General features: G+C 71.9%; 52 protein-coding genes and 2 tRNA genes (1 of these 54 cut by a window edge). 24 read left to right on the plus strand and 30 right to left on the minus strand.

Annotation, left to right across the window (positions count from 1 at the left end; all coding sequences use genetic code 11):
- Positions 1 to 147: 147 nt before the first annotated feature.
- Entirely contained in the window at positions 148 to 1,245 is a 1,098-nt protein-coding gene (locus tag VM685_RS05300) for a tetratricopeptide repeat protein (protein WP_325459083.1), read from the minus strand.
- A 2-nt stretch (positions 1,246 to 1,247) separates the two neighbouring features.
- Positions 1,248 to 2,372, minus strand: coding sequence for a cell division protein ZapE (gene zapE / locus VM685_RS05305; protein WP_325459084.1), 1,125 nt, complete (start codon positions 2,370 to 2,372; stop codon positions 1,248 to 1,250).
- Between the two features lie 89 nt (positions 2,373 to 2,461).
- Between zapE and VM685_RS05310 the strand changes: the two genes are divergently transcribed.
- Positions 2,462 to 3,001, plus strand: a complete 540-nt coding sequence (locus VM685_RS05310) for a hypothetical protein (protein ID WP_325459085.1) — start codon at positions 2,462 to 2,464, stop codon at positions 2,999 to 3,001.
- Positions 3,002 to 3,155: 154 nt separating this feature from the next.
- Here VM685_RS05310 and VM685_RS05315 read toward each other — a convergent pair whose 3' ends face one another.
- On the minus strand, positions 3,156 to 4,652 hold the full coding sequence (locus VM685_RS05315; RefSeq protein WP_325459086.1) for a CoA-acylating methylmalonate-semialdehyde dehydrogenase: 1,497 nt from the start codon (positions 4,650 to 4,652) through the stop codon (positions 3,156 to 3,158).
- Between the two features lie 61 nt (positions 4,653 to 4,713).
- Between VM685_RS05315 and VM685_RS05320 the strand changes: the two genes are divergently transcribed.
- The 7 genes from VM685_RS05320 to trxA all read left to right on the plus strand — a co-directional run bounded on the left by VM685_RS05320 (position 4,714) and on the right by trxA (position 14,752).
- Positions 4,714 to 5,586, plus strand: coding sequence for a 1-acyl-sn-glycerol-3-phosphate acyltransferase (locus tag VM685_RS05320; RefSeq protein WP_325459087.1), 873 nt, complete (start codon positions 4,714 to 4,716; stop codon positions 5,584 to 5,586).
- On the plus strand, positions 5,583 to 6,056 hold the full coding sequence (tsaE, locus tag VM685_RS05325) for a tRNA (adenosine(37)-N6)-threonylcarbamoyltransferase complex ATPase subunit type 1 TsaE (RefSeq protein ID WP_325459088.1): 474 nt from the start codon (positions 5,583 to 5,585) through the stop codon (positions 6,054 to 6,056). The genes VM685_RS05320 and tsaE overlap by 4 nt, the downstream gene beginning before the upstream one ends.
- A complete protein-coding gene (gene amgK, locus VM685_RS05330) occupies positions 6,040 to 7,131 on the plus strand; it encodes an N-acetylmuramate/N-acetylglucosamine kinase AmgK (RefSeq protein WP_325459089.1) in 1,092 nt (363 codons plus the stop codon). Before tsaE ends, amgK begins: the two co-directional genes overlap by 17 nt.
- A gap of 41 nt (positions 7,132 to 7,172) precedes the next feature.
- A complete protein-coding gene (locus VM685_RS05335; RefSeq protein WP_325459642.1) occupies positions 7,173 to 7,865 on the plus strand; it encodes a nucleotidyltransferase family protein in 693 nt (230 codons plus the stop codon).
- Entirely contained in the window at positions 7,862 to 10,852 is a 2,991-nt protein-coding gene (addB, locus tag VM685_RS05340; protein ID WP_325459090.1) for a double-strand break repair protein AddB, read from the plus strand. Before VM685_RS05335 ends, addB begins: the two co-directional genes overlap by 4 nt.
- Positions 10,849 to 14,337 (plus strand): double-strand break repair helicase AddA, encoded by a 3,489-nt coding sequence (gene addA, locus VM685_RS05345; RefSeq protein WP_325459091.1) that lies wholly within the window; start codon positions 10,849 to 10,851, stop codon positions 14,335 to 14,337. Before addB ends, addA begins: the two co-directional genes overlap by 4 nt.
- 85 nt (positions 14,338 to 14,422) lie before the next feature.
- Entirely contained in the window at positions 14,423 to 14,752 is a 330-nt protein-coding gene (gene trxA, locus VM685_RS05350) for a thioredoxin (protein WP_325459092.1), read from the plus strand.
- Positions 14,753 to 15,048: 296 nt separating this feature from the next.
- Here trxA and VM685_RS05355 read toward each other — a convergent pair whose 3' ends face one another.
- From VM685_RS05355 to VM685_RS05375, 5 genes are read right to left on the minus strand one after another with little or no spacing between them, the layout of a single operon-like run.
- Positions 15,049 to 16,383, minus strand: coding sequence for a folylpolyglutamate synthase/dihydrofolate synthase family protein (locus VM685_RS05355; protein ID WP_325459093.1), 1,335 nt, complete (start codon positions 16,381 to 16,383; stop codon positions 15,049 to 15,051).
- A 1-nt stretch (position 16,384) separates the two neighbouring features.
- Positions 16,385 to 17,311 (minus strand): acetyl-CoA carboxylase, carboxyltransferase subunit beta, encoded by a 927-nt coding sequence (gene accD / locus VM685_RS05360; protein ID WP_325459094.1) that lies wholly within the window; start codon positions 17,309 to 17,311, stop codon positions 16,385 to 16,387.
- A 5-nt stretch (positions 17,312 to 17,316) separates the two neighbouring features.
- On the minus strand, positions 17,317 to 18,153 hold the full coding sequence (gene trpA / locus VM685_RS05365; RefSeq protein ID WP_325459095.1) for a tryptophan synthase subunit alpha: 837 nt from the start codon (positions 18,151 to 18,153) through the stop codon (positions 17,317 to 17,319).
- A complete protein-coding gene (gene trpB / locus VM685_RS05370; protein ID WP_325459096.1) occupies positions 18,150 to 19,379 on the minus strand; it encodes a tryptophan synthase subunit beta in 1,230 nt (409 codons plus the stop codon). The genes trpA and trpB overlap by 4 nt, the downstream gene beginning before the upstream one ends.
- Positions 19,380 to 19,387: 8 nt before the next feature.
- A complete protein-coding gene (locus VM685_RS05375; protein WP_325459097.1) occupies positions 19,388 to 20,029 on the minus strand; it encodes a phosphoribosylanthranilate isomerase in 642 nt (213 codons plus the stop codon).
- Positions 20,030 to 20,106: 77 nt separating this feature from the next.
- On the opposite strand from VM685_RS05375, the gene VM685_RS05380 reads away from it, so the two are divergent.
- Positions 20,107 to 20,661, plus strand: coding sequence for a hemerythrin domain-containing protein (locus VM685_RS05380; RefSeq protein ID WP_325459098.1), 555 nt, complete (start codon positions 20,107 to 20,109; stop codon positions 20,659 to 20,661).
- 51 nt (positions 20,662 to 20,712) lie between these two features.
- Positions 20,713 to 21,252, plus strand: a complete 540-nt coding sequence (locus VM685_RS05385) for a hypothetical protein (protein ID WP_325459099.1) — start codon at positions 20,713 to 20,715, stop codon at positions 21,250 to 21,252.
- Positions 21,253 to 21,455: 203 nt separating this feature from the next.
- Here the strand turns inward: VM685_RS05385 and mscL are convergent, their stop codons facing one another.
- The 5 genes from mscL to aroA form a co-directional block, all read right to left on the minus strand.
- A complete protein-coding gene (gene mscL, locus VM685_RS05390) occupies positions 21,456 to 21,884 on the minus strand; it encodes a large-conductance mechanosensitive channel protein MscL (RefSeq protein WP_325459643.1) in 429 nt (142 codons plus the stop codon).
- A gap of 80 nt (positions 21,885 to 21,964) precedes the next feature.
- Complete coding sequence (locus VM685_RS05395; RefSeq protein WP_325459100.1) at positions 21,965 to 22,252, minus strand: integration host factor subunit beta; 288 nt, start codon at positions 22,250 to 22,252, stop codon at positions 21,965 to 21,967.
- A gap of 191 nt (positions 22,253 to 22,443) precedes the next feature.
- A complete protein-coding gene (rpsA, locus tag VM685_RS05400; RefSeq protein ID WP_325459644.1) occupies positions 22,444 to 24,159 on the minus strand; it encodes a 30S ribosomal protein S1 in 1,716 nt (571 codons plus the stop codon).
- 164 nt (positions 24,160 to 24,323) lie between these two features.
- On the minus strand, positions 24,324 to 24,974 hold the full coding sequence (cmk, locus tag VM685_RS05405; RefSeq protein ID WP_325459101.1) for a (d)CMP kinase: 651 nt from the start codon (positions 24,972 to 24,974) through the stop codon (positions 24,324 to 24,326).
- Positions 24,971 to 26,314 (minus strand): 3-phosphoshikimate 1-carboxyvinyltransferase, encoded by a 1,344-nt coding sequence (aroA, locus tag VM685_RS05410; RefSeq protein WP_325459102.1) that lies wholly within the window; start codon positions 26,312 to 26,314, stop codon positions 24,971 to 24,973. The genes cmk and aroA overlap by 4 nt, the downstream gene beginning before the upstream one ends.
- A 123-nt stretch (positions 26,315 to 26,437) precedes the next feature.
- On the opposite strand from aroA, the gene VM685_RS05415 reads away from it, so the two are divergent.
- Both VM685_RS05415 and VM685_RS05420 read left to right on the plus strand, forming a co-directional pair.
- Positions 26,438 to 26,908, plus strand: a complete 471-nt coding sequence (locus VM685_RS05415) for a TIGR02300 family protein (RefSeq protein ID WP_325459103.1) — start codon at positions 26,438 to 26,440, stop codon at positions 26,906 to 26,908.
- A 117-nt stretch (positions 26,909 to 27,025) separates the two neighbouring features.
- A tRNA-Ala gene (locus tag VM685_RS05420) sits at positions 27,026 to 27,101 on the plus strand.
- A 57-nt stretch (positions 27,102 to 27,158) separates the two neighbouring features.
- Here VM685_RS05420 and VM685_RS05425 read toward each other — a convergent pair.
- Complete coding sequence (locus tag VM685_RS05425) at positions 27,159 to 28,292, minus strand: class I SAM-dependent methyltransferase (protein WP_325459104.1); 1,134 nt, start codon at positions 28,290 to 28,292, stop codon at positions 27,159 to 27,161.
- Between the two features lie 30 nt (positions 28,293 to 28,322).
- The gene (locus tag VM685_RS05430) at positions 28,323 to 28,892 is read right to left on the minus strand and encodes a hypothetical protein (protein WP_325459105.1); all 570 of its coding nucleotides are present in this window, start codon (positions 28,890 to 28,892) and stop codon (positions 28,323 to 28,325) included.
- Between the two features lie 195 nt (positions 28,893 to 29,087).
- Here VM685_RS05430 and VM685_RS05435 point away from each other — a divergent pair, with 195 nt between their 5' ends.
- The gene (locus VM685_RS05435) at positions 29,088 to 29,507 is read left to right on the plus strand and encodes an Hsp20 family protein (protein ID WP_325459106.1); all 420 of its coding nucleotides are present in this window, start codon (positions 29,088 to 29,090) and stop codon (positions 29,505 to 29,507) included.
- 109 nt (positions 29,508 to 29,616) lie between these two features.
- The gene (locus tag VM685_RS05440) at positions 29,617 to 29,871 is read left to right on the plus strand and encodes a DUF1150 domain-containing protein (protein ID WP_325459645.1); all 255 of its coding nucleotides are present in this window, start codon (positions 29,617 to 29,619) and stop codon (positions 29,869 to 29,871) included.
- 84 nt (positions 29,872 to 29,955) lie between these two features.
- Here the strand turns inward: VM685_RS05440 and ptsN are convergent, their stop codons facing one another.
- The 5 genes from ptsN to VM685_RS05465 form a co-directional block, all read right to left on the minus strand.
- Positions 29,956 to 30,432 (minus strand): PTS IIA-like nitrogen regulatory protein PtsN, encoded by a 477-nt coding sequence (gene ptsN, locus VM685_RS05445; RefSeq protein WP_325459107.1) that lies wholly within the window; start codon positions 30,430 to 30,432, stop codon positions 29,956 to 29,958.
- A gap of 72 nt (positions 30,433 to 30,504) precedes the next feature.
- Complete coding sequence (gene hpf, locus VM685_RS05450; protein ID WP_325459108.1) at positions 30,505 to 31,128, minus strand: ribosome hibernation-promoting factor, HPF/YfiA family; 624 nt, start codon at positions 31,126 to 31,128, stop codon at positions 30,505 to 30,507.
- A gap of 31 nt (positions 31,129 to 31,159) precedes the next feature.
- On the minus strand, positions 31,160 to 31,795 hold the full coding sequence (locus tag VM685_RS05455; RefSeq protein ID WP_325459109.1) for an exopolysaccharide biosynthesis protein: 636 nt from the start codon (positions 31,793 to 31,795) through the stop codon (positions 31,160 to 31,162).
- 65 nt (positions 31,796 to 31,860) lie between these two features.
- Positions 31,861 to 33,366 carry an RNA polymerase factor sigma-54 gene (gene rpoN, locus VM685_RS05460; protein ID WP_325459110.1) on the minus strand — a complete coding sequence of 502 codons (1,506 nt, stop codon included), beginning with the start codon at positions 33,364 to 33,366 and terminating at the stop codon, positions 31,861 to 31,863.
- Between the two features lie 87 nt (positions 33,367 to 33,453).
- Positions 33,454 to 34,191, minus strand: coding sequence for a glutathione S-transferase family protein (locus tag VM685_RS05465; protein ID WP_325459111.1), 738 nt, complete (start codon positions 34,189 to 34,191; stop codon positions 33,454 to 33,456).
- A gap of 89 nt (positions 34,192 to 34,280) precedes the next feature.
- On the opposite strand from VM685_RS05465, the gene VM685_RS05470 reads away from it, so the two are divergent.
- Positions 34,281 to 34,997, plus strand: coding sequence for a YafY family protein (locus VM685_RS05470; RefSeq protein WP_325459112.1), 717 nt, complete (start codon positions 34,281 to 34,283; stop codon positions 34,995 to 34,997).
- Here the strand turns inward: VM685_RS05470 and lptB are convergent.
- The 5 genes from lptB to VM685_RS05495 form a co-directional block, all read right to left on the minus strand.
- Entirely contained in the window at positions 34,990 to 35,724 is a 735-nt protein-coding gene (lptB, locus tag VM685_RS05475) for an LPS export ABC transporter ATP-binding protein (RefSeq protein WP_325459646.1), read from the minus strand. The two genes, VM685_RS05470 and lptB, sit on opposite strands and share 8 nt — an antisense overlap.
- A 35-nt stretch (positions 35,725 to 35,759) precedes the next feature.
- Positions 35,760 to 36,299, minus strand: a complete 540-nt coding sequence (locus VM685_RS05480; RefSeq protein WP_325459113.1) for an LptA/OstA family protein — start codon at positions 36,297 to 36,299, stop codon at positions 35,760 to 35,762.
- A 12-nt stretch (positions 36,300 to 36,311) separates the two neighbouring features.
- Positions 36,312 to 36,935 carry an LPS export ABC transporter periplasmic protein LptC gene (gene lptC / locus VM685_RS05485; protein ID WP_325459114.1) on the minus strand — a complete coding sequence of 208 codons (624 nt, stop codon included), beginning with the start codon at positions 36,933 to 36,935 and terminating at the stop codon, positions 36,312 to 36,314.
- Positions 36,936 to 36,946: 11 nt separating this feature from the next.
- Positions 36,947 to 37,564: a ribonuclease D gene (locus VM685_RS05490; RefSeq protein WP_325459115.1), complete on the minus strand. Its 618-nt coding sequence runs from the start codon at positions 37,562 to 37,564 to the stop codon at positions 36,947 to 36,949.
- Positions 37,565 to 37,618: 54 nt separating this feature from the next.
- Positions 37,619 to 37,705, minus strand: a tRNA-Leu gene (locus tag VM685_RS05495).
- A gap of 167 nt (positions 37,706 to 37,872) precedes the next feature.
- Here VM685_RS05495 and VM685_RS05500 point away from each other — a divergent pair.
- Positions 37,873 to 38,847, plus strand: a complete 975-nt coding sequence (locus VM685_RS05500; protein WP_325459116.1) for a complex I NDUFA9 subunit family protein — start codon at positions 37,873 to 37,875, stop codon at positions 38,845 to 38,847.
- On the opposite strand, the gene VM685_RS05505 is transcribed toward VM685_RS05500, so the two are convergent.
- Positions 38,844 to 39,647 (minus strand): undecaprenyl-diphosphate phosphatase, encoded by an 804-nt coding sequence (locus tag VM685_RS05505; protein ID WP_325459117.1) that lies wholly within the window; start codon positions 39,645 to 39,647, stop codon positions 38,844 to 38,846. The genes VM685_RS05500 and VM685_RS05505 overlap by 4 nt on opposite strands.
- 213 nt (positions 39,648 to 39,860) lie before the next feature.
- Here VM685_RS05505 and VM685_RS05510 point away from each other — a divergent pair, with 213 nt between their 5' ends.
- From VM685_RS05510 to VM685_RS05520, 3 genes are all read left to right on the plus strand, one after another.
- The gene (locus VM685_RS05510; RefSeq protein WP_325459118.1) at positions 39,861 to 41,309 is read left to right on the plus strand and encodes an NAD(P)-dependent oxidoreductase; all 1,449 of its coding nucleotides are present in this window, start codon (positions 39,861 to 39,863) and stop codon (positions 41,307 to 41,309) included.
- A gap of 98 nt (positions 41,310 to 41,407) precedes the next feature.
- Positions 41,408 to 45,991 carry a glutamate synthase large subunit gene (gltB, locus tag VM685_RS05515; protein ID WP_325459119.1) on the plus strand — a complete coding sequence of 1,528 codons (4,584 nt, stop codon included), beginning with the start codon at positions 41,408 to 41,410 and terminating at the stop codon, positions 45,989 to 45,991.
- 102 nt (positions 45,992 to 46,093) lie between these two features.
- A complete protein-coding gene (locus VM685_RS05520; protein WP_325459120.1) occupies positions 46,094 to 47,266 on the plus strand; it encodes an aspartyl/asparaginyl beta-hydroxylase domain-containing protein in 1,173 nt (390 codons plus the stop codon).
- On the opposite strand, the gene VM685_RS05525 is transcribed toward VM685_RS05520, so the two are convergent.
- On the minus strand, positions 47,263 to 48,426 hold the full coding sequence (locus VM685_RS05525) for a citrate synthase (RefSeq protein ID WP_325459121.1): 1,164 nt from the start codon (positions 48,424 to 48,426) through the stop codon (positions 47,263 to 47,265). The genes VM685_RS05520 and VM685_RS05525 overlap by 4 nt on opposite strands.
- 83 nt (positions 48,427 to 48,509) lie before the next feature.
- Here VM685_RS05525 and VM685_RS05530 point away from each other — a divergent pair, with 83 nt between their 5' ends.
- The 4 genes from VM685_RS05530 to queG all read left to right on the plus strand — a co-directional run bounded on the left by VM685_RS05530 (position 48,510) and on the right by queG (position 52,472).
- Complete coding sequence (locus VM685_RS05530) at positions 48,510 to 49,589, plus strand: citrate synthase/methylcitrate synthase (protein ID WP_325459122.1); 1,080 nt, start codon at positions 48,510 to 48,512, stop codon at positions 49,587 to 49,589.
- A gap of 59 nt (positions 49,590 to 49,648) precedes the next feature.
- Positions 49,649 to 50,584 carry a cation diffusion facilitator family transporter gene (locus VM685_RS05535; RefSeq protein WP_325459123.1) on the plus strand — a complete coding sequence of 312 codons (936 nt, stop codon included), beginning with the start codon at positions 49,649 to 49,651 and terminating at the stop codon, positions 50,582 to 50,584.
- 84 nt (positions 50,585 to 50,668) lie between these two features.
- Complete coding sequence (locus tag VM685_RS05540; protein WP_325459124.1) at positions 50,669 to 51,355, plus strand: glutathione S-transferase family protein; 687 nt, start codon at positions 50,669 to 50,671, stop codon at positions 51,353 to 51,355.
- Positions 51,336 to 52,472: a tRNA epoxyqueuosine(34) reductase QueG gene (gene queG / locus VM685_RS05545; RefSeq protein ID WP_325459125.1), complete on the plus strand. Its 1,137-nt coding sequence runs from the start codon at positions 51,336 to 51,338 to the stop codon at positions 52,470 to 52,472. Before VM685_RS05540 ends, queG begins: the two co-directional genes overlap by 20 nt.
- A 13-nt stretch (positions 52,473 to 52,485) precedes the next feature.
- On the opposite strand, the gene rfbC is transcribed toward queG, so the two are convergent.
- Positions 52,486 to 53,040: a dTDP-4-dehydrorhamnose 3,5-epimerase gene (rfbC, locus tag VM685_RS05550; RefSeq protein WP_325459126.1), complete on the minus strand. Its 555-nt coding sequence runs from the start codon at positions 53,038 to 53,040 to the stop codon at positions 52,486 to 52,488.
- Between rfbC and VM685_RS05555 the strand changes: the two genes are divergently transcribed.
- Positions 53,039 to 54,112 (plus strand): glycosyltransferase family 2 protein, encoded by a 1,074-nt coding sequence (locus VM685_RS05555; protein WP_325459127.1) that lies wholly within the window; start codon positions 53,039 to 53,041, stop codon positions 54,110 to 54,112. The two genes, rfbC and VM685_RS05555, sit on opposite strands and share 2 nt — an antisense overlap.
- Here the strand turns inward: VM685_RS05555 and argE are convergent.
- Both argE and VM685_RS05565 read right to left on the minus strand, forming a co-directional pair.
- Complete coding sequence (gene argE, locus VM685_RS05560) at positions 54,075 to 55,244, minus strand: acetylornithine deacetylase (protein WP_325459128.1); 1,170 nt, start codon at positions 55,242 to 55,244, stop codon at positions 54,075 to 54,077. The genes VM685_RS05555 and argE overlap by 38 nt on opposite strands.
- A 112-nt stretch (positions 55,245 to 55,356) precedes the next feature.
- Positions 55,357 to 55,360, minus strand: the 3' portion of a protein-coding gene (locus VM685_RS05565; protein ID WP_325459129.1) for an FKBP-type peptidyl-prolyl cis-trans isomerase. It continues 488 nt past the right edge of the window; 4 of the gene's 492 nt are visible here — the last part of the coding sequence; its start codon lies beyond the right edge, outside the window; the stop codon is at positions 55,357 to 55,359.

Consider the following 55,360-nt stretch of genomic DNA (forward strand, 5'->3'; position numbering starts at 1 on the left):
GGAAGGGTAGGGATGGTGGTGAGTGCAGGGCGCTGCGGATTTGAACGCCATTGGGCTGGGCGCCTGCACGCGCCAGCTTCGTCATCTCAGCAGACACACCACCACCCAACCCTCCTCCATCGAGGAGGAGGGCTGTCGGTCGGCTCCTCAGGGCCAGCGCGCCTTTACCTGGTCGATCACGCTGCGCCAGTCGCCGGGGGCGGGTTGGCGGAGGACCGTGGCGGAGGGATGCCAGGCGCTGCGGCCGGCGGCGTCGGCGAGCCAGCGCCATTCGGGGGGATTGTGCTGCAGGAGGACGAGGGTGGGCTTGCCCATGGCGCCGGCAAGGTGGGCGACGCTCGTGTCGATGGAGACCACGAGGTCGAGGCCGGCGATCAGGTCGGCGGTGTCCTGGAAGTCGCGGGCGCCGCTGTCCTCCGGGTGCAGGGAGATCGCGCCCGGCAGCGCCAGGAGCTCGGCGCCCAGTTCCGGCGGCAGGGAGCGGCCGGGGTCGGGCAGCGCGTTGCCGCGCCAGGCGATGCCGACGCCGCCCGACCCGCGCGGGGTTCCCGTGAAGCAGGGCGCGGTCGCGAGCTCCGGTCCGCACCAGCGCGGCAGGGACATGGGCAGGGTCCAGAAATCGTGCGGCGCGACCTCCATGCGCTCGGTCAGCGGCTGCACCGTGACGGGGAGCTGGGCCAGCAGGCGGGCCATCTGCGGCAGGCAGGCGACGGTGACCTCGGCGTCCAGGCCCGCCACGTAGCGCATCATCATGATCTGGTCGCCGAAGCCCTGCTCGGGCCAGACGAACAGCCGCCGCCCGGCCAGCGGCTCGCCCTGCCATTCGGGGAAGCTGAGGCGCCGGGCCTCGGCGCGGGCCCGCTGGGGCCGGCGCTCGAACAGCGGCCAGGCCTCGGCGAAGCGGCCCTGGGAGAGGCGGACCCGGGCGAGGTCGAAGGCGGTCTCGTCGTCGGCGGGGGCCAGCCGAAGGACCGTCCCGTAGGCCCGGGCCGCGCCGTCGAGGTCGCCCTGGTGGTGCAGCAGGTTGCCGAGGTTGCGCCACACGCCGGCGGTGTCGGGCGCGAGCGCGGCGGCGCGCTCCAGGAGGGCGCGGGCCTCGGCCGCCTCGCCGCGGCGGCGCAGGATGGACGCGAGGTTGGCCATGGCCTCCGGGACCTCGCCGGCCGCCAGCACCGCGCGGTAGGCCTGCTCGGCGGCGGGGAGGTCGCCGGCGCGGTGCAGGGCCACGGCGTCCGCCAGCGTCATGCTCAGTCCCGGTCCGCCAGCCAGTCGGCCGAGCGCATCTCCTGCAGGCGCGAGGCCGTGCGCTCGAACTCGAAGGCGCCGTCGCCGGCCGGGTAGAGCTGGATGGGCTCGGCCTCGGCGAGCACGATCAGCCGGGTCTTCGCCTCGTAGAGGGCGTCGATCAGGATCACGAACCGCCGGGCCTCCTCCCGCCGGTTGGGGGTGAGCTTCGGCACGTCCTCCAGGAAGACGGTGTGGAAGCGGTCGGCCAGCGCGATGTAGTCGTTGGGGCCCAGCGCCACCGAGCAGAGGCTGGAGAAGCCGGCGCGCAAGAGGCCGCCGGCGGCGCGCGGCAGGGTCACGTGGCGGCCCAGCACCTCGAGCGTGGCGCCGGTCTCCGCCTCGCCGTCGAGCATCTCCGTCCAGAGGCGCTCGAAGGACCGCTGGTTGTCGGGGTCGTTGGGCGAGAACCAGGTGCCGGCGGCGCGCAGGCGGTCCAGGCGATAGTCGTGGTGGCCGGCCACCTGCACCACGTCCAGCCGCTGCTTCAGCATGTCGATGAAGGGCAGGAAGAGCTGGCGGTTGATGCCGTCCTTGTAGAGCTCGTCCGGGTGGCGGTTGGAGGTGGCGACCAGGGTGACGCCGCGGGCGGTGAGCGCCTCGAACAGGCGGCCCAGGATCATGGCGTCGGCGATGTCGGTGACCTGGAACTCGTCGAAGCAGAGCAGGCGGGCCTCCTCGGCCACCGCCTCGGCCACCGGCGGGATCGGGTCGTCGCCCTTGGCGGCGCGGCCGAAGCGGGCGCGGCGGGCCACGGGATCGCCCTTGCGGAAGGCGTCGATCAGCCGGTGGACCTCGCCCATGAAGACGTGGAAGTGGGTGCGCCGCTTGCGGGCCACCGGCGCGGTCTCGAAGAACAGGTCCATGAGCATGGACTTGCCGCGGCCGACGGGGCCGTAGAGGTAGACGCCGCGCTGGGCCTCCGGCTTGCGGAACAGGGCCTTGAGCCGGCCGCCCTCGGCCTCGGCGGCGGCGAGGTCGCGCTCCAGGCGGGACAGGGCTTCCAGGCCCCGGGCCTGGGCGGCGTCGGGGCGGATCTCGCCGGCGTCGAGGCGGGCCTGGTAGGCGTCGGCGAGGGTTTCGGCCATCCCTCCCCGCCTAGCGGGCGACGCGGCGGGGCGCAAGGAACGGGGCGTCCGCGGGCGGGTTCATGACAGGCAGACGAAGGAGACCTTCCATGGCCGAAGACCCCCGCACCTACCAGCCCAGCACCCCCGAAGTGAACCGCGCCCGCATGCAGGGCGGCGGCGTCGGCCAGCAGGACATGGACATGCAGCAGGACCCCGACCGGGGGACCCACGCCACCTCCCCGCAGCGCACGGAAGGCTGGGACAACGACCCGGTCGGGACCGGCGACGACCGCGGCCAGGCGTCCAGCGACATGGGCGCGGGCGCGGTGAGCCAGGGCGGCGCGAACGCCAGCGGCGCGGCCCGCGAGGACCGCAGCTTCGAGGCCGGCCAGGGCGGCGGCGGGGGCGACCGCGACGCCGCGGGGATCGGTCAGTCGGGCGACCTGGGCGAAGGCACGCCGGCCAATGTCGACATCCACAAGCTCGGCCAGGAGGACAACCCCGAGCAGGACTGGGGCGAGCCGGCCGGCGAAGGCGCCATGCACTCCCAGACCAACACCCGCCGCGGCGAGAAGACCGAGGCCGAACGCGGCCAGGGCGCCAAGACCCGGGCGCACAACAAGGACATCATCAGCCGGCGCACGTGAGGCTTTCCCTCCCTCGCTGGGGAGGGTGGACGGCCGAAGGCCGGACGGGTGGGGAGGTATGGGTCACCTGCGGAGTCCGCAGATGATCGCGACTTCCCCACCCCGCTCGCGTTCCGCGAGTCGGCCCTCCCCATGAAGGGGAGGGAAAGGGCCGCTACCGCATGGTCGGGATGACGAAGGCGCTATCCTCGACGGCCCCTTCGGGCCAGCGGGCGGTGATGGTCTTCACCTTGGTGTAGAAGCGGACGCCTTCCATGCCGTGCTGGTTGACGTCGCCGAAGGCCGAGCGCTTCCAGCCGCCGAAGGTGTGGTAGGCGACCGGCACCGGGATCGGGACATTGATGCCGACCATGCCGACGTTGACGCGGGACGCGAACTCGCGCGCGGCGCGGCCGTTGCGGGTGAAGATGGCGACGCCGTTGCCGTACTGGTGCTCGGACGGCAGCGCCAGCGCCTCCTCGAAGGTCTCGGCGCGGACGATCTGCAGCACCGGGCCGAAGATCTCCTCCTGGTAGGTCTTCATGGTCGGCTTCACCTGGTCGAACAGGGTCGGGCCGATGAAGAAGCCCTTCTCGTAGCCCTGCAGGGCGAAGCCCCGGCCGTCGACCACGAGCTCGGCGCCCTCGTCGACGCCCAGCTGGATGTAGTCGGTGACGCGCTTCTTGTGGGCCTCGGAGACCACCGGGCCGTACTGGGCGGCCGCGTCGGTGGAGACCCCGACCTTCAGCGTCTCGAGCTCGGCCATGACCCGCTCGCGCACCTCGTCGGCGGTCTTCTTGCCCACCGGCACGACCACGGGCAGGGCCATGCAGCGCTCGCCGGCCGAGCCGTAGGCGGCGCCGATGATGTCCTTCGACGCCTGCTCCAGGTCGGCGTCGGGCAGGATGATCCCGTGGTTCTTGGCGCCGCCCATGGCCTGCACGCGCTTCCCGTTGGCCGTGCCGCGCGAGTAGACGTACTGGGCGATGTCGGAGGAGCCGACGAAGCTGACGGCCTTGATGTCCGGGTGGTCGAGGATGGCGTCGACGGCGGTCTTGTCGCCGTGCACCACGTTCAGCACGCCCTTCGGCGCGCCGGCCTCCATCATCAGCTCGGCGAGGCGGACGGGGACGGAGGGGTCCTTCTCCGAGGGCTTCAGGATGAAGGTGTTGCCGACCGCGATGGCGATGCCGAACATCCACATCGGGATCATCGCCGGGAAGTTGAACGGGGTGATGCCGGCGGCGACGCCGAGCGGCTGGCGCATGGAATAGACGTCGATCCCGGGGCCGGCGCCCTCGGTGTACTCGCCCTTCAGCGCGTGCGGGATGCCGCAGGCGAACTCGATCACCTCCAGGCCGCGCTGGATGTCGCCCTTGCTATCGGCGATGACCTTGCCGTGCTCGGAGGAGAGCAGCTCGGCGAGTTCGTCCATGCGCGCTTCGACGAGGCGCTTGAACTCGAACATGACGCGGGCGCGGCGCTGCGGATTGACCAGGGCCCAGGTCTGCTGGGCGCGGACGGCCGAGGCCACGGCGGCGTCGACCTCGGCGGTGGTCGCCAGGCCCACGCGGGCCTGGATCTCGCCGATGTTGGGGTTGAAGACGTCTCCGAACCGGCCGGAGGTCGAGGCGACGGGCGCGCCGTCGATGAAGTGGGTGATGTCACGCATGGCGGGCTTTTAGCCCTCCCGGCGCTTGCCCGCGAGTCCCGCAGCAGCGCATCCTTGGGCCATGACGCTCGCCTCGCACGCCCCGGCCGTGACGCGCCCCAGGCCGCGCGACCACATCGTGGACGTGCTGATCGCCGAGCGGGCGCCGAAGCTGTCGAGGAGCCCGCTGTGGCCGGCCGTGCGTCCGATGCTCTACCGGATGCTGGACTACGCCAAGGCCCGGCGGATGGCCGACGCGATCGCGACCATGCCGGGGGCGATGGCGCTGGAGCACGTCTCGGCGCTGCTGGCGCTGAAGGTGGCGGCGCGGGGGCTGGAGCGGATCCCGCGGACCGGGCGGCTGGTGGTGGTCTGCAACCACCCGACCGGCATCGCCGACGGGATCGCGGTCTATGACGAGCTGAAGCGGGTCCGGCCGGACCTCTGCTTCTACGCCAACTCCGACGCGCTGCGGGTCTCGCCGCCGCTCGGCGAGGTGCTGATCCCGGTGGAGTGGGTGGAGGCCAAGCGGACCCGCGAGCGCACGCGCCTGACCCTGCAGCTCACCCGCGAGGCGCTGGAGGCCGAGCGGTGCCTGGTGATCTTCCCGGCCGGGCGGCTGGCCAGGCGCCAGGCCGACGGCCTGCTGGCCGACCCGCCCTGGGCGCCGAGCGCGGTCTCGCTCGCGCGGAAGTACGCGGCCCCCGTGGTCCCGATCCATGTGAGCGGGCCCTGGTCGACGCTGTTCCACCTGTTCAACCGGTTCTCGCCGGAGCTGCGGGACATGACCCTGTTCCACGAGCTGCTGAACAAGCAGGGACGGGCGTTCTCCCTGACGGTCGGCCACGCCATCCCGCCCGAGGCCCTGGCCGGGGAGCCCGGCGAGGTGACCCTGCGGCTGAAGAGCCACGTGGAGCGGGCGCTGCCGGGCGACCCGGACGCGGCCTTCGCATGATCCTGGAAGCCGAAGGGGACTTCCGCCTGCCGGACGAGGCGGCCACGGGGCGGCTCGGCGCGGCTCTGGCGCACGAGCTGCGGCCCGGCGAGGCGGTGTGCCTCTACGGGCCGCTGGGGGCGGGCAAGTCGACGCTGGCGCGGGCGCTGGTGCGGGCGCTGACCACGCCCACCGAGGACGTGCCCTCGCCCACGTTCACGCTCGTGCAATTCTACGAGGGGGCGCGGCTGAAGGTCGCCCACTTCGACCTCTATCGCCTCTCGTCTCCGGACGAGGCCTATGAGATCGGTCTGGACGAGGCGCTGGAGGACGGCGCGGCGGTGATCGAGTGGCCCGAGCGGCTGGAGGGCCGCCTGCCGCCGGACCGACTCGATGTAGTGATTTCGCTTTCCGAAGACGATGACGGACGGCGCGTGCGGCTGACCCCGCACGGCGCCTGGGAAGGACGAGGGGTTGAGTTCGGATCGTGAGGCCCTGAAGGCCGAGTTCCTGAAGGCCGCCGGCCTCGGCGAGGCCCGGCGCGAGCTGCTGGGCGGCGACGCCTCGACGCGGCAGTACGAGCGGCTGCACACGCCGGCCGGCTCGCGGCTGATCTTCATGGACCAGCCGCCGGCGGTGGAGAGCGTGGTCTGTCCGCCGGACGCGACGCCCGAGGAACGGGTGGCGCTGGGCTACAACGCCGCCGCGCGGCTGGCGGCGGGCTCGGTGGCGGCATTCGTCACCACGGCGGCCTACCTGCGCGAGCACGGCCTCTCGGCGCCGAAGATCTACGCCCACGACGTGGCCCAGGGGCTGGCGGTGCTGGAGGACCTGGGCGACGGGCTCTACGCCACCCTGATCGCCGAGGGCCAGGACGAGGGCCCGCTCTACGAGGCGGCGGTGGACGTCCAGGTGGTGATGCAGGCGGAGCCGCCGCCGGCCGTGCTGCAGGCCGAGGGCGCGACCTGGCCGCTTTTGACCTACGACACGCTGGCGCTGAAGATCGCCACCGACACCTTCCTGGACTGGTGGCCGAAGCACGCGGGCCTCGCGCCGTTCGGCGAAACCGCGGTGGCGGAGTGGGACGCCCTGTGGGCGCCGGTCTGGGTGCAGGGCGAGGCGGGCGCCAGCGTCTTCACCCACCGCGACTACCACGCCCAGAACCTGCTCTGGCTGCCGGAGCGGCGGGGCGTGGCGCGGGTGGGGCTGATCGATTTCCAGGACGCGCTGAAGGCGCATCCGGCCTGGGACCTGCTGCACCTGCTGCAGGACGCCCGGCGCGACGTCTCGCCGGAGCTGGAGACGGCGATGCTGGACCGCTTCCTCGCCGCGCGGCCGGCGCTGGACCGGGACCAGTTCCTGGCCGAGTACCGGGCGCTGGCGGTGTCCAACGCGGCGCGGATCCTGGGCCGGGTGTTCGCCCGCCAGACCCTGCTCGGCCGGCCGCAGTACCGGGCCTTCATGCCGCGCACCTGGCGCTACCTGGAGCGCAACCTGAACGACCCGGCGCTGGCCCCGATGAAGGCCTGGTTCGACCGCCACGTGCCGCCCGAGGCGCGCGCGTGAGCCCGTCCGCCACGACGCCGACGACGGCCCCGACCACGGCCATGGTGCTGGCCGCGGGACTGGGCACGCGCATGCGGCCGCTGACCGACACCCTCCCGAAGGCGCTGGTGACGGTGGCCGGGCGGACCCTGATCGACCGGGTGCTGGACAAGCTCGTGGAGGCGGGCGTCACCAAGGCGGTCGTCAACGTCCACCATTTCGCCGACCAGATGGAGGCGCACCTCGCGACCCGGACGGACCTGGAGGTGCTGATCTCCGACGAGCGGGGCGAGCTGCTGGATTCCGGCGGCGGCATCCAGCACGCCCGGGCCAAGCTCGGCGAGGACCCGATCTTCGTGGCCAACATCGACTCGCTGTGGCTGGAGAAGGGGACGCCGGCGCTGGAGGCGCTGAAGGCGGCGTGGAATCCCACGCGGATGGACATCCTGCTCTTGCTCGTGCGGCGCGGGAACGGCCTGGGCTTCGAGGGGCCGAACGGCTTCTTCATGGACGACCAGGGCCGGCTCACCCACTCCACCGACGCCGAGCCGCCGACGCCCTACGCCAACGTCGGCTTCGGCATCCTGAAGCCCCAGGTGCTGGACGGCTCGCCGACCGCCGGGCCGTTCTCGATCCTGCCGGTCTGGAAGCGGCTGCAGGGCGAGGGCCGCCTGCACGGGGCGGTCATGGACGCCTTCTGGATGCACGTGGGCGACCCGGCGGCCAGGGAGGCGGCCGAGGCGCGGCTCAGATGAGCGGCTTCCTGCGAGGGCCGGGGCCGCGCTGGTACAACATCCCGGCGCACCGGCCGTTCGCCCAGGACCTGGCGCAGGGGCTGCACGACGCCCTGGCTCCCGAGGGGCCGGAAGCCCTGTCGCAGGCGGTCGTCCTGATCCCCACCCGCCGCGGCGCGCGGGCCATCGCCGACGCCTTCGTGGCGGCCGCCGGCGGCCGCGCCGTCCTGCCGCCGCAGATGCGGCCGCTGGGCGACCTGGAGGAGGGCGAGCCGCCGTTCGAACCGGGGGACCTGTCGCTGGACCTGCCGGCCGCCATCGAGCCGCTGAAACGAAGATTCGAGCTGACCCGGCTGGTGGCCGACAACGCCCACCTGCTACCGGGCCGCGAGCTGACCGCCTCGGGCGCCCTGGAGCTGGCCGACGCCCTGGGTGGCTTCCTGGACAGCCTGCAGATCGAGGAGGTCGAGGCCGGGGAGAAGCTGGCGGGCCTGGTGGAGGCCGAACTCGCCGAGCACTGGCGGGTCAGCCGCGACTTCCTGGAGACGGCGCTCACCCAGTGGCCGAAGCGGCTGGCGGAACTGGGCGTGGCAGACGTGAGCGAACGCCGCGTGCGGCTGCTGCGCAGGCTGGCCGAGGCCTGGACGCTGAAGCCGCCGCAGGGGGTGCTGGTGGCGGCCGGTTCGACGGGCACGGCGCCGGCGACGCGGGCCCTGCTGATCGCCGTGGCGAGCGCGCCGCAGGGCTGCGTGGTGCTGCCGGGCCTGGACCAGGACCTGGCCGAGCGGGCCTGGGACGACGTGGACGTGCAGCATCCGCAAGGGGCGCTGAAGCGGCTGCTGGACGAGGCCGGCGTGGAGCGCGGCGAGGTGGAGGCCTGGCCCGCGGCGCAGGCCTACACCGCCCAGGGCCGCTGGCGGCGGCGGGTGGTCAACGAGGCGCTCAGGCCGGCGGAGGCCACCGCCGACTGGCTGCACGCCATCGAGCGCCTGCGCCACGAGGCCGAGGCCGAGCGGATCGACCCGGTCGCCGAGGGGCTGAAGGGGCTGTCGCTGGTCAGCGCGCGCTCGGAGGAGGAGGCGGCCACCGTGGCGGCCCTGCTGCTGCGCGAGGCGCTGGAGACCCCGGAGCGGACGGCGGCCCTGGTGGCGCCCGACCAGGCGCTGGCGAGGCGGGTGGCGGCGAAGCTGGCCCGGTGGGGCGTGGTCCCGGACTCCTCCGCCGGCGAGAGTCTGGCCGGCTGCCGGTGCGGCGCGCTGGCCGGGCTGGTCGCGCGGGCGGCGGTCGACCCGCTGGACCCGGTGACCCTGCTGGCGATCCTGAAGCACCCCTATGTGCGGCTGGGCATGGCGCCCGACACGCTGGCCCGCGAGGCGGCGACCCTGGAGCGGCGCGGCCTGCGCGGACCCCGGCCGCGGGACTGGGACGAACTGCGCACGCGGCTGAAGGAGCACCCCGAGGCTCGGGCGCTATCCGAGGCGCTGGAGGCGCTGCTGGGCGCCTTCGCGGCCGAGCCGGAGACCCCGCGCGCGGCCGCCGGGGCGGTGGCGTCGGTCATGGAAACGCTGGCGCGGGACGCGCACGGCGACCTGGGCGACCTCTGGAGCGGGCACGGCGGCGAGGCCATGAGCCGGCTGCTGGCCGGGCTGATCGCCGACGGGGAGGCCCTGCCGCGGGGGAGCTGGCGCAGCTTCGCCGACCTCCTGGAGCGGCTGATGGAGGGGGAGAGCATCCGCACCGGCGGGGCCACCCATCCCCGCCTGCGGATCCTGGGCGCCATCGAGGCCCGCCTGGTGCGGGCCGACCGGCTGGTGGTGGCGGGGCTGGAGGAGGGCGTCTGGCCGAGGGGCGCGCCGCTCGACCCGTTCCTGTCGCGGCCCATGCGGGCCAGGCTCGGCCTGCCGCCGCCGGAGCGGCGCGTGGGGCTGGCGGCCCACGACTTCGCGCAGGCCGCCTGCGCGCCCGAGGTGGTGCTGCTGCACGCCGAGCGGCGGGAGGGCGCGCCCTCGATCAAGTCGCGCTGGCTGTGGCGGCTGGAGACGCTCGCCCGCGGCGCGGGCGTGGAGATCCCCGGCCGCGACGAGGTCCTGGCCTGGGCCCGGCGGCTGGACGCCCCCACCGACTACGCCCCGGCGAAGCGCCCCGCGCCCATGCCGCCCGTGGCCCACCGGCCGCGCGAGCTGTTCGTGACCCGGGTGGAGAACCTGACGCGCGACCCCTACGCCGTCTGGGCGCGGGACATCCTGAAGCTGCGCGCCCTGGAGCGGCCGGACGAGACGGTGGAGGCCCGGGCCCGCGGCACGGCGATCCACGAGGCGTTCGAGCTGTTCGCCCGCGGCTATCCGGGCGCCCTGCCGGACGATGCGGCGGCGCAGTTCGAGAAGCTGTACCTCGACGCCCTGGTGCGCCACGGCATGCCGCACGAGGCGCTCGCCCGCGAACAGGCCCTGGCGCGCGAGGCCGCCCAGTGGGTGGTGGAGCTGGAGCGCCAGCGCCGCGACGGCCGGGCGATCCATGTCGAGCTGGAAGGGGCGCTGACGGTGGACGCGCCGGCCGGCCCCTTCACCATCAAGGCGCGCGCCGACCGCATCGAGGTGACCCGCGACGGCTTCGGCCACATCCTCGACTACAAGACCGGAAAGGCGCCCTCGAAGAAGGAGGTGGCCACCGGCTTCTCCCCGCAGCTCACGCTCACCGCCGCCATCCTGGCCGGCGGCGGCTTCGAGGGCCTGGGGCGGCCGGCGCCGGGGGACCTGACCTATCTGGAGGTCACCGGCCGCAAGCCCGCCGGCAAGGTGGAGATCCGCGCCGCCGCCGGGCCCGAGAGCCAGGACGCCGCGGCGCACGCCCTGGCGGGGCTGTCCGAACTCGTCGCCCGTTTCGACCGGCCGAACCAGCCCTACCTGAGCCGGGTCGCGCCGCAGTTCGTGAAGGCGCGGATGAGCGACTACGACCACCTGGCGCGGGTGTTCGAATGGTCCACCTCCGGCGAGGAGGGCGAGGAATGACGGTGATCCCCTTCCCCGCCCGGCCCGACCCGCAGCGCACCGCGGCGGACCCGACGCTCTCGGCCTTCGTCACGGCCAACGCGGGCTCCGGCAAGACCAAGACCCTGATCGACCGGGTGGCGCGCCTGCTGCTGGCGGGCGCGGCGCCCGAGACCATCCTGTGCGTGACCTACACCAAGGCCGCCGCCGCCGAGATGCAGCGGCGGCTGTTCGACCTGCTGGGCGGCTGGTCGGTGCGGCCCGACGCCGAGCTGCGCGAGGCGCTGGCCAAGCTCGAGGGGCGGCCGGCCGACGCCTACGACCACCTGGCGCTCTCCAAGGCCCGCGCCCTGTTCGCCCGCGCCCTGGAGACGCCGGGCGGGCTGAAGATCCAGACCATCCACGCCTTCTGCGAGAAGCTGCTGCGGCGGTTCCCGCTGGAGGCGGGAGTCTCGCCGGGCTTCCGGGTGATGGACGACGCGGCCTCCGCGGCCGTGGCGAGCGCGGCGCGCAAGGCGGTGGCGCGGCAGGCGATGGGGGATGCAGGGCCGGTGGCCGACGCCTACGCCCGGTTCTCCGTGGCGCTGGACTTCGGAAGCTTCCAGGAGATGTTCGCCGCCTTCGAGACCAGGCGCGCGGCGATCGCGGCCTATATCGACCGCTGCGGCGGGCTCGCCGGCCTGCCCGGCGCCATCGCCGCCGCCTGCGGCCTGCCGGGCCTCGTGGACCCGCAGGCGGTGGAGGACACGGCGCTGTCGCCGCCGGCGATCGACGCGGCCGCCTGGCGCCGCGCGGCCGAGGCGCTGCGCCTGGGCAGCGAGAAGACCGACGTCCCCAACGGGCTGAAGGCCGCCGAGATCGCCGAGGCCGCGGCTCGCGGCGAGAGCCGGCCGGAGCTGGTCCGCGCCATGCTGTTCACCGCGACCGGCGACCCCCGGAAGACCTGCGCCACCAAGCAGGTGGACCCGGCGGTCTGCGAATGGCTGACGGCGGAACAGGAGCGGCTCTGCGAGGCGTTCCGCACCGCCAAGGCCGCGCGGGTGGCCTGGGACACGGTCTATGCCCTGACGCTGGCGGCGGCCTATGTCGAGGCCTACGACGCGGAGAAGCGGCGGGCCGGGACGCTCGACTTCGCCGACCTGATCGAGAAGACCTGCGCGCTGCTGGCCAGCCGGCCGGCGGCGGCCTGGGTGCTCTACAAGCTGGACGGCGGCATCGACCACATCCTGGTCGACGAGGCGCAGGACACCGCGCCCGACCAGTGGACCATCGTCCGCGCGCTCACCGGCGAGTTCTTCTCCGGCGAGGGGGTGCGCGACGACCGCGGCCTCGACCGCAACATGTTCGTGGTCGGCGACGAGAAGCAGTCGATCTACTCCTTCCAGGGCGCCCAGCCGGAGCTGCTGATCCACGAGTTCGAGTTCCACCGGGAGCGGGCGACCGGCGCGGGCTTCCGCTTCGAGCGGGTGGACCTGCTGGCCTCCTGGCGCTCGACCCCGCAGGTGCTGTCGTTCGTGGACTCGGCCTTCGCCCCGCCGGAGCTCTCCACGGCCATCCTGCCGCGCGTGGAGGCCGAGCGGATCGTCCACCAGCCGATGCGCACCGACCACGACGGCTGCGTCGACCTGTGGCCGCTGGAGCGGGAGGAGAAGGGCGCCGAGCGCGACGCCTGGGACGCGCCGCTGGACGCCGAGCCGGAACTGTCCGCCAACCGGCGGCTGGCCGAGAAGATCGCCTGCGAGATCGAGGCGCTGATCGCCCGGGGCGACCGGGTCTGGGACAAGGACGCCGCAGGCTGGCGGGCGGCCACGCCCGGCGATGTGCTGATCCTGGTCCGGCGGCGCAAGGCGCTGTTCGAGGAGATCCTGCGGGCGCTGAAGCGGCGGAAGATCCCGGTGGCCGGCGCCGACCGGCTGGCGCTGTCCGAGCACATCGTCTTCGACGACCTGCTGGCGCTGGCCCGGTTCGTGCTGTTCCCCGGCGACGAGCTGACGCTGGCGGCCCTGCTGCGGAGCCCGTTCTGCGACGTCTCCGACGACACCCTCTACGAACTGGCCCACGGCCGGGGCGGCGAGCGGCTGTGGGACCGGCTGGTCCGGCGCGCCGAGGAGCGGGAGGAGTGGCGCGAGGCGCACGCCTTCCTGTCGGCCGCCCGCGAGGCCGGGGTGGCCTTGAGGCCCTTCGAGTTCTACGCCCGGGTGCTGGGCCTGGCCGACGGCGCGGGGCGCTCCATGCGCCGGCGGCTGCTGACCCGGCTGGGGGCCGAGGCCGAGGACGCGCTGGACGAGTTCCTGGCGCAGGTGCTGGCGGCGGAGGGCCGCGGCGCGCACGAGCTGGAGAGCCTGGCCGCAGCCTTCGCCAGCCTCGACATCACGGTGAAGCGCGAGATGGAGGCGGCCCGCGACGAGGTGCGGGTGATGACCGCCCACGGCGCCAAGGGGCTGGAGGCGCCGATCGTCTTCCTGCCGGAGACCACGCTGTCGCGCACCGCGCGGGGCTCGCCGCTGCTGGAGACCGAGGACGGCGGCTTCCTATGGTGTCCGTCGAAGGACGGCGACTGCGAGGCCTCGGCGGCGGCGCGCGAGCGGCGGGGCAGGCGCGACGAGGAGGAGGCCTACCGCCTGCTCTATGTGGCGCTGACCCGGGCGCGGGACCGGCTGGTGCTGTGCGGCCGGATCTCGTCCACCGCCAAGGAGGAGAACCTGAAGGGCTGGTGGGGCGCGCTGGCCGCCGCCTTCCGCCACGCCGACATCGCGCCCAAGGTGCGCGAGACCGAGTGCGGCGGGGTCCCGATCCTGCGCTTCGGACCGGATCCCGTGCCGGTGGCCCGCCCCGCGGCTGTGACCGCCGAGGCCGCGCCCCTGCCCGGCTGGACCGCCGTCGCGCCGAAGGCCGAGGCCTTCGCCCGCTACGCCTCGCCCTCGGACCTGGGCGAGGGGGCCAAGGCGCCGGCGCCCTCGCCGCTGGCCGAGGCCGGCGGGCTGGGACGGTTCCGCCGTGGCGACCTGATCCACCGGCTGCTGCAGATCCTGCCCGACCTGCCGCCGCCGGAGCGAGCGGAAGGGGCCCGGGCCCTGCTGGCCCGGGAGCGCGACCTTTCCGAGGCCCAGCGGGCGGAGATGACCGCCGCGGCCCTGTCGGTGCTGGAGGACGCCCGTTTCGCCGAGGTGTTCGGGCCGGGCAGCCGGCCGGAGGTGGGGATCGCCGGGACGGCGGCGGCGCTGCCGGCGGGCCTGAAGATCTCCGGCCGGATCGACCGGCTGGTGGTGCTGCCCGACCGGGTGCTGGTGGCCGACTTCAAGACCAACCGCCCCTCGCCGGCGCGGATCGAGGACGCCGATCCGGCCTATCTGCGCCAGATGGCGGTCTATGCGGCGGTGCTGGGCGAGGTGTTCCCGGGGCGGGCTGTCGAGGCGGCGCTGGTCTGGACCGACGGGCCGAAGCTGATGCCGATCCCAGAAATCCTGTTGGCCCGGACCCTTGCCGAGCTGCGCCGGAGCGGTTGATAGGATGGCAAGCCCCGCCTACATCGGCGGATCAAGAGGCGTGAGGCCGCGTTTCCAACCTGGGCCCACGCAGAAGGAGCTACCCATGGCCACTGTGAAGGTCACCGACGAGTCGTTCGAGAAGGACGTGCTGCAGGCCGAGCGCCCGGTGCTCGTCGATTTCTGGGCGGAATGGTGCGGCCCCTGCAAGCAGATCGCGCCCGCCCTGGAGCAGATCTCGGACGAGCTCGGCGGCCAGGTCACGGTCGCCAAGCTGAACATCGAGGAAAGCCCGACGACGCCCTCGCGCTACGGCGTGCGCGGCATCCCGACCATGATGCTCTTCAAGGGCGGCCAGATGGCCTCCATGAAGGTCGGCGCCATGCCCAAGCAGAAGATCCTGGAGTGGCTGAACGAAGCCGGGGTCGCGGCTTAGGGCTTCCACGCGGGCGGTCCTGCGCTCCAGCCCTCCTCCTCGATGGAGGAGGGTTGGGTGGTGGTGGGGCTGCCGAGCCGAAGCGAATGGCGCAGGTGGGCGCCGGCGCCATGCGGCGCCCATTCCTTCACCGCCCTGCAAACACCACCATCCCCGCCCTTCCTCCATCGAGGAGGAAGGGAGCCGTCCGAACCCGGCAGCGCTAGACATGAGGCGGGCGCGCCGCGTTCCGGCCCGCGTCTCCCCCACCCGGCGAGGCTGCGCCTCGTCCTCACTCCCCCGAAGGGGAGGAATATCTAAACCGGCCAGGTCTCCGGGCTCATGGCCAGGACCTCGCCGGCGAAGTGCAGGCCGCCGCAGACCAGGACGTGGGGCGGCAGGCCGTCGGCGGAGAGCGCGCGGCGCACGCCGGCCTCCACGTCCCCCACCTCCTCCACCTCCAGGCCATTGGCGCGGGCGGCTTCGGCGATCTCGGCGGCCGGGGCGGCGTTGGGCGAATCGAAGGTGGTGGCGAAGACCTTCGGGTGCATCTCGGCGAAGGGCTCGAAGAAGCCGCGGGCGTCCTTGCGGGCGAACATGCCGACGACCAGCGCCAGCGGGCGGCCGTCGCGGTCGGTGAGGCGCGAGGCGGCCTCGGCGAGCGCGCGGCCGGCGTGCGGGTTGTGGCCGCCGTCGAGCCAGAGGTCGGAGCTGCGCGAGCGGGCGAGGTCGGCCAGCGGCCCCTTCGTCAGGCGCTGGAAGCGGGCCGGCCAGACGGCGGAGGCGACGCCCTGGCCGATGGCGTCCTCGCTGAGGCCGGGGTCGAAGGTGAGCGCCGCGGCCACCGCCAGGCCGGCGTTGGCGAACTGGTAGCCGCCGAACAGGCTGGGCGGCGGCAGGTCGAGCAGGCGCTCGGGCATCTGCACCAGCAGGCGGCCGCGCTCCTCCCAGGCGTCGAAGTCGCGGCCCATCAGCAGCATGGGGGCCATGCGCGCGTCGGCCTCGCGCTCGATGATGTCGAGCGCCTCGTCCTGCTGGCGGGCGACCACCACCGGGCGGCGGGGCTTGATGATGCCGGCCTTCTCCCAGGCGATCTTGGCGAGGCCGGGGCCCAGCATCTCCAGGTGGTCGTAGTCGACGGGGGTGATGACGCTGACCGCGGGCGCGTCGAAGATGTTGGTGGCGTCGAACCGGCCGCCCAGGCCCACCTCGACGATGCAGATGTCGGCCGGCGTGTCGGCGAAGGCCTCGAAGGCCAGGACGGTGGTGATCTCGAAGAAGCTGATCGGCTCGCCGGCGTTGGCCGCCTCCAGCCGCTCGGTGAGCTCCATCAGGCGGGCGTCGCTGATCAGCTCGCCGGCCACGCGGATCCGTTCGGCGAAGCGGACGAGGTGGGGCGAGGTGAGCGCGTGGACCTTCAGCCCCTGGGCCTCGGCGATGGCGCGCAGGTAGGCGACCGTCGAGCCCTTGCCGTTGGTGCCGGCCACGTGGATCACCGGCGGCAGGCGCTTCTCAGGATGGCCGAGGGCGGCCAGCAGGCGCTCGACGCGGCCGGTGGTGAGGTCGATCAGGCTCGGATGGTTGGCGCGCAGGCGCTGGATCACCGCGTCCGAGGCGCGGATCGGGTCGTGGTCGATCGCGGGGAGCTTCACATCAGGCGGCGGAGGGAAGTCGCTCGCGCCCCAGCATGAGGGTCTTCAGGATCGAGCCCAGCACCGAGGGCAGCTCGGCGCGGGGGACCACCTTGTCGACCATGCCGCGCTCCACCAGGAACTCGGACTTCTGGAAGCCCGGCGGCAGGGTCTCGCGGATGGTCTGCTCGATGACCCGCCGGCCGGAGAAGCCGAGGGTGGCGTTGGGCTCGGCCAGGTGGACGTCGCCCAGCATGGCGTAGGAGGCGAGCACCCCGCCCGTGGTCGGGTCGGTGAGCACCACCACATAGGGCAGGCCCGCGGCCTTCACCTCGTTCAGCGCCAGGGTCGTGCGGGCCATCTGCATCAGGGAGAGCGTGCCCTCCTGCATGCGCGCGCCGCCCGAGGCGGTGAAGATCACGAATGGGACCTCGCGCTTCACGGCCTCCTGCGCGGCCTTGATGAAGGTCTCGCCGGCGCCCATGCCGAGCGAGCCGCCCATGAAGCTGAAGTCCTGGACCACGACCACGGCCGGCTGGCCCTGGATGTTCCCGTAGCCGATGGCCATGGAGTCCTGCTCGCCGGTGGCCTTGCGGGCGGCCTTCAGGCGCTCGTGGTAGGGCCGCTCGTCGGGGAACTTCAGCGGGTCGTCGGCGACCACCGGGGAGGCGATCTTCTCGAAGACGCCGTCGTCGAAGGTGATGCGCAGGCGCTGGGCCGCGCCGATCCGCATGTGGCTGCCCGAGGGCGTCACCCACAGCGCGGCCTCCAGGTCGGGCCGGTAGATCATCTCCCCGGTGTCGGGGCACTTGACCCAGAGGTTCTCGGGCGTCTCGCGCTTGGCGAAGGCGTTGCGCACGCCGGGCGCGATCCGGGACAGCCAGCCGCGGCGCTCGCGCCCGCCCTGTGTCCGTCCGGGCTTGTCGTTTCTCTGCTCAGCCATCGCCATAGGTTCTAGACCGCCGTCGTTTGGCCATTTCGCGCGAAGCGCACAGACTTAGCCAAGGATTCAGCTTTGGAAAGAACTCGCTGGGTCACGTCTTCGTTTCTCTCCACCGCTTCGGCCACTTCATCCACAAGCGCGGAGCCAACGACAACCGCATCGGCCACGCGTGCTACCGCCGCGGCCCTTTCCGGAGTCTTGATGCCGAAGCCGACGGCGACGGGCAGGCCGGAGGCCTGGCGCACCCGCTCGACGTTGGGGGCGACCGCCTGGGCGTCCGCTTCCTTCACCCCGGTCACGCCGGCCACGGAGACGTAGTAGACGAAACCGGAGGTGCGCCGGACGATGGTCTGCAGGCGGTGGTCGTCGCTGGTGGGGGTGGCCAGCCGGACCAGCGAGACGCCGGCGGCGTCCAGGGCGTCGGCCAGGGGATCGGCCTCCTCGGGCGGGCAGTCCACGACGATGAGGCCGTCGATGCCGGCCTCGGCCGCGTCACGGGCGAAGGCCGCAAAGCCCCAGGTGAGCAGGGGGTTCATGTAGCCCATGAGGATCAGCGGGGTCGTGTCGTCGCCCTCGCGGAAGGCGCGGGCGAGGTCCAGCGTGCCCCTCAGCGTCATGCCCTTGGCCAGGGCCCGCTGGGCGGCGCGCTGGATCGGCGGGCCCTCGGCCATGGGGTCGGAGAAGGGGAAGCCCAGCTCGATAAGGTCGGCGCCGGCGGCGGGCAGGCCCCGGAGGATATTGAGCGCGGTGTCGCGGTCGGGGTCGCCGGCCATCACATAGGCGACGAAGGCCGCGCGGCCTTCCTGCTTCAGCGCGGCGAAGCGGGCGTCGATACGGGCTGTCGTCAAATCTGGCGTCCCAGGTGGGCGGCCACCGTGCCCACGTCCTTGTCGCCGCGGCCGGAGAGGTTCAGCACCACGATGCCGTCCTTGCCGACCTCGCGCACCACCTCGGGGAGGCGGGCGAGCGCATGGCTGGACTCGATGGCCGGCAGGATGCCCTCGAGCTTCGAGAGCAGCATGAAGGCCTCCAGCGACTCGGCGTCGGTGGCGGTGAGGTAGGTGGCGCGGCCCACGTCGTGCAGCCAGGAATGCTCCGGGCCGATGCCGGGATAGTCGAGGCCGGCGGAGATCGAGTGGGCCTCCTCGATCTGCCCCTCGCGGTCCTGCAGCAGGTAGGTGAGGTTGCCGTGCAGCACGCCGGGGCGGCCGCCGTTGATGGCCGCGGCGTGGCGGCCGGTGTCCATCCCCTCGCCCGCCGCCTCGACGCCGATCAGCCTGACCTCGGCGTCGTTGAGGAAGGGGTGGAAGATGCCGATGGCGTTGGAGCCGCCGCCGACGCAGGCGACCACGGCGTCGGGCAGCCGGCCCTCCAGCTCCAGGATCTGCTCGCGCACCTCGCGGCCGATCACCGCCTGGAAGTCGCGGACCATGGCCGGATACGGGTGCATGCCGGCGGCGGTGCCGATCAGGTAGTAGGTGTCGTGGACGTTGGTGACCCAGTCGCGCAGGGCCTCGTTCATGGCGTCCTTGAGCGTCGCCGAGCCGGAGGTGACCGGCCGGACGTCCGCGCCCAGGAGGTTCATCCGGAAGACGTTGGGCTTCTGCCGCTCCACGTCGACGGCGCCCATGTAGACCACGCAGGGCAGGCCGAAGCGGGCGCAGACGGTGGCGGTGGCCACGCCGTGCTGGCCGGCCCCGGTCTCGGCGATGATCCGGGTCTTGCCCATCCGCATGGCCAGCAGGATCTGGCCCATGCAGTTGTTGATCTTGTGCGAGCCGGTGTGATTCAGCTCCTCGCGCTTCAGATAGATCTTCGCCCCGCCGTAGTGGGCGGTGAGCCGCTCGGCGAAATAGAGCGGGCTGGGCCGGCCGACGTAGTGCTTCAGGAAACCGTCGAGCTCGGCCTGGAACGCCGGGTCCGCCTTGGCCGCGGCGTAGGCGGCGTCCAGCTCGTGGACCAGCGGCATCAGGGTTTCGGGCACGTAGCGGCCGCCGAACTCGCCGAAGCGGCCGGCCGCGTCGGGATAGGCCGAGTAGTCGTTGGGACGGGCGGGCGGGTGAGGCGCGTTCACGAGGCGGTTCAGGCTCGTCTGGCGGCGTCGAGGAACGCCGTGATCAAGGCGGGGTCCTTTAGGCCGGGACCGCGCTCCACGCCAGAGGAAACGTCCACCATCGGGGCGCCGGACTGCTGCACGGCGTCCGCCAGGTTCCAGGGATCGAGCCCCCCGGCCAGGAACCAGGGCCGCCGGAAGCGGCGGCCGGACATGAGGGTCCAGTCGAAGCTGTGGCCCGTGCCGCCGGGGCGGGGGGAGTCCTTCGGCGGCTTGGTGTCGAACATCAGGTGCTCGGCCACGGTCTCGTAGTCGGCGGCCGGCGCGAGGTCGGCGGCCTCGGCGACCGGCAGGACCTTGACGATCCCGGTCCCGGCGCGGCCGGCGATCTCCCGCACCCGGGCGGGCGACTCGGCGCCGTGCAGCTGGATCAGGTCGGGCGCGAGGCCCCGGGCCACCTCGTCCACCTGGGCGTCGGTGGGATCGACCAGCAGGGCCACGACCCGGGCGCGGTTGCGGACGGGTTCGGCCAGCCGGCGGGCGGCGTCGATCGCCAGGTTGCGGGGGCTCTTCGGGAAGAAGACGAAGCCCAGGAAGCCCGCCCCGCCCTGCAGGGCGGCGCTGACCGCCTCGGGGGTCGAGACCCCGCAGATCTTGGCGCTGACGCTCATGGCCCCGGATTAGGGGATGAAGCGGAACGGGGGCAAGGCCCGGCCCGTTCTTCGCCCGACTCCAGGGAGAACCTCCAATGCCCCACACGTCCGGAAACTTCGGCCGTCTCGCCACCGGCGCGGCCCTCGGCCTGATGGCCGGCCTCGCCATTCCCCACGCCAAGAAGGCGGTGATGCAGGGCCCCTCCCTCGCCGCCGGCGACTGGGTGGCGGCGCTCACCGCCGAGCACCGGATGGTGGAGAAGATGTTCACCCAGCTGCTCGCCACCCACGACGACGAGATGCTGAAGCGCGAGATGCTGCTGACCAAGATCGCCTATGCGCTGACCAAGCACGCGATCGAGGAGGAGAACGTCATCTATCCGGCCCTGGCCGAGAACGCCCGCACCGACCAGTCGCACCACCTCACCGAGGACCACGCCGAGGTGAAGACCTTCATCTACGACCTGCGCCGCACCTCCTCCACGGACCCGCGCTGGCTGATCAAGGCGCGGGCCTTCTGGACCCAGCTGCAGGAGCACATGCGCGAGGAGGAGGAGGAGATCTTCCCGGCCTTCCGTGACGCCCTGCCGCCGGAGGAGAACGCCAAGCTCTTCAAGATGCTGAACTGGGAAGGCTTCAAGGTCGCCTAGACCGGAGGCCCGATCACGGCCAAGCTGTCCCCGGGTTCTGGGGGGCGGCGCATGGCCGAGCGACTGGACAGCGATGGCCTCTGGCGCGTGTGGCGCCAGATGGTCCGCGCCATGACCGTGCACGGCCTGGTGTGGGACAGCCTCTTCGGGCGCAGCGCCTGGACCCAGTGGGGCGTCGACTATGTGAGCGGCCTGCGGCGCAACCGGTCGAGCCGCAAGGTGGCCGAGATCGTCCGGGCGCTCGCCCCCGCCGACCAGCGGCGCCTGCACGCCCTCGCCGCCATCAACCACCGGCGGCTGGAATCGGTGGCGCGCTGGAGCGGCGTGGCCTTCCTGACCGTGCCGGCGTCGACCGCCCTGGTGCTGAACCAGCTCGCGCCGGAGGTCCTGGACCGCCTCGACTGGGACGCGGGCGACGTGTTCTTCGCCGGCGTCGGGGTGGCCTGGATCGGCTGGATCATGATGGCCGCCTGGCGCGCGCGGCAGATGGTGGTCGTCACCGAGCTGACGATGATCGAGCTCGACCTGCTGCCGGACGCGGGCGAGGCGGAGGGCGCGGAGGCCCTGATCGAGGCCCCCGTCGGCGCCTAGGGCGCCAGCCTTCGCAGTCCGCCGCGGGTGCGTGGCTCCCGAGCCCTCCTCCTCGATGGAGGAGGGTTGGGTGGTGGTGTGTCCGCGGAGATGAAGTGAAAGGCTCCGTTGGGCGCCGAGCCGAGAGCGACCTCACCGCATCACCCTGCACTCACCACCATCCCTACCCTTCCTCCATCGAGGAGGAAGGGGCGCGCCATCGGCTAGGGCGGCCCCGGGCGCTCGGCCTGGGCCTTCAGGAGGTCGCGGATCTCGATGAGCAGGGCTTCCTGCGGGGTCGGCGCAGGCGGCGTCTTCGGGCCCTGTTCCGCGTCGTGACGGCGGATGACGTTGATCATCTTCACCAGCAGGAACACCGCCCAGGCGACGATCACGAACTTGATGCCGGCGTTGATCAGGGCGCCGTAGTGGATGGCGACGAGCTCGTCGACCTTGGTGGCCGGGTTGTCCGGCTTCAGCACCCAGGCCAGGTGCGAGAAGTCGATGCCGGAGAGCAGCAGGCCGATCGGCGGCATGATCACCTGGTCGACCAGCGTCTTGACGATGTCGTTGAAGGCCGCGCCGATGATCACGCCGACCGCGAGGTCGATCACGTTGCCGCGGGCGATGAACTCGCGGAATTCGCCGAGGATGGGGGCGCGCTTTTCGATCTTGGACTCGAGCTTCTTCAGCCCCTCCTGGACGTTCGTCACGTCGGAACTCTCGGGTACGCCTACTCGTCTACGGCGTTGAGCCGCTCGCGCAGCTCCTTGCCGCTCTTGAAGAAGGGCACGTGCTTGGCGCGCACGTCCACCGGCTCGCCGGTGCGCGGATTGCGTCCGGCGCGGGCGTCGCGGGAGCGCACGGAGAGCGCGCCGAAGCCGCGCAGCTCCACCCGGCCGCCGTCCTCCAGCGCCAGGATCATCCGCTCGAGGATCACGCCCACGACGCGCTCGATGTCGCGCTGCGTCAGGTGCGGATTCTCTTCCGCAAGCTTTGCGATGAGCTCAGACTTGATCATGCGGCCCTTCGGGGAGTGGGGAGCGGCGCGACCATGGAAGACTCCGCCTGTGGATTCAAGGCGGAATGACGGTTTACGGGCCCGTATGGCAAAGCTTGGGCGCAACCGTGGCGTGAGCCGCACATCCCATCAAATGAAAACGGCGGCCCGGTTTCCCGGGCCGCCGCTCATGTTCAGCGATGACGCTGAAACTACTCCTTCTGGGCCTTCTCGCGGAGAGCCGCGCCCAGGATGTCGCCCAGCGAGGCGCCGGAGTCGGAGGAGCCGAACTTCTCGATGGCTTCCTTCTCCTCGACCATTTCGAGCGCCTTGATCGACAGCGAGACGCGGCGGGCGGCCTTGTCCACGTTGGTGATCTGGGCGTCGACGCGGTCACCCACGGCGAAGCGCTCGGGGCGCTGGTCGGCGCGGTCGCGCGACAGGTCCGACTTGCGGATGAAGGCCGTCATCGGCGCTTCGTCCTCGCCGAACCGGACCTCGATGCCGCCCGAGGTGACCTCGGTGACGGTCGCGGTGACGGTCTGGCCCTTGCGGAAGCTGTCGCCCTGCATCGGGTCGCCGGCCAGCTGCTTGATGCCGAGGGAGATGCGTTCCTTCTCCACGTCGACGTCGAGCACGCGGGCCTTCACCACGTCGCCCTTGTTGTACTTGGCGATGGCTTCCTCGCCGGAAATCGCCCAGTCGAGGTCGGACAGGTGCACCATGCCGTCGATGTCGTTGTCGAGGCCGATGAACAGGCCGAACTCGGTGGCGTTCTTGACCTCGCCTTCCACGGTCGAACCGATCGGGTGGGCCTCCAGGAAGGCCTCCCACGGGTTGGCCATGGCCTGCTTGAGGCCGAGCGACACGCGGCGCTTGGACGGATCGACGTCCAGGACGACCACTTCCACTTCCTGGGAGGTGGAGACGATCTTGCCCGGGTGGACGTTCTTCTTGGTCCAGGACATCTCGGAGACGTGCACCAGGCCTTCCACGCCCGGCTCCAGCTCCACGAAGGCGCCGTAGTCGGTGATGTTGGTGATGCGGCCGGTGAACTTGGCGCCCACCGGGTACTTGGCTTCCACGCCGTCCCACGGGTCGGACTGCAGCTGCTTCATGCCGAGCGAGATGCGCTGGGTCTCGGGGTTGATCTTGACGATCTGCACCTTGACCGTGTCGCCCACCGCCAGGACCTGGCTCGGGTGGTTGACGCGCTTCCAGCTCATGTCGGTGACGTGCAGCAGGCCGTCGATGCCGCCGAGGTCCACGAACGCGCCGTAGTCGGTGATGTTCTTGACCACGCCTTCGCGGACTTCGCCTTCCTGCAGCTGGCTGACCAGCTCGGTGCGCTGTTCGGCGCGGGCTTCTTCCAGGATGGCGCGGCGGGAGACGACGATGTTGCCGCGCGGACGGTCCATCTTGAGGATGGCGAACGGCTGCTCGCGGCCCATGAGCGGGCCGACGTCGCGCACCGGGCGGATGTCGACCTGCGAGCCCGGCAGGAAGGCCGAGGCGCCGCCGAGGTCGACGGTGAAGCCGCCCTTCACGCGGCCGACGATGGCGCCCATCACCGGCTCGTTGCGCTCGTAGACGGCTTCCAGGCGGGTCCAGGCTTCCTCGCGGCGGGCCTTGTCGCGGCTGATGACCGCCTCGCCCATGGCGTTCTCGACGCGCTCGAGGAACACCTCGACGGTGTCGCCGACCTTCAGGGCGGGCTTGTCCTCGCCGGGGTTGGCGAATTCCTTCAGGAGCACGCGGCCTTCGGTCTTCAGACCGACGTCGATGATCGCGAAGTCCTTCTCGATCGCCACGACCTTGCCGTGGACAACCTGGCCTTCCATGAAGTCACGCCCGCCGAGGGACTCGTCGAGCAGCGCGGAGAAGTCGTCCCGCGTCGGGTTCAGGCTCATATCGTCAGCCATATGTATCTTTCGTCTCGAATGACGCGCGGCCCGCGCAGCTTTGGGCTGTCGGACGGAGTCCCCGCGTCGGGTTAAGGGTTGCAACCGAAGGCGCCAGGGATACCCGGCGCTTATGTGGATCTGCCCGCAGCCGTCCGAGGGTGAGGCGCGGTTGGATTTGCCCAGGAAGACTAGGAAGCTTCCCAGCGGGCGCGCGCCGCCTCGACGATGCGGCGGGCCGCATCGGCGGCCTGCTCTATAGTCATTTCGGTGGTGTCCAGCAAGACGGCGTCGGGCGCGGGGCGCATGGGCGAGTCGGCGCGGCCGCCGTCCCGCTCGTCGCGCTTCACGATGTCGGCGAGGATCTCGGCGTAGGCCACGTCCTCGCCCTGGGCGGTGAGCTGCTTCCAGCGGCGCTCGGCGCGGACCTCCGGCGTGGCGGTCACGTAGAGCTTGGCCGGGGCCTCCGGGCAGATCACCGTCCCCTGGTCGCGCCCGTCGAGGACCGCGCCGCCGGGGCGCCGGGCGAAGGCGAGCTGCAGGTCGCGGAGCGCCAGGCGCACGGCGGGGTGCACGGCCACCCGGCTCGCCGCCTCGCCGGCCCCGCGGGTGCGGAACTCCGGATCGGAGAGGTCCTCGGCGGTCAGGCGGCGCGCGACGGCGGCGGCCGCTTCCGCGTCGTCCAGGTCGTGGCCGGCGCGGGCGGCGAGCACGCCGGCCGCCCGGTAGAGCAGGCCGGAATCCAGCATCGGCAGGCCGTAGACCGCCGCCAGGCCGCTGGCGATCGTGCCCTTGCCGGAGGCGGCGGGGCCGTCGACGGTGATGACGAACGGCGGCTTCACGCGGCCTGCGGGGCGTCTTCGCCGATCTGCGCGCCGAGGCCGGTCATCAGCTCCACGAAGCCCGGGAAGCTGGTGGCGATCATGCCGGGCTCGTCGACGGCGACGGGGCGTTCCGAAGCGAGGCCCATGACCAGGTGGGACATGGCGATACGGTGGTCGCCGTGGGTCGTGACCCGCGCGCCGCCGGCCACGGGATGGTTGCCCCGCCCGGTCCCGATCACGGTGAGGGCCTCGGGCTCCTCCTCCACGCCCACGCCGCAGGCGGCGAGGCCGGCGGCCATGAGCGCGATCCGGTCGCTCTCCTTCACCCGCATCTCGCCGATGCCGAGCATCCGGGTGGGCCCGTCGGCGAAGGCCGCGGCGACCGCGAGGATCGGGTATTCGTCGATCATCGAGGGCGCCCGCTCGGGCGGCACCTCGACGCCCGTGAGCTGCGAGTGGCGGGCGGTGACGTCGGCCACCGTCTCGCCGCCCTCGTCGCGGACGTTGGTGACGGAGAGGTCGGCGCCCATGTCGCCGAGCGTCTCCAGGAGGCCGATCCGCAGGGGGTTCAGGAGCATGCCCTGGACGGTGACCTCCGAGCCCGGGGTGATCAGGGCCGCGACCAGCGGGAAGGCCGCCGACGACGGGTCGCCGGGGACGCGGATGGCCGTGCCCCGCAGGCGCTGGCCGGGCGGCAGGACGATGCGGCGCGCGGCGCCCTCCTCGCTCACCAGCACCTCCGCGCCGAAGCCGCGCAGCATGCGCTCGGTGTGGTCGCGGGTGGCCTCGGGCTCGATCACCTCGGCGCCGCCGGCGGCGCTAAGGCCGGCCAGCAGGACGGCGGACTTCACCTGGGCCGAGGGCTCCGGCAGGCGGTAGGCGATGCGCTTGAGGTTTCCGCCCTTCAGCGTGAGCGGCAGGCGCCCGCCCGAGCGGCAGATCCAGCTCGCGCCCATCTCGCCCAGCGGCTTCAGCACCCGGTTCATCGGCCGGCCGCGCAGGGAGGCGTCGCCGGTGAAGGTGACGGCGAGGTCGAAGCCGGCGGCGGCGCCCATGATCAGGCGCACGCCAGTGCCGGCGTTGCCGCAGTCGACCACGTCGGCCGGCTCGGCGAAGCCGCCGCGGCCCTCGACGCGCCAGCGGCCCTCGCCCAGGCGTTCGACGCCGGCGCCGAAGGCCGCCATGGCGGCCGCCGTGCGCTTGACGTCGTCGCCTTCCAGCAGGCCCTCGATCTCGGTGACGCCGTCGGCCAGGGCGCCCAGGATCAGCGCCCGGTGGGAGATCGACTTGTCCCCCGGCGCCCGCACCACGCCCTTCAGGGGACCGCTCCGCCTGGCGCTCAAACCCGCCGCCGCCATGCCTGAAATCCGCGCCTCCGCACACCTGGGTTCCCGAGAGGGGGATTGCTTTGACAGCCGCGTTCCACCGTGGCAAGGGAGCCCGCTTCTCAAGAACCCCCCGTCTAAAGAGGGTCGCCTCCTTTGGCCAATCCCGAGCTCGGCACCAAGCAGATCTGCCCGACCTGCCAAGCGAAATTCTACGATCTCAACAAGCGCCCCGCGCACTGTCCGAAGTGCGGCAGCGACTTCGATCCTGACGAGGCGGTGCGCAACCGCCGCGTCCGCGCGCGCGCCATCGTGCCGGACACCGACGCGGACGAAGAGGCCGAGGACCAGGTCGTCGCCAAGGCCGACGAGGCCGAGGACGAGGAAGAGGACGTCGTCACGCCGGAACTGGACGAGGTGGTCGACGAGCCGCCGCTGGCCGGCGACGACGACGAGGACGCCGCCGAGCCGGGCGTCAGCCCGGTCGCCGACGACCTGGGCGAGTTCTCCGACGACGAGGAAGTCGAGGACGACGCCGACGTGCCGTTCCTCGAGGAAGAGGACGACGATTTCGACGATTCCGAGATCGAAGGCCTGCCCGACGAGGGCGACGTCGACGACCGGTAACCGGGACCGGTGAAGCCTGCGGCGAAAAAGGTCGAAAGACCCGCTTGATCGCCGCCAAGGCTTTGACTAGGTTCCGCGCCTCGCCGGGGGGCGTGCCCTCCGGCGACCCGAGACCTCGGGGCTATAGCTCAGTTGGTAGAGCGCTTGAATGGCATTCAAGAGGTCAGCGGTTCGACTCCGCTTAGCTCCACCATGAGGGCCCGCCGGTAACGCCGGCGGGCCTTCGCCTTTTCCGGACAGGCTCTTCCGCTCAGGCCGGCGCCAGGGCCTTCAGGGCGTGCAGCCGGCGGCGCAGCTTCGGCGGCAGCCAGGACAGGGCGTGGCGCGGCCGGCGCATCAGCACCGCGTCCTGGGTGCGGTTGAGGTCGTGCGAGCCGATGTGCAGGACGTCGAAGTAGGCGCCCCAGACGCGGCGGACGTAGTCGTCGGTGTGGTAGGCCAGGCGGTAGACGTCCGGCAGCCCCTCGGTAATGTCGGCCTCCCCCCAGAAGACGAAGCCGTCGCGGGCGAAGGCCTGCTTCACGGGCTCCGGCACATAGTCGTAGCCGGCGGCGTCGAGCTTGGTGGTCAGCAGGGTCCCGCCCGGCTTCAGCACGCGGCGCAGCTCGAACAGCCAGGCGTTCTGCAGGTCCTCCGGCAGGTGGGTGAAGACCGAGATCCCGTAGATCAGGTCGAAGCTCTCGTCCTCGAACGGCAGCGGCGGCTCGAGGCCGTTGACGCGGAAGTCGGCGACCTCGCCCAGGGCGCCCGCCGCCCAGGCGATCGCCTCGCCGTCGATGTCGCAGCCGAACAGCTCGGCCTGCGGGTGCATGTCGTGGACGCAGTCGATCACCCGGCCGGGGCCGCAGCCGAAGTCGAGGATGCGCCGGTGCTGGTCGAGGGGCCGGCCGCCGCGGGCCAGGATGCCGGCGATCTGCTCGGCCGTGGTCCGGCCGGTGCGGTGGAACTCGCCGGCCGCCGCGCCGGTGACCCGGATCTGCAGGGGCTCGGGCGGGATCGCCCGGGCCCGCACGGGCCGGCCGTAGACCCTGCGCAGCCAGGCCTCGGAGACGGCGTACTCGAAGACCCGGGACCGGCCGTCGCTGACCACCGCCACCTCCAGCAGGAACGGCTCCGGCGGCGGCGGCGCGGCGCGCAGCAGGTCCACGAGGTGCACGCGCTGGAAGAAGGTCAGCGCCTCCACGTCCTTGTAATAGAGGTGGAGGTTCGGCGGCCGCTCGCCGAGGCGGACCGGGACCTCCACCCCGTTGACGGTCATCCGGACGTCGGGCGCGGCCGGGTCGTCCACCTGCGCCCATCCCAGGAAGACGAACTCCGTGGCGTCGTCCGCGATCCGGTAGGGCGGGTCGAGGCTGATCAGCACCTGGGCGGGCGTGGCTTCCATGCGGCGTAGCGCTCCTCTCGGACGATGGCGCTAGCGCACCGTGAACTTCACCGGGACCGATTCCTGGTAGCCGGCGCCGTCGGCGGAGACGACGCGCAGGACCAGGGTGTGGTCGCCGGGCGCGACCGTCCCGGCGGGAATGGTGACGGCGTAGCCGACGTTCACCAGGGCGTCGGTCTTGTGGAACCTGGCCACGTCCGACCGCGGCGCGCCGTAGGCGGCGGGATAGGCCGCGCCGTCGATGACGACGTCCACCGCCCTGGCCGGCTGCTTGCCCGCCGCGTCGAAGGCGAAGCCGCCGACCGTCAGCGGCTTGTCGGCCGCCACCACGGCGGGCTGGCGGTTCAGGGGGTCGGGCGCGGCGCCGATGTAGTCCACGTAGAAGCCGGCCAGGCCCTCGCGCTTGGGAAGCCCGGCGCTGGCGGCGGCGCCGGCGGCCGGGGCGGCGGCCGGGGCGGCGGCCGGAGCAGCCGCGTCGGCGGCCGGCGGCGCGGGCGCCGCGGCCTCGGGCGGCGGGGGATTGCGCGGCTTGGGCTCGTCGCAGGCGGCGAGCGCCAGGGCCGCGGCGGCGGCGATGCAGGCGGAGGCGACGGGCTTCATGGACAACTCCTGGTCACGGTGATGAGCGTCGGGCCAAACCGGGCGCGGGTCCAGCGAGGTGCGACGAGCGGGGCAATGAAACCGCCCTGCGTTGCAGAGGCAACCGCCAGACCCCATATGCGGACGGTCCGGCCGAGCCGCGCCGCTGCCGGGCGGCCCGGCCGGAGAGTCGCTTCTATCGAGGACTCTTCGAGAATGAACCGGTCGATCCTATTCGACAGCCCGTTCCTGCTGGGCTTCGAGCACACCCGCAGCCTCATCGAGCGCGCCGCCAAGGCCGCCGCGGAGAGCTACCCGCCGTACAATGTGGAGGACCGCGGCGACGGGGGCCTGCGCATCACCCTGGCGGTGGCGGGGTTCACGCCCGAACAGCTGAACGTCAGCGTCGAGGACCGGCAGCTCACCGTCACCGGAAAACGGGACGGGGGCGGAAAGCCCGAAGAGGCCTACCTGCACCGCGGCATCGCCGCCCGGGGCTTCGCGAGGAGCTTCGTGCTGGCCGACGGCATGGTGGTGGAAGGGGCGAGCCTGGAGCACGGACTCCTCCATATCGACCTGGCCCGGCCCGAGCCGGAGATGCGGATCCAGCAGATCCCGATCCGCACCGCCGGATGAGGGCCAGGGTCGTCACAATCGGGGCGTGCGAGCCGTTCGGCGCCTCTTACGTCGGAGGTCGGCTGAACCGGCGTCCATCCGACGCGTTGAGTTTTCGGAGGTGGTCATGATGACACCGGTATTGACAACTGAAGCGTTTGCCGCTCTCGGCGCTCCGAGCCTGGTCTATGTGCGGCCTGTGAAGGCGGCGGAGATCCTGGCGAGCGTCCCCAGCGCGAGCATCCAGGGGTTCGAGCTCGACCCCGAGCAGACCCTTTATGCGGTGCACCGCGCCGACGGCGAGCGGCTGGCCGTGCTGACCGATCGCGAGTCGGCCATGGCCGCGGCCCTCGCCCACGAGCTGGCGCCGGTTTCCGTGCACTAGCTGTCACGCCGAAGTTGTCCCTCCCCTGGTCCAGGGGAGGGCGAAGCCGGCGGAAGGCCGGCTTTTTTCTTGCCTGAAGGAGGCCTAGGCGGCGGAGGAGCGCGGGTGGGCCCCGCCGTCCTGCACCAGCAGGGCGTGGATGGCGTCCGCGGTGCGGGCCTGGCGCAGCTGCTCGCGCAGGTCGGCCTGGCGCAGCAGCCGCGAGACGCGGGCCAGCGCCCGCAGGTGCTCGGCGCCGGCGTCCTTGGGGGCGAACAGGGCGAAGATCAGGTCGACGGGCTTGTCGTCCACCGCGTCGAACTCCACGGGCTGCTCCAGGCGCACGAAGACGCCGCGCATGCGCGACAGGCCCTCGAGCCGGGCGTGCGGGGCCGCGACGCCGTAGCCCACGCCGGTGGAGCCGGCCTGCTCGCGCTCGGCCAGCGCGTCGAGGATCACCCCGGCCTCCAGGCCGAGGTTGCGGGCGGCGATCTCGGCCACCACCGCCAGGGCCTGGCGCTTGTTGGCCGCGCTCACGCGCAGGGAGATCGCGTTGCGATCGAGGAATTCGCCGATATGCATCTGTCTTCTAAAGCGCCCGCAACTTCACGGCCGGTCCCTAGCGAAACCATATGACGGTCTGGCGAAGCGCGGTCAGGCCTCGCCGGTTCCGTCGCCATTCCCATTCCTGGTCCGCTCGGGGTCGATCCAGCCGATGTTCCCGTCGGGGCGGCGATATACCACCGACAATCCGCCGTGGGCAGCGTTCCGGAACACGATTGTTTGAGATTCGGTCAGGTCCAGCTCCATGACCGCCATCGAAACGGTCATGGTCCGCACGGGCCTCTCGGTCTCGGCGATGACCATGGGTTCGGGGAAGGCTCCGGACGAGTCGTCGTCCAGATCGTCGCCCTCCTCCTCCTCGTCCGGCGAGCGCAGGACGAAGTAAGCGGCGGTCTCGGCCTGTTTGGCGAGCGCCTGGATGTGGTGGTCCTTCAGCCGGTTCTTGTACCGGCGGATACGCTTGGCCATCTTGGCCATGGCCGCATCGAACGCCAGGTGGGCGTCGCCGCCGACACCGTGGGTGGTCAGCTGCTGGCCGGAGGCCAGGGTGACCGCGCAGTCCACCTTGAAGGCCTGGCCCTCTCGGCTGACCACCACGTCGGCGCCGCCGCCGCGGTCGAAATACTTCCCTATGCTGGTGGAGAGCTCGTCGGAGACTCGCGTACGCAGAGCCTCGCCGACATCGACGTGTTTGCCGGTGACTTGAACTTGCATCACCCATCAACGCGCCCGCCGCCGGATGGTGTCAAGCGTGCGAAAATAGTCCGAGCAGCTGGTGGAATCCGTGCGTCAGCAGGCTGCCGGCGAGCACCAGAACGCCGAAGCTGGCGGCCGTCAGCGCATAGCCGAACAGGGCCAGGAGACCGTCGCGCTGGATGAGCGCCAGCGACAGCACGCTGACCGCCGCGGCGGGCAGCATGTTGCCGAGCGGGATCGGCAGGATGAGGATCGCCGCCAGGAGGGTGCAGGTGACCCCGATCACCCGTTCGCCGACCCCGCCGAACAGGAAGCCGAACCGGGGCCGGGAGACCGCCTCCACCCGCCGCACCCAGGGCAGGATGCGCGGCAGGCCCTTCTTCAGGTCGGCGGTGGCCACCGAGCCGCGCCGCACCTTGGCCGGAAGCCAGGGATGGCGCGCGCCGATCACCAGCTGGGGCGCGAGCAGCAGGAGCGGCGCGCCGAAGATGGTGGTGCCGCCGGGCGGCAGCGGCAGGGAACAGGCGAGGCCGAAGATCAGCAGGAGGCCGCCCAGCGCCCGGCCCCCGAACCGCTCCACCATCTGGGCGACCGAGATCTGCGGCTCCTCGTGATCGGCGAGGGCCTTCAGGATGTCCGACAGGGACTGATGGGTCTCGGAGCGGTCATGCATCGACCGCTTCATCTGGGGTCTGGAGATCGGCCCGCCAAGGCGTTTTTTGGCAACACACCGGCGCAATCGACCGGCGGCTAGACGGCGTCCTTCAAAAGCCTGCGGCGCTCCACCGAAGACGGGATGCGCATGGCCTCGCGATACTTGGCGACGGTGCGCCGGGCGATGTCGACGCCGGCCTGCTTGAGGATCTCCACGATGCGGTCGTCGGAGTGCACGTCGCTCTCGCTGGCCTCGGCGTCGATGAGCTGGCGGATACGGTGGCGGACGCTCTCGGCCGAGTGCGCCTCGCCCCCCTCGGTGGCCTGGATCGCCGAGGTGAAGAAGAATTTCATCTCGAACACGCCGCGCGGCGTGGCGATGTACTTGTTGGAGGTGACCCGGCTCACGGTGGATTCGTGCATGCCGATGGCGTCGGCGACGGTCTTCAGGTTCAGCGGCCGCAGGTGCTCCACGCCATAGGCCAGGAAGGCGTCCTGCTGGCGCACGATCTCGGACGACACCTTGAGGATGGTCCTGGCCCGCTGGTCGAGGCTCTTCACCAGCCAGTTGGCCTGGGCCAGGCAGTCGGAGACGAAGGTCTTCTCCTGGTCGGAGCGCGCCGCGCCGGCGACGCGGGCGTGGTAGCGCTGGTCCACCAGCAGGCGCGGCAGGGTGTCGGAGTTGAGCTCCACGTGCCACAGGCCGCCCAGGCTCTCGCGCACGAAGACATCGGGCGCCACCGGCTGGACGGGCTCGGCCCCGAAGGCGGCGCCCGGGCGGGGCGTCAGCGCCTTCAGCTCGGCGACCATCTCCTTCAGGTCCTCGTCGTCGACGCCGCAGGCCTTCTTCAGCGCGGCCATGTCGCGCCGGGCGAGCAGCGGCAGGTTCTCCAGCAGGGCGTCCATGGCCGGGTCGAACCGGTTGCGGTCCTTGAGCTGCAGCATCAGGCACTCGCGCACGTCGCGGGCGGCGACGCCGGTGGGCTCGAAGCCCTGGACGACGCCCAGCACCTGCTCGACGAAGGCCAGTTCGCAGCCCAGCCGCTCGGCGATCTCCCAGAGATCGGCGCGCAGGTAGCCGCCCTCGTCGACGGAATCGATCAGCACGCTGGCCACCGCCGATTCGGCCGCCGACAGGCCGGCCACCGCCAGCTGGTCGTAGAGGTGCTCGGCGAGCGTCTTCTCGCGGCTGAGCGCGCTTTCCATGGCGTCGGGGTCGCCGTCAAAGCCGGTGGAGCCGCCGTTGCCGGCGCGCGACCAGTCGATGGCCCCGCCGGCGTCGGCGGCCGGCGCGTCCGGGGCGTCGCCGGTGGCGCGCTCGCCGGGCGAGGCCTCGTCGTGGCTGACGTCCATCTCGGCGCGGGCGCCGGCGTCGTCGATCCGGTCGGCGGAAAAGTCCTGGGCCGCCTCGGCCGGGGCCTCGGGCTCGGCCTCGCCCTCGCGGTCCTCCCGCTGCAGCAGCGGGTTGCGCTCCAGTTCGCCCTCGACGAACGCCTCCAGCTCGATGTTGGAAAGCTGCAGCAGCTTGATGGCCTGCTGCAGCTGGGGCGTGATGACCAGCCCCTGTCCCTGCCGGATCTCGAGTCGCGCGCCGAGCGCCAAGGAAGCCCCCTCTGGCCTGTTTCTTGCTGGAGGCTAGGGGCGCTTTCCCAACCGATTGGTTAACCGGCCGGGAAATTCAGCAGACGGTCAGGCGGCGAGCGGCTCGGCGGCCTCCGCCCGCCACGGAAATTCCGGATAGAACAGGGCCATCAGCCGGTCGGCGTAGTCGACCAGGTTGCCGAATCCCAGCGCCCGGTCCCGCAGTTCGCAGGGGAAGAACGGCGTGTAGAGCGCCGCCAGCATGCCGAGCGCCGTGGCGTCGGTCCCGCAGGGGCGGTCGCCGAACAGGAAGGGCTGATCGCCGAGGATCTCCGAGAGTGCGGCGAGAGACCGCAGGCCGAGCTCGACGATCTCCGCGTCCGAATGGCGGGCGACGCCCTGGGCGCGCATGGCGGCGCGCACCTCAGCCAGCACCTCCGCGCGGATGGCGTCCTGCAGGCCGGCGGGCGCGTCGTCGAAGAAGTGGGCCGGGCCCTTCTCGAAGTTCTCGGGCGTCAGCCAGCGGAAGTAGCCGATCACCCAGCCGAGCTGATTCTCCAGCATCCGCTCCACCGCCCAGGCCTCGGCGCGCTGGCGGGGGCTGAGCCCCTCGTCGAAGTCGACGCCGTAGGTCCGCTCCAGGTGCAGGCGGATGAAGGTCGAATCGGCCACCCGCACGTCGCCGTCGTCGATGAACGGGATCTGGCCCTTGGGCGATTCGTCGGGCATGGCGTCGCTCGGCTCGTAAGCGAGCCCCGCCATCTTCAGCTGCACCTCCGTCTTGGTGACGTAGGGGCTGACCTGCGGCAGGCCGAAGGCCGCCTGGGCGCCGTAGAGGGTGATCATCGGGGCTCTCCGTCCGTGCGAGTTGACACGGCGGCAGACTAGGGGCCCCCTGCTGCCAACATTCTGTCAGCAGCTTGGCGGGAGAGGCGATGCGGCGGGCGGACCGGCTGTTCCAGATCATCCAGGTGCTGCGGCGTCACCGCGGGCCGGTGACCGCCGACGCCATCGCCGCGGAGCTGGAGACCTCCAAGCGCACGGTCTACCGCGACATCGCCGACCTGATCGGCCAGCAGGTGCCGATCCGCGGCGAGGCCGGCGTCGGCTATGTGCTCGAGGGCGGGTACGACCTGCCGCCGCTGATGCTGACGCCGGACGAGGTGGAGGCGGCGGTGCTGGGCGCGCAGTGGGTGGCGCGGCGGGGCGACCCGGAGCTGGCGCGCGCGGCGATGGACCTGATCGCCAAGATCGGCGTGGCGGTGCCCGAACGGCTGCGTCCCCTGGTGCTGGAGCCCGCGACCCGCGCCGCGCCCAACTGGAACGCCATGCCCGACCGGATCGACATGGCCCAGGCGCGGCGCGCCATCCATGCCGGACGCAAGATCCGGCTGGTCTACCGCGACGAGCAGGATCGCGAGACCGAGCGCAGGATCTGGCCCTTCGCGGTGGGCTATCACGAGACGGTCCGGCTGCTGGTGGCCTGGTGCGAGCTGCGCAGCGACTTCCGCAGCTTCCGCACCGACCGGGTGTCGGAGGCGGAATTCCTGGAGGACCGCTATCCGGAGCGGCCGGCGGCGCTGCGGGCGCGCTGGCGGAAGTACTGCGCCGAGGAGGGCCAGCGGATGCGGGCCATGCGGGAGGCTAGTTGAAGCGGTCGCCCAGGTAGACGCGGCGCACTTCCGGATCGTCGACGATCTCGTCCGGGCTGCCCTCGAAGAGCACCTCGCCGGCGTGGATGATCGAGGCGCGGTCGATGATGTCCAGCGTCTCGCGCACGTTGTGGTCGGTGATCAGGATGCCGATGCCGCGCTTCTTGAGGTAGCTGATCACCTCGCGGATGTCGGCGATGGCGAGCGGGTCGATGCCGGCGAACGGCTCGTCCAGCAGCATGAAGGACGGCTCCGAGGCCAGCGCCCGGGCGATCTCCACCCGGCGCCGCTCGCCGCCCGACAGCGAGATGGCCGGTGCGTTGCGCAGGTGCTCGATGTGCAGCTCCTCGAGGAGCTCGGTGACCATGGCGCGGGCCTTCTTGCGGTCGCGCTCGCGCAGCTCGACCACGGCCATGACGTTCTCGCCCACGGTCATCCCGCGGAAGATCGAGGTCTCCTGCGGCAGGTAGCCGACGCCCATGCGGGCGCGCTGGTACATCGGCTGGGCGGTGATGTTCTCGCCGTCCAGGTAGATGGCGCCGTAGTCGGCCGGGATCAGGCCGGTGATCATGTAGAAGCAGGTGGTCTTGCCCGCGCCGTTGGGGCCGAGCAGGCCCGCCACCTCGCCGCGGCACAGCCGCAGGGAGACGCCCTTCACCACCGGCCGCCCGCGATAGGACTTGCCGATGTTGTCGACGACCAGCCCCTCGCCCGCGAGATCCGGCAGGGTCGTCGCGACCTGTTCGCGCTTGAGGGCCACGGCTAGGGACGCGCCTGGTTGGGCTGCTGGTTGGGATAGAAGACCCCGCGCACCCGGCCCGTCTTGTTCCGGCCGGTGGCGGCGCCCTGCATCGTCCCCTGGCCGGTGCGCGTGTTGATGACCATGCGCGTGCCGCGCAGCACGTTCTGGCCCTGAACGGCGACCACGTCGCCGGTCATGGTGAGGGTCTCGCCGACGGCCTCGTAGATGGCGTTGTCGGCCCGCACCCGCTGCTGCGGGGTGGCGTAGTAGACCTGGCCCTGGGCCTCCATGCGCTGCAGGTCGCCGCAGTCGCCGGCGCCGCCGGCGGTGGTGGCGGCCTTGGTCTGGAAGCGGGCGGTGAGGACGTTGGCGCGCAGGCGCGCGTCGGCCTGCAGGGCCTCTGCGTTGCCGCGCCAGATCGACACGCACTCGGTGTTGATGACCTCCAGCTCGTCGGCGGTGATGTCCACCGGCGCATTGGTGTCCCGCGCGAGCTGGGCCACGGCCGGGGCGGCCGCGAGGGCCAGGGCCGCCGCCGTGATCGTGGAAAGGAGCTTCATCCGCATCGCCTGCTACTTCGTCTGGAGCCGCGTCCGCACGCCGCCCTTGAACACCATGCGCTCGCCTCTGCCGTAGACGGCATAGGACTTCGCGGTGATTTCTCCAAGGGACCCTGACCCCTGAATAGGACCTGAACCCACCAGTTCCCCGGTCTTGGTGTCGAACATGGAACTGGCCGTCTCGAACGCCTGCCGGGCGCCGGCGAGCCGCACGCCGCCGGAGAGCTGCAGCTTTCGGTTCCCCTCGTGGTAGACGCCCGCGCCGCCGGAGATCCGCAAGGGGTCGGGCCCCTCTTCGTCCATCACCAGGGCCGGCTTGTCGAGGATGACGCGCTGATAGTCCTTCGGATCGCGGGTGGCCGAGGCGGCGGTGAGCACGAAGGCGCGGCCCTTGTCGTCGCGGCCCACGAAGCGGGGATTCACCAGGCGGATCGGGGCGTCGGGGTCGCCGGCCTCGGCCGGCTTGGCGCGCAGGGCGTTCCACGCCACCGTCCCGGCCATCACCGCCAGGATCAGCACGATGGCCGCGGGCAGGCCGAACCTGAGCAGGCGCAGGACCCGAGAGCGGCGGCGCCAGCGCACGATCTCCGGACGCCGGCCCGGGGTCGCCATCGTGGAGGGGTCCGCCGCGCTCATGCCCGATCCCGTCAGGAGTGCGCGAAGATGTCGACGTCTTCCCAGCCGGCGACGTCCAGGAGGGCGCGGTGGGGCAGGAAGTCGAAACAGGCCCTGGCCAGGCCATCGCGGCCCTCGCGGACCAGCATCCGGTCCAGGCGCTCGCGCAGGGCGTGCAGGTGCATGACGTCGGAGGCGGCGTAGGCCAGCTGCTCCTCGGAGAGGTCGGCGGCGCCCCAGTCCGAGCTCTGCTGGACCTTGGAGAGCTCGATGTTGAGCAGCTCCCGGGTCACGTCCTTCAGGCCGTGACGGTCGGTGTAGGTGCGCGCGAGCTTGGAGGCGATCTTGGTGCAGTAGACGGGGGCGGTCACCACCCCCAGATGCAGCCAGAACATGGCGATATCGAAGCGGCCGAAGTGGAAGAGCTTCAGCACCGCCGGATCGGCCAGCAGCCGCTTCAGGTTCGGGGCGTCGTAGGTGGCGCGGTCGAGCTGCACCAGATGGGCGTCGCCGCCGCCGTCGGAGAGCTGCACCACGCACAGCGGATCGCGGCCGAGCCGCAGGCCCATGGTCTCCGAGTCGATGGCGACCACCGAAGCGCCCGCCAGGGCGTCTGCGGGCAGGTCGCCCCTGTGCGTATAGGTCGTCACTTAAAAGCGCTCGCTCCGGCGATCCATCCCGGCTCTCCACTATAGAGAGAGGGATGGTGCCCAGGAAAGGACTCGAACCTTCACGGCCGTTAAGCCACTGGCACCTGAAGCCAGCGCGTCTACCAATTCCGCCACCTGGGCCCGACCCACCGGATCGCGCGAGGGCGGTTCCTTAGGGCGCCGGCCGGGCCGGGTCAACGGCGTCGCAGCAGGTTTGCGAACCTGGCCTCACCGTCGCATTGCGGCGGAGGGCCGCATCGTCTATCCGCAGGCGCAGTTTCGAGCTCTCCGGAAGAAACCGCGCGGCCATGCAGAACCTAGTCACCGTCTTCGGCGGATCGGGCTTCATCGGGACCCAGGCCGTGCGGCAGCTGGCCAAGGCCGGCTGGCGGATCCGGGTGGCGGTGCGCAATCCGAACCTCGGCTACGCCATGCGCCTGCACGGCGACGTGGGCCAGATCGACGTGGTGCAGGCCAACATCCGAAACCCGGACTCGATCCGCCGCGCCCTGGAGGGCGCCACCGCCTCGCTCAACCTGGTGGGCGTGCTCTACGAGACCGGCCGCCAGGGCTTCCAGGCGGTGCATGTGATGGGGGCCCGCAACGTCGCCGAGGCGGCCCGGGCCGAGGGCGTGACCCGCGTGGTGCAGATGTCGGCGCTGGGCGCCGACGAGGCCTCTGAATCCAAGTACGCCCGCACCAAGGCCGAGGGCGAGCTGGCCGTGCGCGAGATCTATCCGGACGCGGTGGTCGCCCGGCCCTCGATCGTGTTCGGCCAGGAGGACGACTTCTTCAACCGCTTCGCGGCCATGGCGGGGATGAGCCCGGCCCTGCCGCTGTTCGGCGGCGGCACCAACAGCTTCCAGCCGGTGTTCGTGGGCGACGTGGGCAAGGCGCTGGCCAAGATGGTCACCCTGGAGGAGTGCGCGGCCCAGACCTACGAGCTCGGCGGGCCGGCGGTGTTCACCTTCCGCGAGCTCATGGAGATGATCCTGGCCGAGACCGGCCGCCGGCGCCTGCTGCTGCCGCTGCCGGGCGTCGCCGCGGAGCTGCTGGGCTCGGCCTTCGACCTGGTGAAGGGGATCGTGCCGCCGCCGATCACGGCCGACCAGGCGAAGCTGCTGAAGACCGACAATGTGGTGAGCGGCGCCTATCCGGGGCTCGAGGAGCTGGGGATCACGCCCACCACGCTGGAGGCCGTGCTGCCGACCTACCTCTACCGCTACCGCAAGGGCGGCCAGTACGCCGACCAGGACGACCGGGCCTACGCCGCGGTCCGCTAGGCGAACTGCAGGGCCGCCAGGCCCACCGCGCCGATCGCGATCCGCAGCCAGCCGAACGGGGCGAAGCCCCGCCGGGTGACGATCGCCAGCATCAGCTTGATCACCACCACCGCCACCACGAAGGCGGTGACGAAGCCGATCGCCAGCAGGCTGAGGTTCTCGCCGGCCATCAGCTGGTCGCGGCTCTCGACGGCGTCGAGCACGAAGGCGCCGAGCATGGTCGGGATCGCCAGGAAGAAGGTGAACTCGGCGGCGGCGCGCTTCTCCACCTTGTTCAGCATGCCACCGACGATGGTCGCGCCCGAGCGCGAGACGCCGGGGATCATGGCCAGCACCTGGAAGAGGCCGATGATGAAGGCGGTCTTCAGCGGCAGCTGGTCCGGCTCCCGATGCACGGGCGCCGGGGCCCTGCGGTCGATGAGCAGCAGGACGACGCCGCCGATGATCAGCGAGATGCACTGCACCGTCGGGCTATCGAACAGCACCCCCTTGATGAAGTCGTGCAGCAGCAGGCCGAGCACGATCGAGGGGATGAAGGCGACGATCACCGTCAGGGCGAAGTGCCGGCTGGCCGGGTCGCTCGGCAGGGTGATCACCGCCCGCCACAGCTTGCCGAAGTAGAGCACGACCACCGCCAGGATCGCGCCCAGCTGGATCATCACCGCGAAGGTGTTCCAGAAGGGGTCGGTCAGCCCCATGCCGTGCTTGGCGAGCAGCATCATGCCCGTCGACGAGACCGGGATGAACTCCGTCAGGCCTTCGATGACGCCCAGGATGACGGCGTAGACCCAATCCGGCACGGCGGAACTCCAGCTCAAGGGGGAAGACGGCAAAGGGCGGCACTATGGTGAACATCGGGTTCATCTCAAAATTGGACTATCTTGCTGCGAAGCGATCGCAGAGCCTGGCCTTCGCGCAATCTGACGCAGGAACATGGTCCCCTTTTTGGATGATCGACTTTTCCACAGCCGCGCCGTCGCCTATGTGGGCCGCTCTGGAAGGAGCGATCGCCCATGGCCGAACGCATGCTGAAGTTCACGACCACGCCCCGGGCGACGCCGCCGAAGCGGGACGCGGCCGCGCGGAAGGGCGACTTCCACGAGATCTATGCGGAGTTCATCGACGCCAAGGCCGCCGAGCAGGCCTCGCGCTGCTCGCAGTGCGGCGTGCCGTTCTGCCAGACCCACTGCCCGCTGCATAACAACATCCCCGACTGGCTGAGGATGACCGCCGAGGGCCGGCTGCAGGAGGCCTATGCGCTGTCGCAGGCGACCAACTCCATGCCGGAGATCTGCGGCCGGATCTGCCCGCAGGACCGGCTGTGCGAGGGCAACTGCGTCATCGAGCAGTCCGGCCACGGCACCGTCACCATCGGGGCGGTGGAGAAGTACCTGACCGACAAGGCCTGGGAAGAAGGCTGGGTCCAGCCGCTGGTCCCCGGTCCCGACCGGGGCCAGTCGGTGGGGGTGATCGGCGCGGGGCCGGCGGGCCTGGCGGCGGCCGAGCGCCTGCGCGAGCAGGGCTACGCCGTCACCGTCTACGACCGCCACGACCGGCCGGGCGGCCTGCTGATCTACGGCATTCCCGGCTTCAAGCTGGAGAAGGACGTGGTCGCGCGCCGCACCCAGCGGCTGGCCGACGGCGGGATCGAGTTCCGCCTGGGCTTCGAGGTCGGCCGCGACGCGACCCTGGCGGACCTGCGTGGCGCGCACGACGCCGTCCTGGTCGCCACCGGCGTCTACAAGGCCCGCGACCTGGCCACCCCCGGCGCGGGGTCCGAGGGCGTGGTCGCCGCGCTCGACTACCTGATCGCCGAGAACCGCCTCGACCTGGGCGACGAGGTCGCCGAACTCGCCGACGGGCGGCTGCACGCGGCCGGCAAGAACGTCGTGGTGGTGGGCGGCGGCGACACCGCCATGGACTGCGTGCGCACGGCGATCCGCCAGGGCGCGGCCTCGGTGACCTGCCTCTACCGCCGCGACCGGGCCAACATGCCGGGCTCGGCGCGCGAGGTGATGAACGCCGAGGAGGAGGGCGTGGTCTTCGAATGGCTGGCCGCGCCGCGGGCGGTCACCGGGGAGGCGCTGCAGGCGGCCGGCGTGCGCGCCGCGCGCATGCGGCTGGGCCCGCCCGACGCCTCGGGTCGGCAGTCGCCGGAGGAGGTCGAGGGCGCCGACTTCGACCTGAGGGCCGACCTGGTCATCCAGGCCCTGGGCTTCGACCCCGAGAACCTGCCCGCGGCCTTCGAGGCGCCGGAGCTGGCCACCACCCGCTGGGGCACGCTGAAAGCCGACTTCCGGACCATGATGACCTCGATCCCGGGCGTCTTCGCCGCCGGCGACATCGTGCGCGGCGCGAGCCTGGTCGTCTGGGCCATCCGCGACGGCCGCGACAGCGCCGACGCCATCCACCGCTACCTGGCGGCCCACAAGAGCGCCGATGCGCTCATGGCCGCGGAGTGACCGCCATGACCGATACCCTCCGCACGTCATCCCCGGGCTTGTCCCGGGGATCCATGATCTCCGCGTCCTCCGCGCAAGGCTCTGACCATCGGGCGTTCATGGATGGCCGGGACAAGCCCGGCCATGACGGTCAGGTGGGGGGCGAAGAGTACGTCGAACACTACCTGTCCGAGCGCGGGCGGCTGCTGGAGGCCAACGGCGGCTACGACATCACCGAGCAGCACGACGCCTGCGGCGTCGGCCTGGTCTGCGCCATCGACGGGCGGCCGCGCCGGGAGGTGGTGGAGCTGGCGATCCGGGCGCTGAAGGCCGTCTGGCACCGCGGCGCCGTCGACGCCGACGGCAAGACCGGCGACGGCGCGGGCGTGCTGGTCTCGGTGCCGCGCGACTTCTTCGCCGCCCACGTGGAGCGGATCGGCCACAAGGTGCGTCCGGGCCCGATCGCCGTGGGCCAGGTCTTCCTGCCGCGCACGGACCTCGCCGCCCAGGAGACCTGCCGGACCATCGTCGAGGCGGAGGCGCTGCGCTTCGGCTTCTACATCTACGGCTGGCGGCAGGTGCCGACCGACACCTCGGTGATCGGCGAGAAGGCCAACGCCACCCGCCCCGAGATCGAGCAGATCATGCTCTCCCCGCCCAAGGGCCTGGAGGGCGAGGCGCTGGAGCGCGCGCTGTTCCTGTGCCGCAAGCGGATCGAGAAGCAGGTCGCCCAGGCCAACATCCAGCACTTCTACATCTGCTCGCTGTCGGCCCGGTCGCTGATCTACAAGGGGATGTTCCTGGCCGAGCACATCGACGAGTTCTATCCGGACCTCACCGACCCGCGCTTCCAGGCGGCGGTGGCGATCTTCCACCAGCGCTATTCGACGAACACCTTCCCGGAGTGGCGGCTGGCCCAGCCGTTCCGGATGCTGGCCCACAACGGCGAGATCAACACCCTGAAGGGCAACCGCAACTGGATGCGGAGCCACGAGATCCGCATGGCCGCCGGCGCCTTCGGCGACTACCAGGAGGACGTGAAGCCGGTGATCCAGCCGGGCGGATCGGACTCGGCCGCGCTCGACAACACCTTCGAGGTGCTGGTCCGCGCCGGACGCGACGCGCCCATGGCCAAGACCCTGCTGATCCCCGAGGCCTGGAACGCCCGCACCGAGGGGCAGATCAAGCCGGCGCACCGGGCGCTCTACGCCTACGCCAATGCGGTGATGGAGCCCTGGGACGGGCCGGCCGCGGTCTGCGCCACGGACGGCCGCTGGGTGGTGGCCGGCAAGGACCGCAACGGGCTTCGCCCCCTGCGCGTCACCGAGACCGACGACGGCCTGCTGATCGTGGGCTCCGAGGCCGGCATGTGCCGGATCGAGGAGGCGCGGATCACCAGGAAGTCGCACATCGCGCCCGGCCGCATGCTGGCCGTCGACCTGGTGGAGGGACGGCTCTACGGCGAGGAGGCGATCATCGACCGCCTGGCCGCCCAGCACCCCTACGACCGCTGGCTCGGCAACATGGTCGAGCTGGAGGAGAAGATCGGCCCCGGCGCGGAAGAGCGCCTGTTCAGCCGCGAGGAGCTGGTCCGCCGGCAGGCGGCCGCCGGGATGAGCCTTGAGGACCTGGAGCTGATCCTCGCCCCCATGGTCGAGGAGGCCAAGGAGGCGGTGGGCTCCATGGGCGACGACACCCCGCTGGCGGTGCTGTCCAACGAGTACCGGCCGCTCAGCCACTTCTTCCGGCAGAACTTCAGCCAGGTGACCAACCCGCCGATCGACTCGCTCCGCGAGACGGCGGTGATGTCGCTGAAGACCCGCTTCAAGAACCTCGGCAACATCCTGGCCGAGGATGAGACCCAGACGGACGTCTTCGTCCTCGACAGCCCCGTGCTGACCACCGGCATGTACGCGCGCCTGGTGGAGGCGATCGGCGAAAAGAACGTGGCGGTGGTGGACTGCACCATGCCGCTGCCGGCCGAGGAGTCGCGGGCGGGCGACGCGCTCAGGGCGAACCTCGAGCGGATCCGCATGGAGGCCGAGGACGCGGCGCTGCGCGGCTGCTCGACCATCGTGCTGTCGGACCTGAACACCGGGCCCGACCGGGTGGCCCTGCCGATGATCCTGGCCACCGGCGGGGTGCACGCCTGGCTGGTGGCCAAGGGGCTGCGGTCCTACGTCTCGATCGTCGTGCGTTCGGCCGAGTGCCTGGACACCCACTACTTCGCGGTCCTGGTGGGCTGCGGGGCGACGGCGGTGAACGCCTACCTGGCGCAGGAGAGCTTCCTGGACCGCCAGGACCGCGGGCTGACCGGCGAGCTGACGCTGCGCGAGCTGTGCCTGAACTTCAAGAAGGCCATCGAGGGCGGCCTGCTGAAGATCATCGCCAAGATGGGCATCTCGGTGATCTCGTCCTACCGCGGCGGGCTGAACTTCGAGGCCGTGGGCCTGTCGCGCAGCCTGGTGGCGGAGTTCTTCCCGGGCATGCCGTCGCGCATCTCGGGCATCGGCCTGGCGGGCCTGGAGGCCAAGGCCGTCGAACTGCACCGCCGCGCCTGGGACCCGGCGGCGCTCTCCCTGCCGGTGGGCGGCTTCTACAAGTCGCGCCGGGCGGGCGAGGCCCACGCCTTCGAGGCGCGGATGATCCACACCCTGCAGACCGCCTGCGACCGGGGCGACTACCAGCTCTACCGGCGATTCTCGGAAGGGATGCGCAAGCAGCCGGCGATCCAGCTGCGCGACCTGCTGGACGTGCGGCCGGACGGCAAGGCCGTGGCCATCGACGAGGTCGAGAGCGTCAACGAGATCCGCAAGCGGTTCGTCACGCCCGGCATGAGCCTGGGGGCGCTGTCCCCCGAGGCGCACGGGGCGCTGAACATCGCCATGAACCGGATCGGGGCGAAGAGCGTCTCCGGCGAGGGCGGCGAGGACCGCGCGCGCTACACGCCGCTGCCGAACGGCGACAACCCCAACTCGGCGGTGAAGCAGATCGCGTCGGGCCGGTTCGGGGTGACCGCCGAGTACCTGAACCAGTGCCGCGAGATCGAGATCAAGGTCAGCCAGGGCGCCAAGCCGGGCGAAGGCGGCCAGCTGCCCGGCTTCAAGGTCACCGAGCTGATCGCCAAGCTGCGCCACTCCACGCCGGGGGTGATGCTGATCAGCCCGCCGCCGCACCACGACATCTATTCGATCGAGGACCTGGCCCAGCTCATCTACGACCTGAAGCAGATCAACCCGGACGCCCGGGTCTGCGTGAAGCTCGTGGCCATGACCGGCATCGGCGCGATCGCGGCGGGGGTGGCCAAGGCCAAGGCCGACGTGATCCTGATCTCCGGCAACGTCGGCGGCACGGGCGCCTCGCCCCAGACCTCGATCAAGTACGCCGGCGGGCCTTGGGAGATGGGCCTCTCCGAAGCCAATCAGGTCCTCACACTGAACAATCTGCGACATTCCGTCCGTCTACGGACGGACGGCGGGATCCGCACCGGCCGCGACGTGGTGATCGCCGCCATGCTGGGGGCCGAGGAGTTCGGCATCGGCACGGCCAGCCTGATCGCCATGGGCTGCATCATGGTGCGCCAGTGCCATTCCAACACCTGCCCGGTGGGGGTCTGCACCCAGGACGAGGCGCTGCGCGCCAAGTTCACCGGCACGCCGGACAAGGTGATCAACCTCTTCACCTTCATCGCCGAGGAGGTGCGCGAGATCCTGGCTTCGCTGGGCGCGAAATCGCTGCAGGAGATCGTCGGGCGCACGGACCTTCTGATGCAGGTCTCGCGCGGCGGCGAGCACCTGGACGACCTCGACCTGAACCCGCTGCTGGTGAAGGCCGACCCCGGCCAGAACCGGCCCTATTGCACGGTCATGGGCCGCAACGAGGTGCCCGACACCCTGGACGCCCAGATCGTCCGCGACGCCGCCCCCGTCTTCGAACGCGGCGAGAAGATGCAGCTCACCTACACGGTGGCGTCGACCGCCCGCTCGATCGGGGCCCGGACCAGCTCGCACATCGTGCGCAAGTTCGGGATGGAGGGACTCGCCCCCGGCCACCTGACAGTGCAGCTGAAGGGTTCGGCCGGCCAGAGCCTGGGCGCCTTCGCGGTCCAGGGCCTGCGCATCGAGCTCACCGGGGAGGCCAACGACTATGTGGGCAAGGGGCTGTCGGGCGCGACCATCGCCATCCGGCCCTCGCCGCACCTGGCGCGGCCGGAGAAGAACGCCATCCTCGGCAACACCGTGCTCTACGGGGCCACGTCCGGGCGGCTGTTCGCGGCCGGCTTGGCCGGCGAGCGGTTCGCGGTGCGCAACTCCGGCGCCACCACCGTGGTCGAGGGCTGCGGCGCCAACGGGCTGGAGTACATGACCGGCGGCGTGGCGGTGATCCTGGGGCCCGTGGGCTTCAACTTCGCCGCCGGCATGACCGGCGGCATGGCCTTCGTCTACGACGCCGACGACAGCTTCCAGACCGCGCTGAACCGCGAGAGCGTGATCACCTGCCGGATCGGCAGCCCGCACTGGGAAGGGGTGCTGAAGGCGCTCGTCGAGGAGCACGCCCGGGAGACCGGATCGGGCCTCGCCCAGGCGCTGCTGCGCGACTGGGACCGGGCGCTGGAGCGGTTCTGGCAGGTCTGCCCCAAGGAGATGGTCGGCCGCCTCGACCACGCCCTCGAAGCCGAGGAGGCCGTGCACCGGCGGGCGTGAGCCTGCGGCGCGAGGCCGCACGGGGTTCTTCTACTCTGCTGCTGTTCTTAGGCGAACCGGGTTATATTCCGTCGTTACCCCACAATGGGGCGAGGATGGCAAGTGATCGAGGTTGCGGGCGAGGCGGATGACCTGAGCGGGCGGGCGCTCGACGCGTTCCGTCGGGGCGACGCGGCCAGGGCCCTGGCCCTGCTGGCGGAGGCCGAGCGCGCGCAGCCGCAGAACCCGGCCCTGCGTCACCAGAAGGCGATGGTGCGGCGCGCGGCCGGCGACCTGACGGGCGCGCTGGAGGCGCTGGACGAGGCGCTGGCCATCGATCCCTACGACTACGTCGCCCTGCTCTCGAAGGGCCACCTCCTGGAAAGGCTGAGCGGCGAGCGCGCCGCGACCCCGATCTATCGCGCCGCCCTGAAGGTTGCGCCCTCTGAGCAGGCGATGGCGCCCGCGCTCGCGGCGCCCACCGAGCGGGCCCGGGCCGTGGTCGGGCGCAGCCTCAAGGGGCTCGAAGACTATCTGCGGGACCGCACCGCCGAGCGGGCGACGGACTGCTCCGCGGCGGCGCGGCGGCGCTTCGACGAGGCTATCGGCCTGTGCGCCGGGACCCGGCGGGCCTATGTCCAGGAACCGCTCACGCTGCACTATCCGAGGCTGCCGGCGATCCCGTTCTACGAGCGCGAGCAGTTCCCGTGGCTGGGCGAGCTGGAGGCCGCCACCGAGGTGATCCGCGAGGAGCTCCAAGGCGCCCTGGCCGTGGCCGGGGACAGCTTCGCGCCCTACATCGCCTATCCGCCCGGCGCGCCGCTGAACCAGTGGGAGGAGCTGAACCACTCCCGGCGATGGACCGCCTTCTTCCTGTGGAAGGACGGTGAGGCCCAGGCCGGCGCCCAGGCCCTGTGCCCGCGCACCACCGCCGTGCTGGAATCGCTGCCGATGGTCGCCCAGCCGGGGTTCGCGCCCACCGCCATGTTCTCGGCGCTCGAGCCCCATGCGCACATCCCGCCGCACACGGGCGCGACCAATGTGCGGCTGCTCTGCCACCTGCCGCTGGTGCTGCCCGGCCCCGCCCGCTTCCGCGTGGGGAACGAGACCCGCGAGTGGCGGATGGGCGAGGCCTGGGTGTTCGACGACACCATCGAGCACGAGGCCTGGAACGAGGCCGACGAGACGCGGTTCATCCTGATCTTCGACATCTGGAACCCGCTGCTGGAGCCGGCGGAACGCGACCTCGTCACCACCCTGCTGCAGGCGCGCAACGACTTCTTCGCGATCGGCTAGCCGAGCTCCGGCTCGGGGCCCACGTAGCGCGCCCGGGGGCGGATGAGGGCGTCGGTCTGGCCCTGCTCGATGGCGTGGGCGATCCAGCCGGCGCAGCGGGCGACGGTGAACAGGGCGAAGGCCGCGTCGGCCGGCAGCCGGAGCGCCTCGCAGACCGCCACCAGGGCGAAATCGATGTTGGGCGCGAGGCCCGTGACCTCGCGCGCCGCCTCGCGCAGGGCCGCGAGCTCCGGCGGCGCGCGGAAGCGGTCCAGGAGCGCGGCGGCCCGCGGATCGTCCTCGGGATAGAGCGGATGGCCGAAGCCCGGCAGGGCGCGGTCCTCCACCAGGCGGTCGGCGATCGCCTGGCGCGGACCGAGACGGGCCGCCTCGGCGGCGAAGGTGCGCACGGCCGCGGTCGCGCCGCCGTGGCGGGGGCCGGAGAGGGTGGACAGGCCGGCGAGCGCCGCCGCCGACAGCGAGGCGCCGGTCGACGCCGCCACCCGGGCGGCGAAGGCCGAGGCGTTCAGCTCGTGGTCGGCCACCAGCACCAGGGTGCGGCGAATGAGATCGGCGCCGGGGCCGCCTGGCCCCTGCCCCCAGGCCAGCGCCAGACGGTTGTGGATCGCCCCGCCGCCCACCTCGCCGGCGATGGCGTCGGCGATCACGTCGAGCAGGGTGGCGGCCTCCACGGCCAGCGCCAGGGGCTGGCGCCCGCGGGCCGGCGGATCGGTCCCGGCGCGCAGGGCGAGCGCCAGGAAGGCGCGGGTGCGCATGTCGGGCGCCTGAGGCGGAGCGGGACGCTCGGTGCGCTTCAGGGCCGCCCCGTGGCCGCCGCGCAGCAGGCGGGCCACCGCCTCCAGGGTCTCGGTCTCGGCCAGGCGGATGGCGTCGCGGCCGCGGTAGAACAGCCGCCCGCCCGCGACCGTGGTGATCTCCGAGGCCAGCACCGGCTCGCCCCAGGCGATGGCGCCGGCGGCCACATCGGAGACCTTGCGGCTGCGCGACTTGCGCTGGCTGAGCGCGGCGATGTCGGCGGCGCGGTAGAGGCTGCGGCGCGGATCGCCCGGATCGGGGCGGACCTGGACCCGGCCGCGGCTGACATAGGCATAGAGCGTCTGCGCGCGCACCCCCAGGCGGTCGCGGGCTTCCTCGGCGGCGATCCAGTCTCGTGGAGACATATGTTGATCACATTGATCAAGATTGACCACTCCAGCTTGCGGGCAAATGTTGCGGGCCGCAAGACAGTTGATGGAGACCCGCCATGTCCGATGGCCTCGAAGACGTCGTCGCCGCCGAAACCGTGCTGTCCGAGGTGGACGGCCGGGCCGGCCGCCTGATCATCCGCGGCCGCTCTCTGGACGAGCTGGCCGGCCGCACGCGGTTCGAGGGCGTCGCCCACCTGCTGTGGGACGGTTTCTTCGACGACCTGCCCGACGACCTGACCGCCCCGCTCGCCACGGCCCGCGCCGAGGTGTTCGCCGAGGTGGCGGCGCTGGACACCGGCCTCCTGGACCGCACCCCGGTGGAGGCCATGCGGGCGCTGACGGCGCGGCTGGCGGACGGCGACGACCTGGCCACGGCGCTGCGGCTGGCCGCCGCGCCGGCGGTGTTCACCGCCGCGGTGGTTCGCGCCCAGGCGGGCGAGGCGCCGGTGCGGCCGGACCCCTCGCTCGGGCATTCGGCCGACGTGCTGCAGATGATCACCGGGCGCGCGCCGGAGCGGGCGAAGGCGGCGGCGCTGGACACCTACCTCGTCACGGTCAGCGACCACGGGCTGAACGCCTCCACCTTCGCGGCGCGGGTGATCGCCTCGACGCGGGCCGGGCTGACCTCGGCGGTGCTGGGCGGGATCAGCGCGCTGAAGGGGCCGCTGCACGGTGGGGCGCCGGGCCCGGTGATCGAGATGCTGGACGCCATCGGCGAGCCGGCCAACGCGCGGGCCTGGCTGGAGGGCGCCGTGGCGCGCGGCGACCGGCTGATGGGCTTCGGCCACCGGATCTACCGGGTGCGCGATCCCCGTGCCGACGCCCTGAAGGGTGCGGTCCGGCGGCTGAGCGAGGGGTCGAACGCCGGCCGGCTGGAATTCGCCGAGGCGGTCGAGCAGGCCGCGCTGGCCATCCTGCGCGAGAAGAAGCCGGACCGGCCGCTGGACACCAATGTGGAGTTCTACACCGCCCTCCTTCTGGAGGCGCTGGGCCTGCCGCCGTCGGCCTTCACCTGCGTCTTCGCCATGGGCCGGGTGACGGGCTGGATCGCCCACGCCCGCGAGCAGCTGGCCGGCGGCCGGCTGATCCGCCCGCAGTCGAGGTATGTGGGGCCGTTGCCGCGGCAGGCGGCGTAGGGCGAAGCTGAGAGTCGTTTGCGCTCCAGCGACGGAGCGGAGCGCGCTATCTACCGGCCATGAACACGGTCCATGGCCTGAGCCCCGCCGAGACCGCCGCCCTGACGCGGCGGGTCACCCTGCTGTCGGTGGTGACGGCGGCCGTGCTGGTGACGCTCAAGACCGGGGTCTGGCTGGTCTCCGGCTCCATGGCGCTGCTGGCCTCGGCGGCGGACTCCGGGCTCGACCTGGTGGCCAGCCTGGTGACCTTCTTCGCCGTCCGCTATGCGGTCGCCCCGCCCGACGCCGAGCACCGGTTCGGTCACGGCAAGGCCGAGGCCTTCGCGAGCCTGGTGCAGGCGGGCCTGGTGTTCGCCTCGGCGGCGCTGATCGCCCGCGAGGCAGTGGGCGACCTGCTGGACCCGCATCCGCTGCGGTCGGAAGGCTGGGCGGTGGGGGTGATGATCGTGTCCACCGCCCTGACCGGCCTCCTGATCATGGCCCAGACGCGGGTGCTCAGGCAGACATCCTCGGTGGCGGTGTCGGGCGACCGGGCGCACTACGCCTCGGACCTGGCCTCCAACGTCATCGCCCTGGTCGGCATCGCCGCCTCCGCCTGGCTCGGCGTGAATGGCCTCGACGCGGCGGCGGCCATGGTCATCGCGGCCCTGCTGCTGTGGGGCGCGGTGGGGGTGTTCCGCGAGGCCGCCAACCAGCTGATGGACCACGAGCTGCCGGACGAGCAGCGGGCGCGGATCGTCGAGCTGGTGAGCCAGGACCGGCGGCTGACCGGCGTGCACCAGCTCAGGACCCGCGCGTCGGGGCCCTATGTGCACATGCAGATGCACGTGGACCTGGATCCCGACCTGACGCTGGAGGCGGCCCACGAGGTGATCGTGGCGGCGGAGAAGCGGCTGCTGGAGGTCTTCCCGCAGGCCGACATCATCATCCACGCCGATCCGCGTGGCCGGGCCGAGCCGCACGGCGGCGCCTTCGCCGAAGCCGCGGCACAGTAAACGGGACCTTAAGGGGTGGGGGCTCACTTGGGCCGAAGCGATTCTCTTCCTGAATCGCCTGCCCGCCTCGCGCGTTAGCCGGTCATGAGCGTCGAACGCACCCTCCACCACTTCCCGCTCGATCCCGCCTCGCGGCAGGTGCGCCTGGCGCTGGGCGAGAAGCGGCTGCCGTTCGCCGAGGCGCAGGTGAAGTACTGGGAGCGGCCGAAGGAGCTGGCCGCGCTCAACCCCTCCGGCGTGGTGCCCGTGCTGGTGGTCACCGACGGCGCCGAGCGCCTGGTGCTGTGCGAGGCCCGCGCCATCCTCGACTACCTGGAGGAGGCCCATCCCGAGCCGGCCCTGCTGGCGCAGGACGCCGCCGAGCGGGCCGAGGCGCGCCGGCTTCTGCAGTGGTTCGACCGCAAGTTCGAGTTCGAGGCCGGCGGCTACATCCTGCACGAGAAGATGGAGAAGCGGCTGCTGGGCCTGGGCGCGCCCGAGCTCGCCAACCTGCGCCAGGGGCGCGAGGGGGTGAAGAGCCATCTCTTCTACCTGGACGGCCTGCTGCAGGCCCGCGACTGGCTGGCCGGCAAGCGGCTGTCCCTGGCGGATTTCGCCGCGGCCGCCCATCTGTCGGTCATCGACTATTTCGGCGACGTCCCCTGGGCCGACTTCCCCGCGGTGAAGACCTGGTACATGAAGCTGAAATCCCGGCCGTGTTTCCGGCCCCTGCTCCTGGACCGCTGGCCGGGCCTGACGCCCGCCAGGCATTATGACGATCTCGACTTCTAGACCCGAAGACCTGATCCGCGCCGAGGCCAAGGCCCTCGGCTTCGACCTCTGCCGCTTCACCGACCTGGACGACGCCTGGCCCGCCGCCGCGCGGCTGGAGGCCTATGTGGCGGCCGGCCGGCACGGCGAGATGGGCTGGATGGAAGAGACGCTGGAGCGGCGGCGCCACCCCCGGGGCATGTGGCCCGACGCGCGCTCGGCCATCGTGCTGGGCGTCAACTACGGACCCGACGCCGACCCGCTGGAGGTCCTGAGCCACCCCGACCGGGGCGCGATCAGCGTCTACGCGCAGGGCGACGACTACCACGACCTGATCAAGTCGCGGCTGAAGGCGCTGGGCCGCTGGATACAGGCGAGGTTCGGCGGCGAGCTGAAGGTGTTCGTGGACACCGCACCCCTGATGGAGAAGCCGCTGGCCGAGCGGGCCGGCGTCGGCTGGCAGGGCCGGCACACCAACCTGGTCAGCCGCGAGTTCGGCTCCTGGCTGTTCCTGGGCTCGATCCTGACGACGCTGGAGCTCGCGCCCGACGCGGCCGAGCCGGCGCACTGCGGCTCCTGCACGGCCTGCCTGGAGGTCTGCCCGACCAACGCCTTCCCGGCGCCGTTCCAGCTCGATGCGCGGCGCTGCATCTCCTACCTGACCATAGAGTTGAAGGGCCCGATCCCGCTCGAGTTCCGCGAAGCGCTGGGCAACCGGATCTACGGCTGCGACGACTGCCTGGCGGTCTGTCCCTGGAACAAGTTCGCGCAGGCCGGGCGGGAGCAGAAGCTGGCGGCGCGCGAGGCGCTGCGCGCGCCGCCGCTGGCGGAGCTCGCGCGGCTCGACGACCCGGCCTTCCGGACGCTGTTCTCGAAGAGCCCGGTCAAGCGGCTGGGCCGCGACCGGTTCCTGCGCAACGTGCTCTACGCGATCGGCAACTCGGGCGACCGGGCGCTGGCGGTCGAGGCCCGGCGGCTGCTGGACGACGCCTCGCCGCTGGTGCGCGGGGCGGCGGTGTGGGCGCTGGCCCAGCTCACCAGCTACGCCGAGTTCGAGCGGCTGCGGGCCGAGCGGATGATCGACGAGCCGGACTCGGAGGTCCGCACGGAGTGGTTCGACCCGCCCGACCTCGACTAAAAGGCGACCTCGACTAGAACGCGACCGGCGCCAGGTCCCTCAGCCGCGGCAGGACCTTGTCCTTGTCGGAGAGCATAGGCTCGCCGTCCAGCGGCCAGGCGATGGCGAGGTCGGGGTCGTTCCACAGGACGCCGCCCTCGGTCTGCGGCGCATAGAGGCCGTCGACCTTGTAGAACAGCTCGGTGTCGTCGGTGAGCGTGCAGTAGCCGTGGGCGAAGCCGCGGGGCACGAAGAGCTGCTCGCCGACCTCGGCGGTGAGGGTCGCCCCGGCCCACTGCCCGTAGGTGGGCGAGCCCGGCCGGATGTCCACCGCCACGTCGAAGATCGCGCCCCGCAGCACGCGGACCAGCTTGGCCTGGGCGTGCGGCGCGGCCTGGAAGTGCAGGCCGCGGATGGTGCCCTTCCGGGCGCTAAAGGCCTGGTTGTCCTGCACGAAGTCGACGGTGAGGCCGGCGGCCTCGAAGGCCCGGCGGCTCCAGGTCTCGGAGAACCAGCCGCGCGCATCGCCATGGCGCTTGGGCGTGATAAGCAGGAGGTCGGGAAGCGCGAGCGGCGTGATCGTGGTCATGGCGCCTGAAGGACTGGAAAACCGCCACCGCATGGACGAGCCCGCGCCGGAAGACAAGACGCAAGCGCCGGCGCTCAGCGTCTGCGTGATCGCCTACAACTCCGGCCCGACGCTCCGGGCCTGCCTGGCCAGCCTGGCGGCGCAGACCTTCAGCGACTTCGAGACGCTGGTGATCGACAACGCCTCGCCCGACCCCGGCGACGCGGCGATCGCGGCGGAATTCCCCGGCGTGCGGCTGGTCCGAAACGCCGAGAACCTGGGCTTCGCCGGCGCGGGCAACCAGGGCGCGAGGCTCGCCCGCGGCCGCTGGTTCGTGCTGCTGAACCCCGACGCCGACGCCGATCCCGACTGGCTGGCGGAGCTGGTCGCGGCGTCGCGGCGGCATCCGGGCGTGAAGGCGTTCACCTCGCGCCAGCTGATGGCCGACCAGCCCGGCGTGCTGGACGGCCTGGGCGACGTGATGAGCGGCTACGGCATCCCCTACCGCGGCGGCTATCTCGGCCGGGACCCCGGCGACACGGCCGAGGGCGAGGTCTTCTCGCCGTGCGGGGCGGCGATGATGATCGACCGGGCGCTGTTCCTGGCCCTGGACGGTTTCGACGAGCAGTTCTTCTGCTACGGCGAGGACGTGGACCTGGGCTACCGCCTGCAGCTGGCCGGGGAGCCGACGGTGGTGGTCCCGCGCGCGGTGGTGCGCCACGTGGGCTCGGCCTCGTCGGGCGGGCGCAAGTCGGAGTTCGCCGTCTTCCACGGCACCCGCAACCGTTTCTGGGTGGTGGCCAAGGACACCCCGGCCCTGCTCCTGCCGCTGGTCGTCCCGCTGCACCTGGCGGCGGTTCTCTACATCGCGCTCCGGCGGCCGAACCGGCCCTACGCCGGCATCGTCTGGCGGGCCTTCCTGGCGGCGATGAAAGGCCTGCCGCAGGTGATGAGGAGCCGCGCGAAGGTGCAGCGGGACCGCCGCGTCTCGGCCTGGCGGATCGCCCGGGCGATGACCTGGGACCCGCGGGACCTCTCGGGACGTCGGCCGGTGATCAGGCCCCTGCGGCCCATTCCACCAGGCGGCGCATGAAGGCCGCGCCGCGCTCGAGCTGGCTGACCTCCAGGAACTCGTCGGGCTGGTGAGCCTGGGCGATGGAGCCCGGGCCGCAGATCACCGTGGAGAAGCCGCCCCGCTGGAACTGGCCGGCCTCGGCGGCGAAGGCCACCACGCGCGGCGGGCCGTTGTCGCCGGTGAGCCGCCGGGCGAAGGCCTCGGCCGCGCCGCCGGGCTCGGGGGCGAAGGGCGGGACGTCGGTCTTCTTCTCGACCACCACGCCGGCCTCCGGCGCCCGGGCCTTGAGCGCGGCGTCCAGGGCGCGGGCCTCGGCATGGAAGGGGGCCAGGACCTCGTCCACCTCGAAGCCCGGCGGGCAGCGCAGGTCGAAGGTGAAGCCGCACTCGCGGGCGATGATGTTGTGCGCCGTGCCGCCGCTGACCATGCCGATGGTCAGCGTCGCGCCCTTGGGCGTGAAGGGCGAGGCGGGGTCGGCTTCGCGGTCCAGCCGCTGGGCGAGGTCGCCCAGATAGCTCATCAGCTTCACCGCCTCCATGATCGCCGAGACGCCCTGCTGGGTCTGGCTGGAGTGGGCCTCCCGGCCGGTGACGGTGACGCGGAAGGTGGCGATGCCCTTGTGGCCGTTGACCGCCTCCATGTCGGTGGGCTCGCCGACCACCACGACGGCGGGCTTCGGCAGCTCGCGGCGGATCACCTCGATCATCGCCGGCGCGCCCAGGCAGCCGATCTCCTCGTCGTAGGAGAAGGCGAGATGCACGGGCTTCTTCGGCCCGGCGGCGACGAGGTCCGGCACGGCGGCGAGGGCAAGGGCCAGGAAGGCCTTCATGTCGCAGGTCCCGCGCCCGTAGAGCCGCCCGTCCTTCTCGGTGAGCGTCCAGGGGTCGGTCGACCAGGGCTGGCCGTCCACCGGCACTACGTCGGTGTGGCCGGAGAGCACGACGCCGCCGGGCTCGGCCGGGCCGATGGTGGCCAGGAGGTTGGACTTGTCGCCCTCGGCGTTCGGCACCCGGCGGTGCGGCACGCCGTGCCGATCGAGGTAGGCCTCCACCCAGCCGACCAGCTCGAGGTTGGAGCCGCGCGAGGTGGTGTCGAAGCCGACCAGGGTCTGAAGGATCTCGAGCGCGGCGGGGGTGAGGTCTCGGGCCATGGGGCAGTGGTAGACCGGCTGGGACGCCGGCCCAACCCCAAGTGTCATCCCGGAAGCCGCGCAGCGGCTATCCCAGCGGCGGCGCCCAGCGGGAAGGCAGCACGCCCTCTCCCTAG

Source organism: Phenylobacterium sp., assembly GCF_035539035.1.
Taxonomy (GTDB): domain Bacteria; phylum Pseudomonadota; class Alphaproteobacteria; order Caulobacterales; family Caulobacteraceae; genus Phenylobacterium.

What these genes read in the sequence shown, in the direction of transcription:
- VM685_RS05300 (WP_325459083.1), bottom strand. Translation starts at nt 1,245, where the DNA reads ATGACGCTGGCGGACGCCGTGGCCCTGCACCGCGCCGGCGACCTCCCC.
- zapE (WP_325459084.1), bottom strand. Translation starts at nt 2,372, where the DNA reads ATGGCCGAAACCCTCGCCGACGCCTACCAGGCCCGCCTCGACGCCGGC.
- VM685_RS05310 (WP_325459085.1), top strand. Translation starts at nt 2,462, where the DNA reads ATGGCCGAAGACCCCCGCACCTACCAGCCCAGCACCCCCGAAGTGAAC.
- VM685_RS05315 (WP_325459086.1), bottom strand. Translation starts at nt 4,652, where the DNA reads ATGCGTGACATCACCCACTTCATCGACGGCGCGCCCGTCGCCTCGACC.
- VM685_RS05320 (WP_325459087.1), top strand. Translation starts at nt 4,714, where the DNA reads ATGACGCTCGCCTCGCACGCCCCGGCCGTGACGCGCCCCAGGCCGCGC.
- tsaE (WP_325459088.1), top strand. Translation starts at nt 5,583, where the DNA reads ATGATCCTGGAAGCCGAAGGGGACTTCCGCCTGCCGGACGAGGCGGCC.
- VM685_RS05335 (WP_325459642.1), top strand. Translation starts at nt 7,173, where the DNA reads ATGGTGCTGGCCGCGGGACTGGGCACGCGCATGCGGCCGCTGACCGAC.
- addB (WP_325459090.1), top strand. Translation starts at nt 7,862, where the DNA reads ATGAGCGGCTTCCTGCGAGGGCCGGGGCCGCGCTGGTACAACATCCCG.
- addA (WP_325459091.1), top strand. Translation starts at nt 10,849, where the DNA reads ATGACGGTGATCCCCTTCCCCGCCCGGCCCGACCCGCAGCGCACCGCG.
- trxA (WP_325459092.1), top strand. Translation starts at nt 14,423, where the DNA reads ATGGCCACTGTGAAGGTCACCGACGAGTCGTTCGAGAAGGACGTGCTG.
- accD (WP_325459094.1), bottom strand. Translation starts at nt 17,311, where the DNA reads ATGGCGATGGCTGAGCAGAGAAACGACAAGCCCGGACGGACACAGGGC.
- VM685_RS05375 (WP_325459097.1), bottom strand. Translation starts at nt 20,029, where the DNA reads ATGAGCGTCAGCGCCAAGATCTGCGGGGTCTCGACCCCCGAGGCGGTC.
- VM685_RS05380 (WP_325459098.1), top strand. Translation starts at nt 20,107, where the DNA reads ATGCCCCACACGTCCGGAAACTTCGGCCGTCTCGCCACCGGCGCGGCC.
- VM685_RS05385 (WP_325459099.1), top strand. Translation starts at nt 20,713, where the DNA reads ATGGCCGAGCGACTGGACAGCGATGGCCTCTGGCGCGTGTGGCGCCAG.
- VM685_RS05395 (WP_325459100.1), bottom strand. Translation starts at nt 22,252, where the DNA reads ATGATCAAGTCTGAGCTCATCGCAAAGCTTGCGGAAGAGAATCCGCAC.
- aroA (WP_325459102.1), bottom strand. Translation starts at nt 26,314, where the DNA reads ATGGCGGCGGCGGGTTTGAGCGCCAGGCGGAGCGGTCCCCTGAAGGGC.
- VM685_RS05425 (WP_325459104.1), bottom strand. Translation starts at nt 28,292, where the DNA reads ATGGAAGCCACGCCCGCCCAGGTGCTGATCAGCCTCGACCCGCCCTAC.
- VM685_RS05430 (WP_325459105.1), bottom strand. Translation starts at nt 28,892, where the DNA reads ATGAAGCCCGTCGCCTCCGCCTGCATCGCCGCCGCCGCGGCCCTGGCG.
- VM685_RS05435 (WP_325459106.1), top strand. Translation starts at nt 29,088, where the DNA reads ATGAACCGGTCGATCCTATTCGACAGCCCGTTCCTGCTGGGCTTCGAG.
- VM685_RS05440 (WP_325459645.1), top strand. Translation starts at nt 29,617, where the DNA reads ATGACACCGGTATTGACAACTGAAGCGTTTGCCGCTCTCGGCGCTCCG.
- ptsN (WP_325459107.1), bottom strand. Translation starts at nt 30,432, where the DNA reads ATGCATATCGGCGAATTCCTCGATCGCAACGCGATCTCCCTGCGCGTG.
- hpf (WP_325459108.1), bottom strand. Translation starts at nt 31,128, where the DNA reads ATGCAAGTTCAAGTCACCGGCAAACACGTCGATGTCGGCGAGGCTCTG.
- VM685_RS05455 (WP_325459109.1), bottom strand. Translation starts at nt 31,795, where the DNA reads ATGAAGCGGTCGATGCATGACCGCTCCGAGACCCATCAGTCCCTGTCG.
- VM685_RS05465 (WP_325459111.1), bottom strand. Translation starts at nt 34,191, where the DNA reads ATGATCACCCTCTACGGCGCCCAGGCGGCCTTCGGCCTGCCGCAGGTC.
- VM685_RS05470 (WP_325459112.1), top strand. Translation starts at nt 34,281, where the DNA reads ATGCGGCGGGCGGACCGGCTGTTCCAGATCATCCAGGTGCTGCGGCGT.
- VM685_RS05480 (WP_325459113.1), bottom strand. Translation starts at nt 36,299, where the DNA reads ATGAAGCTCCTTTCCACGATCACGGCGGCGGCCCTGGCCCTCGCGGCC.
- lptC (WP_325459114.1), bottom strand. Translation starts at nt 36,935, where the DNA reads ATGAGCGCGGCGGACCCCTCCACGATGGCGACCCCGGGCCGGCGTCCG.
- VM685_RS05500 (WP_325459116.1), top strand. Translation starts at nt 37,873, where the DNA reads ATGCAGAACCTAGTCACCGTCTTCGGCGGATCGGGCTTCATCGGGACC.
- VM685_RS05510 (WP_325459118.1), top strand. Translation starts at nt 39,861, where the DNA reads ATGGCCGAACGCATGCTGAAGTTCACGACCACGCCCCGGGCGACGCCG.
- gltB (WP_325459119.1), top strand. Translation starts at nt 41,408, where the DNA reads ATGGATGGCCGGGACAAGCCCGGCCATGACGGTCAGGTGGGGGGCGAA.
- VM685_RS05525 (WP_325459121.1), bottom strand. Translation starts at nt 48,426, where the DNA reads ATGTCTCCACGAGACTGGATCGCCGCCGAGGAAGCCCGCGACCGCCTG.
- VM685_RS05530 (WP_325459122.1), top strand. Translation starts at nt 48,510, where the DNA reads ATGTCCGATGGCCTCGAAGACGTCGTCGCCGCCGAAACCGTGCTGTCC.
- VM685_RS05535 (WP_325459123.1), top strand. Translation starts at nt 49,649, where the DNA reads ATGAACACGGTCCATGGCCTGAGCCCCGCCGAGACCGCCGCCCTGACG.
- VM685_RS05540 (WP_325459124.1), top strand. Translation starts at nt 50,669, where the DNA reads ATGAGCGTCGAACGCACCCTCCACCACTTCCCGCTCGATCCCGCCTCG.
- queG (WP_325459125.1), top strand. Translation starts at nt 51,336, where the DNA reads ATGACGATCTCGACTTCTAGACCCGAAGACCTGATCCGCGCCGAGGCC.
- VM685_RS05555 (WP_325459127.1), top strand. Translation starts at nt 53,039, where the DNA reads ATGGCGCCTGAAGGACTGGAAAACCGCCACCGCATGGACGAGCCCGCG.
- rfbC (WP_325459126.1), bottom strand. Translation starts at nt 53,040, where the DNA reads ATGACCACGATCACGCCGCTCGCGCTTCCCGACCTCCTGCTTATCACG.
- argE (WP_325459128.1), bottom strand. Translation starts at nt 55,244, where the DNA reads ATGGCCCGAGACCTCACCCCCGCCGCGCTCGAGATCCTTCAGACCCTG.